Below are 56,593 nucleotides of genomic sequence, written 5' to 3'. Positions count from 1 at the left end.
CCAGTTCCGGTTCTGGCAGGTGGGCGCGCTGAGCGGACGCGACGCCGACACCGTCGTACGGATGCTGCCGTTCCTCGGGGCGGGCGCGCTGCTGGTGCTGGCGTGCGCGCGGGGGCTGGACGCGCTGGCCCTCGGTGACGAGACGGCCCGGGCGCTGGGGCACCGGGTGCACACGGTACGGGTGTGCGCGGCGCTCGGGGCGACCCTGCTGACCGCGTCCGCGGTGGCCGCCGCGGGGCCGATCGCCTTCGTGGGCCTGGCCGTTCCCCACCTCGCCCGCCGGGTCACACGGGGTGCCGCGCATCGGCTGGTGCTGCCGCTGTCGGCGCTGCTGGGCGCCGCGTTGCTGCTGCTCGCGGATGTGGCGGGGCGGGTGGTACGGGCTCCCGCGGAGGTACCGGCCGGGGTGATGACGGCGCTGGTGGGCGTGCCGGTGCTGGTGGTGCTGGTGCGGCGGAAGGGGACGGCGACGTGAACCCTCAGAAGGACGTCACGGCCGCACGCCCCAACGACGTCACGGTCGCACGGCCCAACGACGTCACGGCCGCACGCCCCCAGGACGTCACGGTCGCACGCCCCAAGGACCTCACGGTCCTGCGCCCCCACCCCCGGATCTCGGTCCTCCTCCATCGCCGTGCCGCCTACGCCGCCACCGCACTTCTGCTGCTCCTCGCCTGCGTCATGCTCGCCTCCGCCTGTTTCGGGCAGACCTATGTCCCGCCGGACGAGGTCTACCGCACCCTGCGCGGCGAGGCCGGCCCCTACGACCTGATCGTGGGCGAGCTGCGGGTCCCCCGTATCGCCCTCGGCGCCCTCGTCGGCGCCGCCCTCGGGGTGTCCGGGGCGCTCGTGCAGACGGTCACCCGCAATCCGCTGGCCAGTCCGGACGTGATCGGCGTGGGCCATGGCGCCGCCGCCGCGACCGTCCTCGCCCTCGCCACCGGCGCCGTCTCCTCGCCCGGTGCGATGCCGGCCGTGTCCGTCGTGGGCGGTCTCGCGGCCGCGGCCCTCGTCTACGCCCTCGCCTGGCGCCGTGGGATGCAGCCGAGCCGCTTCGTGCTCACCGGTGTCGGCATCGGCGTCGCCCTCTCCGCGATCGTCCAGCTCTACCTCGCCGACAGCGAGCTGGAGGCGGCCGAGCAGGTCAAGCTCTGGCTCACCGGCAGCCTCAACGGCCGCGGCTGGGAGCAGGCGGGGCCGCTCGCCGCCGTCCTGCTGCTCTCGCTGCCCGCCCTGGTATGGGCGAGCCGGGCCGTCCGTCCGCTCGGCCTCGACACGGACACCGCGGCCGCGCTCGGCGTTCGGGTGGACCGGGCGCGGCTCGGTCTGACGGTCCTCGGCGTCGTCCTCGCGGCGACCGCCACGGGTGCGGCGGGTCCGATCGGCTTCGTCGCGCTCACCGCGCCCCAACTGGCCCGCCGCCTCACCCGTACTCCCCAACTCCCGTTGGTGACAAGTGCGTTGACGGGTTCGGTCGTCCTGGTCGGCGCGGATCTGGCCGCCCGTATGCTGCTGCCGCCGCTGGAGATCCCGGTCGGCGCGCTGACCGCGCTGGTCGGCGGGCCGTATCTGCTGTGGCTGCTGGGACGGGAACCCAGGGGTGCCCGACGGCCCTCTTGAGGGGCATGAGTACCGACACGCTCACGGACGTCACCGCCGGCACGACCACCGGCGAGACCGCTGCCGCCACCGCCACCGCCGCCGACGGCACGAGGAGCGAGGGGTGGGGGATCGCGTACGCGTCCGTCGCCCTGCTCGTCCTCGGGGTGTTCGCGGCGTACGGGTTCAGCGCGGCCGAGAACGCGCGCGCCGAAGCCGAGTCGGCCGCCTGCCACGTCCTGGCGAGCACCTGGCCGATGTACGCGACCGCCTACGCCGGACTCCTCGCCACCCTCGCCGCCGCGGCGCTGGCCGGACGGCGGCTGCTGCAGCCGCTGCGCCCGCGCGGGCCGGTGCAGATGGCGGGGATGGCGCTGCCGGCGGCGCTGCTGCTCCTCGTCCTCCAGGTCGTGATCATCTGGACGCTGCACCAGCCGACGGGCGGGCCGGTCGACTGCCTGGGCTGACACCTGGGCTGAGCCCGTGTGCCGCCTCGCGACGAGGCAGGGCCCCCGGCGCGCGCGCCGAGGGCCCGGGAATCCAGACGGCGGTCAGATCGTCGACGTGTCGATCACGAACCGGTAGCGGACGTCGCTGGCGAGCACCCGCTCGTACGCCTCGTTGATCTCGTCGGCGCCGATCAGCTCGATCTCGGCGCCGAGGCTGTGCTCCGCGCAGAAGTCCAGCATCTCCTGGGTCTCGGCGATACCGCCGATCATGGAGCCGGCGAGGGTCTTGCGGCCGCCGATCACGGAGAAGAGGTTGAGGGAGATCGGCTCCTCGGGGGCGCCGACGTTCACCAGGGCGCCGTCCCGCTTGAGCAGGGAGAGGTACGCGCTGAAGTCGAGCGGGGCCGAGACCGTGGAGACGATCAGGTCGAAGGTGCCGGCCAGCTCCTTGAAGGTCTTCGGGTCGCTGGTGGCGTAGTAGTGGGCGGCGCCCAGCTTGAGGCCGTCCTCCTGCTTGCGCAGCGACTGGGAGAGGACGGTGACCTCGGCGCCGAGCGCGTGGGCGAGCTTGACGCCCATGTGGCCGAGGCCGCCCAGACCGACGATCGCGACCTTCTTGCCGGGGCCGGCGTTCCAGTGCTTGAGCGGGGAGTACAGGGTGATGCCGGCGCAGAGCAGCGGCGCGGCCTCGTCGAGGGCGATGCCCTCGGGGATGCGGACGACGAAGTTCTCGTCGACGACGACCTTCTCGGAGTAGCCGCCGTAGGTGGGCTCGCCGTCCTTGCCGACCGCGTTGTAGGTGCCCACGTTGCCGCCGGTGCAGTACTGCTCCTCACCGGCCTTGCAGCTCTCGCACTCCCGGCAGGAGTCGACGAGACAGCCGACGCCCACCCGGTCGCCGACCCGGAACCTGGTGACGCCGGGTCCCACCTCGGAGACGATGCCGGCGATCTCGTGGCCGGGGACCATCGGGAAGATGGCCTCGCCCCAGCCCTCGCGGGCCTGGTGGATGTCGGAGTGGCAGATGCCGGCGAACTCGATGTCGATCAGGACGTCGAACTCGCGCACCGCGCGGCGCTCGATCGTCGTGCGCTCCAGCGGAGCCTTGGCGGCGGGTACGGCGTACGCGGCAACGGTGGTCATGCCGGGGTTCTCCTTGCGGGGGGGGCGTCCCGGCCTGCCTTCGGGCCGGGTACGGCGCCCAGCCTGCCGGACCGCAGAGGATTCACCCAGGTCACACCTTTGCGTACGTCCGCTGTGCCTACCACTGGCGGGGTCAGGCTGCTGTACGTACGACCGGGAATACTGGACGGCATGGACGAACGCCCCGAACGCGCCGGCGCCTCCCTGGACCGGCGCGCCGAGCTCAGCGAGTTCCTGCGCACCCGGCGGGCCCGGCTGAAGCCCGAGGACGTGGGCCTGCCCGACTTCGGACGGCACCGCAGGGTGCCGGGGCTGCGGCGCGAGGAGCTGGCGCAGCTCGCCGGGGTGTCGGTGGCGTACTACACGCGCCTGGAGCAGGGCAACGGGCGGAACGTCTCGGCGGAGGTGCTGGACTCGATCGCCCGCGCGCTGCGGCTGACGGACGCCGAGCATGCGCATCTCACCCACCTGGCGAAGCCGAAGCACAAGAAGAAGCAGACGGCCCGGCCCCAGCAGGTGCGGCCGGCGCTGCGGCAGCTGCTGGACACGATGGACTCGGTGCCCGCGTACGTGGTCGGGCGGCGTTCGGAGATCCTGGCGTGGAACCGGATGGCGGCGGCGGTCTTCGGCGACTGGGCGGAGCTGCCGCCGGCGGAGCGCACCTGGGCGCGGCTGGTGTTCCTGCGCCCCGACTACCGGGACCTCTTCGTGGACTGGGAGCAGAAGGCGATCGACATCGTGTGCCACCTGCGCATGGACGCCGGCTGTTATCCGGACGACCCACGGCTTTCGGCGCTGGTGGGCGAGCTGTCGGTGAAGAGCGAGGACTTCCGACGGCTGTGGGCGACCCATGACGTCAAGGAGAAGAGCCATGGGGTGAAGCGCCTGAGGCATCCGCTGGTCGGCGAGCTCTCCCTGAACTTCGAGGGGTTCAGGCTGGCGGACGACGGCGACCAGTCGTTGGTGACGTACCACGCGGAGCCGGGCTCGCCCTCGGCGGAGGCGTTGCGGCTGCTGGCCAGCTGGGGCGCGGACGCGCGGCGGGCGGGCGCGGAGTCCCAGACCCCGTCCGCCTGACCGGGTCCCCGCGCCGCCGCCCCCGGGGCTAGCCCTGGTACGGCGGGGCCGCGCCCCACCCCCACTTCGGCACCGGCTGCTCGGCCGGGGGCTTGGCCTCGGGGCCGGAGAAGTGGACGGCGAGCCGGGTGCCCCACTCCACGTAGGCGAGGAACGCGGACCGGAACTCGGCGTCGGTCGGCAGACCGGCCTCGTCGGCGGCGTCCTGGATCAGGTTCACCCAGCGGCGGCGCTGCGGCTCGGTGATGTCCCGGCCGAAGTGCTTGGCGACCATGTGACCGTGGCCGCCCTGGGTCGCCGAATAGCCGTCCGGTCCGCCGAAGACCTCCGCGAGCCAGAGGGCGACGTGCTCGGCGTGCTCGGGTGCGAGACCGGCGAAGACCGGCGCGAGGAGGTCGTCCTGAAGCACCTTCGCGTAGAAGGCCTCCGTCAGCCGGGCGAAGGCCTCCGCGCCGCCCGCCCATTCGTACAGCGTGGGCACGGCGGAGCCCGTCCCGCGCACCGACGTGGCCTTGTAGTGGCGCATCTCGTCGATGTCCCCGATGTACGGGCGGATCTCCGCGAGGAAGGCCGGGAACAGCTCCGAGGTCCGGAAGCCCTTGAGGTGGTCCTCGGTCGAGGTCCAGGTGATCCGCAGGATGAAGTGTTCGAAGTCCTCTTCGCAGCGGGCGAGTTCGTAGTCGACGCAAGTCGGCGAGGCCGCGAGGCGACTCGCGGCCCGGGTGTACGCGGCGAGGAACTCCGCCGACCTCTCCTCAGGGATGCGATAGCGGATGTACTCGACCGTGGCGGATGGGGTGGATGTGGTCTCAGATCCCGTCATGGGGCCACGCAAGCACGAACCGCCCGCCGGAGGCTTCCCTTCCGGCGGGCGTTCGCTCAGCGCTCAGCGAACCGGTCGCCTACCTGCCGTAGTACGCGTCGTACACCGCCACCGACCCCGTGTTCCCCTTCCGGTCGGCGACCTCCGCGCGGAAGGAGATCGACTGGCCGGCCGCCGGGTTCAGCACCGTGATGCGGCCGGCGATCACCGGGGTCTTCAGCCAGGTCGTGCCGTGGTCGTACGACACCCACACCGCCAGGGAGCGCAGGTTCGTGCCCCTGGCCGCGCCCTCCACCGTGATCGGCACCAAGGCCTTGCGGCCCGCCTCGACACGGCTGTCCGGGCCCGTCACCGCGCCGAAGCGGACCGTCGAGGCGGGGAGGACGGCCACCTCGTCGCCCGTCGGGCGCTTCGAGCGGAAGGTCCAGCTCGCCGTCACCGAGCTCGTCGCCGTCGCCACCGCCGCGCTTCGGCGCACCGACGTCGTCAGGGTGTAGCGCGCGTCTCCCGCCGGCACCTTGAACGACTCGTCCCCGAACAGGGGGTCCTTGTTCGTGCCGAGCTTTGCGCCGTTGCGGTAGAGGGTGGTCTCCGCCTCCGTGAACGCGGACGAGCCCACATGACCGGACGAGTCGGCGAACAGGGGGAGGAAGCCGTAGAGGGTGTCGGCCTCGCGGAACAGGCCGTAGTCGGTCTCCAGGTGGGGGCCGATCACCGCCCTGTTGAAGGTGTTCCGGTAGCTGCGGCCCGGCTTCAACGCCCTTGGGTCGCCCTGTGTGTAGTACACCTCGGCGATCGGCAGGCCGTCCTCGTCCTTCGCGTCGCCGTACTGCTCGAAGTCGACGCTCCACCGGATCCGGTCGGAGGTGGACAGATACAGCGTGCGGGTGCCCGGCAGCGGCTGGGCCACCGGCAGGCCCAGGACCAGGTCCTCGGGGAAACTGCCCCAGACCGTGAGGCCGCCCGTCCTGCCGGGCGCCGACGCGCCCAGGGTGTTCTGCGTCCTCGCCAGTTCGGCCGCCTTGAAGTGACGGACCTTCGCGCCCTGGACGGTGGGCGCCTTCGCCGTCGTCGCCACGTCGTACTCCGCCGTCGCGCCCTTCGCCCACTGGCCGCTCCAGGTCTGCGTCAGCCCGGTCGTCCGCGGGCCCAGGTGGGCCATGCGCAGGTCGGCGAAGGAGCCCAGGCTCAGGCCGACGCCGACGCCCGCCGGGTCGTGGAGGTAGGAGATCGTGGCCGAGAGCGGCTTCGCCGACGGGTCCGGGACCGTGATGTCGGCCGCCTTCGTCCGCCTCGCGTCGATCGTCACCGTCGTGTCCCGGGTGACGTTCAGCTTCGGCTGGACCAGCCAGTCCACGCCTCCCTCGAAGTCGACCAGGTCGGCGGCGATCCACGCGTCCAGCAGGTACGTGCCCTTGGGCAGGCGCAGGGTCGTCGTGCCGGAGGCCGCCGCCGGGGCCTGGTACACGCGGTCCGTCGCCAGGCCCGTGTAGCCGAGCAGGGCCGTGTCGTAGCCGGGTGCGGGGCCGCCGTCGCGGCCGATGTGCTTCAGCGTCACGTCGTACGACTGCACCTCGCGCTGCACGGCGGCGGCCGTTCGGACGGACCGGCCGCCGCCCGTCGCCGTCACATAAGCCGAGTACGCGCCGTCCAGCGTCCCGCCCAGCCGGGTGTCGACGGTCACGCCCACCGTCGCCGTTCCGGCCGCCGGGACCGTCACCGTCCTCGCGGCCGGCTTGTAGAAGCCTGTGGGCGCCGGGCGGCCCTTGGGGTCGGTCGCGGTGACCGTCAGCTTCAGGGTGACGGCCTTCGGCCCCAGGTTGCGGTACGTCAGCTGCTTCGTCAGCGGCCGGTCGTCCGGGTGCGGCCACGGCTGGACGCCGAAGCTCAGCGACACCGGGTCGGCGACGACCGTCTGCCGGATCGCCTGGTCGACACGGATCCGGCCCGAACCCTGCTCGAACGGCGTGGACTTGCCGCCGCTGCCACTGCCACTGCCGCCGCTGCCGGCCTTGGCCGAGCCGACGAGCGCGCCCTTCAGCTCCGCGTACGTCCAGTCCGGGTGCTGCTGCTTCAGGATCGCCGCCGCGCCCGCCACATGCGGGGTCGCCATCGACGTACCGGACAGGGTGAGGTAGCCCGCCGGTTTCTCGCCCGCCTCCTGCGCGAGGAAGCTGCCGTGCGCGGAGGCGGCCGTGATGTCCACGCCGGGCGCGGTGACATCGGGCTTGATCGCGCCGTCGCCGACGCGCGGGCCGGTGCTGGAGAACTCCGCGAGCCGGTCCTTGCCGTCGACCGCGCCGACCGTCAGGGCCGCGTCGGCGGTGCCGGGCGAACCTACCGTCTCCGGACCGGAGTTGCCCGCCGCGATGGTGAAGAGGATGCCCTTCTCGGTGGACAGCTTGTTCACCTCCGCCTCCATCGGGTCGACTCCCGGGGTGTCCGGGCCGCCGAGGCTGAGGTTGACGATGTCGGCGCCCTGCTCGGCCGCCCAGTCCATGCCGGCGATGATCGAGGAGTCCTCGCCCATCCCCTCGTCGTCCAGCACCTTGGCGTTGAGGAGCTTGGCTCCCGGGGCGACGCCCCTGTACTTGCCGGCGGACTTCGCGCCGGTGCCGGCCGCGGTCGACGCGACGTGCGTGCCGTGGCCGAAGCGGTCCCGCGCGTCGGCGGCGGCGGAGAAGTTCCGCTCCGCGATCACCTGGTCCTTCAGGTCGGGGTGCGCGGTGTCGATGCCGGTGTCCAGCACCGCTATCCGCACGCCCTTCCCGTCGTAGCCGGCCGCCCACGCCTTGGGGGCGCCGATCTGCGGGACCGACCTGTCGAGGCTCGCCCTGCGCACCCCGTCGAGCCACACGTGCGCGACGCCGGCGGCCGCTTCGTCGCCTTCGGTCACCGCGTCCCACAGCTCGGGGGTGTCCTGCTGCGGGGTCTGCACGGCGTCCGCGTTCAGGGACTTGAGGGTGCGGCGCAGGGTGCCCGCGTCCCGGACGTCGGCCTTGGCGGCCGTGGCGGCGCCCTGGTAGCCGACGATGACCTTCAGCGCCGTGCCGTTCGCCGCCGTGCCGTTCCCGGACGACCTGGCCAGCTCGGTGGTGTCGAACAGTCGGCGGTCCAGCTTGCCCGCCGCGACCAGGAAGGCGGCGTCCGCCGGGACGACGAGGGTGTGCCCGGCCCACCTGCGGATCTGCACGGGGATGTGGGACCGCCCCGGCGCCCGCGACAGACCGACGACCCGCCCTGCGCCGTCCACCGTGACGCGGTCGCCGGTGATGAGGGTGAGGTGCTGCCGCTCGACCTCTCTGGTACCGACCTCTGTTGTGGACCGAGCTGCGACCGGGCCGACCGAACCCGCGACCGACAGCACTACGAAGACGACCGACAACCGGACATGCTTCAAGACACGCTTCATGCGCAAACCCCCCGGAACATACAGAAGTATGACGGGGGGTCATCGGACGCCTCAATACGCCAGAAGTACGTCAAACCTGAGGGTTACCACGTCAGGAGGGTTACCGCGTCAGGAGGGTTACCGCGTCAGGATGAAGCGGCGTTCTCCTTCACCGTGATCTTGCCCTTGCGGATCGTCGCCACGCGAGGGGCCTTCTTCGCGATCGAGGAGTCGTGGGTGACCATGATGAAGGTCAGCCCGTGCTCCTTCCACATGGTGTGCAGCACGTCCATGATCTCGTCGCGCATGCCCTCGTCGAGGTTGCCGGTGGGCTCGTCGGCGAGCAGCACCTTCGGCTGCTTCACCAGCGCGCGGGCGATCGCGACGCGCTGCTGCTGGCCGCCGGACATCTCGGACGGCAGGTGTCCGAGCCGCTCTCCCAGGCCCACGGACTTCAGCGCCTCGGCGGCCCGTTCGCGGCGTTCCCTGACCTTCACGCCGAGCGGCACGAGGGCCGTCTCGACGTTCTCCTGCGCGTTGAGCGTCGGGATGAGGTTGAAGGACTGGAAGACGAAGCCGATGTTCTCGCTGCGCACCTTCGTCAGCCTGGCCTCGGAGAGCTTCGCCAGGTCGACGCCGTCCAGGACGATCTCGCCCTCGCTGGGCCGGTCGAGCGCGCCGATCATCTGGAGCAGCGTGGACTTGCCGCCGCCGGTGGGACCCTGGATGACGAGCCGGTCGCCGTCCGGGATGGTCAGGTCGACGCCGTCGAGGGCGTGGACCGTGTCCTTGCCCCGGGTGTAGCGCTTGGTGACGCCTCTGAGTTCGTACATGGGGACAACAACTCCTGGAGCTCGTAGGTGGGTTGGCTGCTACTCGACGCGGCGCAGCGCGTCCGCCGGACGCAGCCTCGACGCCCGCCAGCCGCCGAACGCCCCCGCGATCAGGCCGCCGGCCACGGCGAGACCCACCGCGACGGCCACCGTCGTGACGCTCACCGGAGCGGTCAGCGCGACGTCGAGGGTCTTGGCCGCCGCCTGGCGACCGGGACCGCCGCCGAAGCCGCCGCCCCCGCCCTGGCCGCCGCCACCGCCACCGCCACCCAACTGGGCCTGCAGCGTGGGGCTGACGGCGGTCACCGCGTACGCGCCCGCCAGGCCCAGCCCGATGCCCAGGGCGCCGCCCAGCAGACCGTTGACCATGGCCTCGCCGACGACCTGCCGGGTGACCCGACCGGACTTCCAGCCCAGCGCCTTCAGCGTGCCGAACTCACGGACCCGGCGGGAGACCGCCGAGGAGGTGAGCAGACCGGCGACCAGGAACGCGGCGAGCAGCACCGCGATGGACAGCCACTTGCCGACGTTGGAGGCGAGCGAGGAGGCCGTGGAGAGGGAGCCGGAGACGGTGTCCGCGAGGTCGGCGGAGGTCGTCACCGTCGTACCCGAGACGTTCTTCTGGATCGTCGACTTGACGCTGTCGATCTTCTTGGAGTCGGTCGCCTGGACGTAGATCGTGGTGACCTTGTCCTTCGAGTCGCTGAGGGTCTGAGCCTGGGTCAGCGGGATGTAGACGTTGGCGGCGGCGTCGCCGCTGTCGGCCGTGGCGATGCCGATCACCGAGAACTTGGTGCTGCTGATGGTGAGCGTGGAGCCGACCTTGAGGGACTTCTCCTTGGCGTACGCCGAGTCGAGGACGGCGACCTTGCCGTTGGCCTCCGAGGTCTTGAAGGTACGGCCGCCGGTGATCGTCGAGGAGGTCAGCGGGCCGAGCGCGGGCTGGGTGACGTCGGTGCCGTAGACGGAGTAGCTGTTGACGTCGAAGTTGGCGCCGCCGCCCTGCACCTCACCCTGCGGCTGGCCGCCACCGCCGCCGTTGCCGCCGCCCTGCTGGCCGCCGTTGCCGCCGCCGGTGGTGCCGCTGCCGTCCTGCTGCTGGAACTGGCCGCGGGTGAACTGGCCGCTGACCTTGAGGACTTGCAGGCTCAGCCCGCCGACCGCGTCCGAGACGCCGCTCTGCTTGCCGACCTTGGTGACGGTCGCCGTCGACAGGGTCTGGAAGCCCTGCACCATGACGCGGTCGGTGCTCTGCTCCGCGTCGGAGTCCTGGTCCTGCGCGTCGAACTGGAAGCGCGGACGGTCCGAGGCGTTCGCGGTGGGCGTGGCGGCCTTGGTGACCGTCATGTCCGTACCCAGGCCGTAAAGGGACTCCAGGACCTTGTCCTGAGCCTTCCCCATGCCGGAGGACACGGAGGTGACCACGATGACCAGCGCGATGCCCAGCGCGAGGCCGGAGGCGACGACGAGGGCCGCTTTTCTGCGGCGGCGCAGCTCGCGCCTCAGGTAGGTGAAGAACATGGCCGAAAGCTAGGTACGGCGCGTGATGACTGGATAAGGCGCAAATAAGAGAAGCATGAGAAGGCTGTCCGAGAGCCAGGAATCAGCCCGCACGCACCTGTCAGCAGGGGGCGCCGACAGAGCCCACGGGCCCGCGCCCCCCCGGACCCGTACGGTTGCTCGATCCGCGCACCGGATCGACAATGGGGGCAGGGGTGTTCTGCCGGCGCCGGGAGCGATCGATGGCAGCCAGAGCTCCAGTCCCCAACAGTCTGGACGGCGACGGCGACATCGCCGTCCACCAGAACTCGTCCTGGGCACAGCGAACCACGGCTCATGTCGCCGATCTGCAAGGGCAGCTCAACCGGCTGAAGCGGCACGCCGCCGCCGGCGACGGACTCGACACGTGGTACGTCAAGAAGGCCGAGGCCCATCTCCGGGCGGCCCGGGAAGCGCTGGTCAGAAGGAGGTTCTGGCATCGCTTCTCGGGCCGGGCCACGGACCGGGCGCTGGCGAACATCCACGAGGCCGAGGTCGTGATCGTGCGCCTCGTCCCGGAAGCCGCGCTCAGCGGGAGACTCCTGCCCGTCCTCGTCCAGGCGCGTCTGCATCTCGATCCGAAGGACGTGCGCCTGCAGCGACTGGAGCAGTTGTACTCCCGCCCGCGCGACACCCAAGTCGCCGAGACCGAACGGGAGTTGCTCGCGCAGACCCTGCACGGCGCCTACCAGGCCGAGGAACGAGACCGGGCCAAGGTACGCAGCTTCATCGCCATCATGTCGGCGGCGACCGTCGTCATGGCCCTGATAGCCGTCGGCTTCGCCCTGTGGGCGCTGACGGATTCGCATGACGTCGGACAGCGCTTCTGCTTCCCGATGAACGCCGACAACCCGAACGCCGAACCCACCGTCTGCCCACTCGGGGACGGACCGTCCTGGCAGGGCGTCTGGTTCATCGAGTTCTGCGGAATGCTCGGCGCCGCGGTCGCCGGAGCGATCTCCCTGCGCGAGGTCCGGGGGACCGCCGGTCCCTACCGGGTGGCCACCGGACTGCTCCTGCTGCGGCTGCCCGTCGGGGCGCTCAGCGCCGTCATCGGGATCATCCTGCTCAGCGGCCGGTTCTTCCCGGGGCTCACCGCTCTCGACACGTCCACTCAGATCGTCGCGTGGTCCATCGCCTTCGGCATTCTGCAGGAACCCGTGACCCGTGCCGTCGACCGGCAGGGCCAGTCCCTGCTGGAGGACGTCAGGGCCCCCGGACGCGAACCGGGGAACGGCGCCGAAGGGCGGACCCGCAAGCGGCGGTCCCGGCCGCCGCACCGGAGCAGCGACTGAGGGGGCCCGTGCGGGGCGTCAGGGCGTCACATGCGGAAGGCGGCCGCCTCGCGGGCGACCGCCTTCACCTCACCGTTGAACTGTTGAACTCAGGTTGAACTGTTGAACTCAGGGAGGGTCGGGCCTCAGACGGCCGAACCCGCCTTCCACTGCGCCCAGTCCATGTTCCAGCCGTTGAGGCCGTTGTCCGGCGACACCGTCTTGTCGCCGGTGTTGGAGACGACCACGACATCGCCGACCATCGAGTGCGAGTAGAACCAGTAGCCCGCGGTGCCCGTGTCGTTGGCGCCCTTGGTGTCGGACAGGCCCACACAGCCGTGGCTGGTGTTCACCGAGCCGAAGACGGACTTCGCGCCCCAGTAGTTGCCGTGCACGAAGGTGCCGGAGTTGGTGAGGCGGATGGCGTGCGGCACGTCCTTGATGTCGTACTCGCCCTTGCCGTCGTCGTCGGTGAAGCCCACGGTCGCGCCGTTCATGCGCGTCTCCTTGAACATCTCCGACATCACCATCTTGCCCTCGTACGTCTTGTTGTCGGGCGAGCCGGCGGAGATCGGGATGGTCTTGATGGTGGCGCCGTTGTGCGTGACCTTCATCTGCTTGGTCTTCGCGTCGACGTAGGAGACCTGGTTGCGGCCGATCTTGAAGGTGACGGTCTTCTGCTGGACGCCGAAGACACCGGAGGCGCCCTCCACTCCGTCGAGCGCGAGCTTCAGCGTGACGGTGGAGTTCTCCTTCCAGTAGTCGTCCGGACGGCAGTCCATGCGCTGGGTGGAGAACCAGTGGCAGACGACCTCCTGGCCACTGGTGGAGGTGACCGTGACGCCCTTCTGGACGGCGGCCTTGTCGGTGATCGCCTTGTTGAAGTTGATCGACACGGGCATGCCCACGCCGACGGTCGAGCCGTCCTCAGGCGTGAAGTTGCCTATGAAGCTGTTGTCCGGGGAGACCGTGGTGAAGGAGGCGTTCTCATGGGCCTCGAGGCCGGCCGAGTCCTTCGCGCTGGCCGCCACCTTGTAGGTGGTCGAGCGCTCCAGCTGGCCGTTCGGCTTCCAGCTGGTCTTGTCGGCGGAGAGAGTCCCCTCGACGGCGGTGCCCTCGCCGGTGGTCATCGTCACCTGGGTGAGCGTGCCCTTGCTCACCGTGACGGCCGCCGAGTTGTTGATGGAGGCGTTGTCCGAGCCGTCCGCAGGTGTGATCTTGATCTGGGCCTCGGATGACTTCTTGGCCGCCGCCTCGTCGGCCTTGGCCTGCGAGGAGCTGCCCCCGCCGTCCGAGGCGTCGCCGTCACCGCCGGAACACGCAGAGAGCACCAGAACACCGCCGAGCAGTGCGGACGCGGTCATGAGACCCCGACGCCGCCTACTGTCCGTCATCACACGCTTCTCCATCGTTGCCGTTAACAAAACCCCGAGATCCCCGTTAAGAATCTTCAACGCTACGACCGCTTCGTCCCGTTCCACATTTTCCGAAGGTGTGGGGCACGCCACGTTCGCGGCGTTCATGGTGCAGGTATCGGATGGTGCGGGTGTCGGTTCGTGCGTCTGCTGAGACGACGAAACCCCGGGCGGCGGTTGCCGTCCGGGGTCACGAATTCCCCAAGACGCTCAGCCGATGCCGCGCGCGTCGTCGCCGTCCGCCTCTTCATCCTCGTCGACATCATCGTCGTCGAGGTCCCACTCCGGCGAATCCGGGTCGTAGTCGACGCGTTCACTGGACCAGGAGGCCTGCTGGAGTTCCACCCCGGGCACCTCTCCGATCAGGTCGAACGGGTCGACGAGATAGGCGAGAGCCTCCGCAGTGTCTTCCGTCACAGCGCTCTCGGCATGCGCGCGTTCGTCGTCCGCGACCTCCGCGTCCTCGGCGAGCCGGCGCAGCGCCGCCTTCGTCACGGCGTCCTCGTCATGAACTTCGACAAGAATTTCCACTCGAACCCGCACAAAACGTGATGTCTCTTCAGTGCTCATGGCCGGAGCGTACGGCTCACAGCTCCCGCAACTTTCCCGCGACCCGCGCCTTTCATTAGCATCGGGCCACACGGCCAATTCGCCAGCGCCACAAGGGGATAGATATTCCGTGTCATCCGCTCGCCGTCCGTTGCTGACCGCCACCGCCGCGGGGACCCTGCTGGGTGCCCTGTGGTTCGTCCCGTCCGCCAACGCGTCCCAGGACACACCGGCCAGAACGGAGCCCACGACGCGGGTCACGACCCAGGCACGGACCGCGTCGACCACCACGACCGAGACGACGACGCGCACGACGTCGACCGACACGACGACCGATGCGACGGCCGAGCAGGCGGCCCGGACGACGAGCGACGACGGCACCCGGCTCGCCGACACCGGAAGCTTCGACACGACCCCCTACGTCGTCGGCGGGACCACGCTTCTCGCCCTGGGCGCCGGCTTCGTGGTTTATTCCATTCGTCGTGAACGTCTGGGTTTTTAAATTGATTTGACTCTTCTTTGACAGGCTCTTCATAGTTCGCTCATGAAGAGAACCTCGGGGGCGCGGCTGTGCGCCACTGCCGCGATAGGCGCACTGTCGCTCTCCCTCCTCACCGGCTGCTCGGACGAGGGATCGAAGGACTCCGTGGACGCCAAGACCTCCGCGTCGGCGTCCGCGTCCACCTCCTCGTCGGACCCGGCCGCGAAGGCGCTCACCTCCGCCGAACTGGAGAAGCTGCTGCTCGCCCAGGGCGAGGCGAAGGGCTTCAAGGTCGACTCGGGGGACGACACGCTCCCGAAGTCCAAGACCCAGGTGAAGACCGACAAGCCGGCCTGCGACCCGCTCGCCTGGGCCACCGCCGCGCTCCCCCCGGGCGACACGACCGCGAACGCGAGCAACAGCGTCAGCGAGGACAAGGCGTCGACGGCCACCGCGGTGCCCGAGGACCTCGAGGCCGCCTTCGACATCGACCTGACGTTCGTGGGCCTGTCCTCCTACGAGGGCGACGGCGCCGCGCAGGCCATGAAGGCCGTCTCCGACGGCATCACCGCCTGCGCCGCGGGCTACGGCCTCTCGGCCGACAGTGAGAACACGAAGGTCGTCAAGGTCGCCGCGGAGAAGGCCTCCGGGACGGGCGACGAGTCGCTCGCGTTCACCGAGGACGTCGACATGGACGGCGCGGGCACGGCCACCTTCCACTCCGAGGTGGTGCGCAAGGGCAACACCCTCGCCACCTTCTACACGGTGAACTTCGCCGCGTTCGAGAAGGGCGGCGACATGGGCGACATCCCGGCGGCCCTCATCACCGCGCAGGTCGCGAAGCTCAAGTAACCCGCGCGACGGGCACACAGACACCGGGCCCTGCCGTAGATCCCTACGGCAGGGCCCCACTGCTGTCGGCGCGCTACCGCAGCGGCCCGGTGACCGTCTCCACGGCCTCCACCAGCCGCCCCTCGCGGACGAACGTGTCCGCCGCCGCGAGATCGGGCGCGAGGAACCGGTCCGGGCCGGGGCCCTGGACGCCCGCCTTGCGCACGGCCGCGATGACCGCGCGGGTCGCCGGCGCCGGCGTCAGCCCCTCGCGCAGCTCCACGCCGCGCGTGGCCGCGTACAGCTCGACGGCGATGACGCGCGTCAGGTTGTCGATCGCGGTGCGCAGCTTGCGGGCCGCGGACCAGCCCATCGACACATGGTCCTCCTGCATGGCGGACGACGGGATCGAGTCGGCGGACGCCGGTACGGCCAGCCGCTTCAGCTCGCTGACCAGCGCGGCCTGCGTGTACTGGGCGATCATCAGCCCGGAGTCGACGCCGGCGTCGTCCGCGAGGAACGGCGGGAGGCCGTGGCTGCGGTTCTTGTCGAGCAGCCGGTCGGTGCGGCGCTCGGCGATGGAGGCGAGGTCGGCGACGGCGATCGCGAGGAAGTCCAGCACGTAGGCGACCGGGGCGCCGTGGAAGTTGCCGTTGGACTCGACGCGCCCGTCGGGCAGCACCACCGGGTTGTCGACCGCGGAGGCCAACTCCCGTTCGGCGACGAGCCGGGCGTGGGCCATGGTGTCGCGGCCGGCACCGGCGACCTGCGGGGCGCAGCGCACCGAGTAGGCGTCCTGGACGCGGGGTGCGTCGTCCTGGTGGTGGCCGGTGAGCTCCGAACCCGCCAGCACGGCCAGCATGTTGGCGGCAGAGGCGCCCTGCCCCGGGTGCGGGCGGATGGCGTGCAGCTCGGGGGCGAGGACCTTGTCGGTGCCCAGCAGCGCCTCCAGGCTGAGCGCAGCCGTGACGTCGGCGGACTTGTAGAGCATCTCCAGGTCGGCGAGGGCCATGACCAGCATGCCGAGCATGCCGTCGGTGCCGTTGAGGAGCGCCAGGCCCTCCTTCTCGCGCAGTTCGACGGGGGCGATGCCGTGGGCGGCCAGCAGCTCGCCGGCGGGCCGTACGACGCCGTCCGGGCCCTCCGCGTCCCCTTCGCCCATCAGCGTGAGGGCGCAGTGCGAGAGCGGGGCCAGGTCGCCGGAGCAGCCGAGGGAGCCGTACTCGTGGACGACCGGGGTGATGCCGGCGTTCAGGATGTCGGCCATGGTCTGCGCGACCTCGGGCCGCACACCGGTGTGCCCGGAGCAGACGGTCTTCAGCCGCAGGAACATCAGCGCGCGGACGACCTCCCGCTCCACCCGCGGGCCCATGCCGGCGGCGTGCGAGCGGACGATGTTGCGCTGCAGCTGGGTGCGGAGTTCCTGGCTGATGTGCCGGGTGGCGAGCGCGCCGAAACCGGTGGAGACGCCGTAGACGGGCTCGGGCTTGGCCGCCAGCGCGTCCACGATCTGGCGGGCCGCGGCGAGGGCCGCGACCGCCTCTTGGGAGAGCTCGATCCGGGCGCCGTCGCGCGCCACCGCGAGCACGTCGGACGCGGTCACCCCGGACGTCCCCACCACCACAGTGTGCATATCCATATTCAGGAGCGTACGCAGTGAAGACAGGGATGTCACGAGTGGGGTGCCTGTTCGCCCCTTACCGAATTGGTCACGGCCGCCCCCGGAACCGTCTCCGCTCGCCGGTCGCCCGCTCGCCGGGGGGCTCGTCGGCGAGGCGTACGACGGGGTCGTCGGGGCCCTGCCGCCCGGCGACCACCGGCCGGGCGGCCCGTACGGCCTTGGCCCGGTACTGGGCGGCGTCGGCCAGCCGGAACAGCCGGCGGGCGGAGCGCACGGGGCCGATGGGGTCCTCGGTGGAGGCGACCCCGCAGGCGACGCCCTCACCGAGCTCCAGCTCCCCGGCCCGGCGGCAGAGGTCGTCGGCGACCTTGACGACGTCGTCGGCGGACGGTCCGACGGCCAGCAGGCAGAACTCGTCCCCGCCGAGCCGCGCGGCCAGCGCGCCGGGCAGCATGGCCCCGCACAGCGACAGCACCGACCCGAACCGCTCCAGGAGCCGGTCCCCGACGGCGTGCCCGCGGGTGTCGTTGACCCGCTTCAGCCCGTTGAGGTCGCACACGACGAGGCTGACGACGACCCCCTCCGCACGGTGCCGCTCCACCGCCTCCTCCAGCCGTACGTCGACGGCCCGGCGGTTGGCCAGGCCGGTGAGGGCGTCGGTGAAGGCGAGCCGACGGGCCTCCTCCAGCCGCTCGGTCTGGGCGAGCCCGGCGGCGACGACGGCGGCGAGGACGGTGGCGAAGTCGGCGTCGGCCCGGTCGAAGACGGGCGTGCCGGCCGAGCGCGCGACATACAGCTCGCCCCAGGCCCGGCCGTGCAGCACGATCGGCGCGACCACACAGGAGCCGCGGCCCCGGCGGCGCAGCGCGGCGACCCGCTGATGGCAGTAGCCGGGACGCCCGGCGGCGGGCCCGTGGGCGGTCTCCACCCAGGCGTTGGGCTCGCCGCCGGACGCCCAGCGCTCGTGCAGGAACTCGGTGATCTCGGGGAACTGGTGCACGGGATAGGCCTCGGCCTCCGGGAACTCGTCCTCGTCGGCGGCCCGGTCCCCCACGTTCACCAGGACGCGCAGCCGCCCGAGGTCGCGCTCCCACACCGAGAGCGCGGCAAAGCTCCCGGCCAGCGCACGGCAGGCGCCGAGCGCGGCCGCGCGCCACGACTCGCGGGGGGTGTGCGCGGCCGCCATCCCCTGCGCGAGCGCCACCACGGCCACCAGGCGTCTGTCCTCACCCATATCCCCAGGCTAGGGACATTCAGCCCAAAAGGGGACACGAAGGGCCACTTAGAGTGACGGGTGACGCTCCGAACACGGCTCACCCACGGCTCACTCCCCCGGCCACTGCGGCTTCCGCTTCTCGTTGAACGCGGCCACCCCCTCCGCGCGGTCCCCCGAGAAGGCCACCGAGCGCCACGCGGCGTCCTCGACCTCGAGCCCGGCCCGCAGGTCGAGGCCCTGCCCCAGCCGCAGCGCCCGCTTGGCCGCCCGCAGCCCCACCGGCGAGTTGCCGCCGATCCGCGCGGCCAGCGCCAGCGCCTCCGCCCGGTCCCGCCCCTCCTCCACCAGGACGTCCACCAGCCCCAGCTCCCGCGCCTCGGCCGCCTCCACCCGGCGCGCCGTGAAGATCAGCTCGGCCGCCCGGGCCGCCCCCACCCGGCGCGGCAGCAGCTGCGTCCCGCCGCCGCCCGGGATCACGCCCACCGACACCTCGGGCAGCCCCACCACCGCCGTGCCGTCCGCCACGATCAGATCGCAGGCCAGCGCCAGCTCGAACCCGCCGCCCAGCGCGAACCCGTGCACCGCCGCGACCGTGGGCACCGCCAGCTCCAGCACCCCGGTGTACGCCCCGCGCGCGAGCGGCCGCTGCCGCAGCAGTTCGGCGTCGCTGAAGGAGTTCCGCTCCTTCAGGTCGGCGCCGACGCAGAACGCCCGCTCGTGCGTCGAGGTCAGCACGACCACCCGGACGTCCCGGTCCTCGCCCAGCGCCGCGCACGCCCCGGCGATCGACCGGGCCATGTCGGTGGAGACGGCGTTCATGGCCTTCGGCCGGTCCAGGGCCAGCTCCGCGACGTGCCCACCGCCCCCGTGCCGCCGCACCAGCACGAACTCCCCGAACCGCTCTTCGCCGACTCCGCTCACGACACCCTCCGGTTAACGACGGTTAACAACTCCCGTCCGATCATCCCAGCCGGGGCGCGCGAGCGAAAGAGCGAACCGGTCCCCGGAAACAGCCCCGCCCACCCGTTCGAGTGACATCCCGCCCAACTCACCCCGCACCGCTCACAGGAGCGCATAACGTGCGTCCGCCCCGGCGCATCGGGGGCGCGACCGCATCGGGAAGGGAAACGATGACGAGCACCCGGACCGGGCGCGACGACACGGCAGCTCAGGACGTGGCGGGACCGGTGGAGGCCGACCGGCCGTGGGCCCCGCGCGCCCGGGGCCGGCATCGCCGCCCCCGCCCCCGCAAGGTGCTCTTCGCCGCGGGCGGCCTCGCGCTGGCGGCCGGGGTGCTGAGCTTCGTCCGGATGACCCCCGGTTCGGGCGGCGCCGGCGGTCTCGGCACGGTCGAGGCCGAACCGCAGCCCGACCCGGTGGCGAGCACGGCGGACGACATCGGCACCGACCCGGACACGGAGGCGGACAGCGGCGCCGACCGCTCGGCCGACAAGGAGGACATCGTCGCGGCCGCTCCCACCGCGCCCAGCGCCATGGGCGGGGCGAGCGTCGGCCCGACGCCCGGGCCCGGTCTCCTCCCGGGCACCCCCGGCTCCCCGACGTCCGTCGCCCTCACCCCGGGCGCCACCTACGCCCCGGCCGCCCCCGCAGCGACTCCCGCACCGCACGCCCCGCCGCCCGCCCCCACGGCGACGACGGCTCCGCAGCCCCCACAGCCGGCCCCGACCACCGCCGCCCCGGCGCCCGCACCCCAGCCGGAGAACCCCGAGGCCCCACGCCGACCGGCCGTCTGCGTCCCGATCATCGGCCTCTGCGTGGACCCGCTGGTCTCTCGCTAGTCCACGGTGTGGCGGCGGGTGAGGAGCCAGGGTTCGACCACTCCCAGGCCGCGCACCGGGCGTTGCCACATCGGCTGCAGTGCGAAGCGGTACGTGGGCGGCTCCTCGCCCTCCTTCTCGGCGGCGGCCGCCTCCTCCGCGGCCTCCGCCTCGGAGGCCGGGGCGTCGCCGGTGCGGATCAGCTCCTCGGCGAAGGCGCTGTCGACGAGGACGGCGTCCCGGGGAGCTATCGACGTCAGCCGCGAGGCCAGGTTGACGGTCGTGCCGAAGACATCGCCCATCCGTGTGGTGACCGTGCCGAAGGCCATGCCGACGCGCAGCTCGGGCATCGTCTCGTCGTTGCTCATCGTCTCGACGAGCAGCAGCGCGATGTCGGCGGCGGTGCCCGCGTCGTCGGCGGCGTACAGCACCTCGTCGCCGAGGGTCTTGATCAGCCGTCCGCCGCGGGCCGCGACCAGGTCGGCGGAGGTGGTCTCGAAGGCCTCGACCAGCTCGCCGAGTTCCTCCTCCTCCATCCGCCGGGTCAGCCGGGTGAAGCCGACGAGATCGGCGAAGCAGACGGCGAGCCGACGGTCGACCATCTCCTCGTCGTCCGCGGCCTGCACGACCCGCCCGGCGGACGCGGCGAGCTGGCGGCGCCAGACGTAGACGAGGAACTCCTCCAGCTCGGGCAGGAGCAGCTCGACGATCGGGTACGTGACCTCGGTGCGGGTCATGCCCGGCTCGGGCGGCTCGGTCAGGCCCTCCAGGAAGGAGTCGATCTGCCATTCGGCCAGTCGGGCGGTGGTCTGCCCGGTGGACCGCGCCACCTGCACGGCCATCGCCTCGCTCAGCAGGCCCGCCTCGACGAGACCGGCCAGCCGCCGCAGGGCGAGCACGTCGGCCTCGGTGAGCGCCTTGGCCTGTCCGATGTCGGCGAAGCCCATGGCCCGCCAGAACCGCGAGGCCAGCTCCATGGAGACGCCGGCGCTGCGGGCGGCCTGAAAAGGGGTATAACGCCGCTCGGCGCCGAGGATGAGCTGTTCGAGGCGCAGCGCGAGAGGATGCGGGTCCTCTCCGGGGTCGCCCGATTCGCCGGGTTCAGCGGCCGGCAGGTTTACCCGGCCGTCCGCGCCCGCGCCGGAGCCCGTGTCGTCGACGGTCACGCCTGCTGCCCTTCCGATCTTCCGCGGTCAGGTATCGACCGGCCTCAACTCTACGGCAGGTGTGCGCCAGCTCACTCCGTTCGGTGCCGGCCGGGAACATGTTGCCCGGCGTTCCTGTCAGACGAGGGCCGACCGGGGAAAATGCGGAAAAGACGCGCCCTCATGCAGGCCGTATGCAGGCCTCAGACCGGCCGCAGATGCACGATGTCACCCGCGCCCACCGGCTCCTGCACGCCTTCCTCCGTCGCGATCACGAGTCTGCCGTCGCCGTCCACCGCCACCGCCTCTCCCACCAGGGACCGATTCCCCGGCAGCTCGGCCCGTACCGTTCGTCCCAGCGTGGCGCACCCGGCCGCGTACGTCTCCTGCAGACCGCTCGCCACGGGGTCGCCGCCGGCGGTCCGCCAGCGCCCGTACCAGTCCTCCAGCGACCGCAGGACGCCGCGCAGCAGCGGGTCGCGGTCCGTGGTCACCGCGCCGGCCAGGGCGAGCGAACCCGCCTGCGGCACCGGGAGTTCGTCCGCGCGCAGCGAGACGTTGACGCCGACGCCGACGACCACCGCGTCCTCCCCGGCCCGCTCCGCGAGGATGCCGCCGGCCTTGCGTTCCTCGCCCCCGACGGTCACCAGGAGGTCGTTGGGCCACTTGAGTGCCGTGTCGACGCCCGCCGCCCGGGACAGTCCCGTCGCCACGGCGACCCCGGTGAGCAGCGGCAGCCAGCCCCAGCGGGCGACCGGCACCTCGCTCGGGGTGAGCAGGACGGAGAAGAACAGCCCGGAGCGCGGCGGCGCCGTCCACTGCCGGTCCAGGCGGCCGCGGCCCGCGGTCTGTTCCTCGGCGACGAGGACCGCGCCCTCGCCCGCCTTGCCCGCGCTCGCCGCCGCCACCAGGTCGGAGTTGGTGGACCCGGTCCGCTGCACCACGTCCACCTGTGACCACAGCCCGCCCTCCCGCACCAGCGCCCGGCGCAGGGTCGGGGCGTTGAGGGGCGGACGGTCCAGATCGGACCACCGGCTGCCGCCTGCGTCTGCTGCATCTCGCGGTGTCATGCAAGCCACCCTAGGTGTGTTCAACGCCGCACTGCCGATCGGTAGGGCCCCCACTACTCTACGGATGAGTAACCGTCCCCCCTTTTGAGCAGGCAGGGAGCCGAATCCCGATGTCCGAGCCGGAAGAGCGCCACGAGATCCCAGGGATCGACATCCACACGACCGCGGGCAAGCTCGCGGATCTCCAGCGCCGCATCGAGGAAGCGACGCACGCCGGTTCGGAACGCGCCGTCGAGAAACAGCACGCCAAGGGCAAGTTGACGGCCCGTGAGCGCATCGACCTCCTCCTCGACGAGGGCTCCTTCGTCGAGTTGGACGAGTTCGCCCGGCACCGCTCCACCAACTTCGGCCTGGAGCACAACCGCCCCTACGGCGACGGCGTCGTCACCGGCTACGGCACCGTCGACGGCCGTCCGGTCGCCGTGTTCTCCCAGGACTTCACGGTCTTCGGCGGCGCGCTCGGCGAGGTCTACGGCCAGAAGATCGTCAAGGTCATGGACTTCGCGCTGAAGACCGGCTGCCCGGTCATCGGCATCAACGACTCCGGCGGCGCCCGCATCCAGGAGGGCGTGGCCTCGCTCGGCGCGTACGGCGAGATCTTCCGCCGCAACACCCACGCGAGCGGCGTCATCCCGCAGATCAGCCTGGTCGTCGGCCCCTGCGCGGGCGGCGCGGTGTACTCCCCCGCGATCACCGACTTCACGGTGATGGTCGACCAGACCTCGCACATGTTCATCACCGGCCCGGACGTCATCAAGACGGTCACCGGCGAGGACGTCGGCTTCGAGGAGCTCGGCGGCGCCCGCACCCACAACTCCGTCTCCGGCGTGGCGCACCACATGGCCGGCGACGAGAAGGACGCCGTCGAGTACGTCAAGCAGCTGCTGTCGTACCTGCCGTCCAACAACCTCTCCGAGCCCCCGGTGTTCCCGGAGGAGGCGGACCTCGCGGTCACCGACGAGGACCTGGAGCTGGACCGGATCGTCCCGGACAGCGCCAACCAGCCCTACGACATGCACACGGTGATCGAGCACGTCCTGGACGACGCCGAGTTCTTCGAGACGCAGGCCCTGTTCGCGCCGAACATCCTCACCGGCTACGGCCGCGTCGAGGGCCGCCCGGTCGGCATCGTCGCCAACCAGCCGATGCAGTTCGCCGGCTGTCTGGACATCACGGCCTCCGAGAAGGCGGCCCGCTTCGTGCGCACCTGCGACGCCTTCAACATCCCCGTCCTCACCTTCGTGGACGTCCCCGGCTTCCTGCCCGGCGTCGACCAGGAGCACGACGGCATCATCCGCCGCGGCGCCAAGCTCATCTACGCCTACGCCGAGGCCACGGTCCCGCTCATCACGGTGATCACCCGCAAGGCCTTCGGCGGCGCCTACGACGTCATGGGCTCCAAGCACCTGGGCGCCGACCTCAACCTGGCCTGGCCGACCGCCCAGATCGCCGTCATGGGCGCCCAGGGCGCGGTCAACATCCTGCACCGCCGCACCATCGCCGAGGCGACGGCGAACGGCGAGGACCTCGAGGCCGTGCGCGCCCGCGTGATCCGCGAGTACGAGGACACCCTCCTCAACCCCTACATCGCGGCCGAGCGCGGCTACGTCGACTCGGTGATCATGCCGTCCGACACCCGTCGGCACATCGTCCGCGGCCTGCGCCAGCTGCGCACCAAGCGGGAGTCCCTGCCCCCCAAGAAGCACGGCAACATCCCCCTCTAAGGAGCCGTTGTGACGATCAAGGTCGTACGGGGCAACCCGACCCCGGAGGAGCTCGCCGCCGCCCTGGCGGTGGTCCGAGCCCGCGCCGCGGCGGCGACAGCCACGCCGCCCGGCGCGGAACCCCCGAGGGACGCATGGTCCGACCCGGCACGCATCGCAGGCCAACGCCTCCCGCACCCGGGCGAGGCATCCTGGACCCGCACCTACTGGCCGGCCTGAGGGGCGCGGGGCTGCATCGATATATGCGGCCCGCCGCGTGGGCGCACAGAAGGGAAACTCTGGGTGCCAATTTGAGTACGCCTACTCAGGCACCCTCGAAGGCCCAAGCCCCACGCTGGTGGAATGCTGTGGTCCGACCCCGAGAACGAGCCCCCCAAGGAACTCCGCGACATGCAGGAGACCCTGAGACGGCTCGGCTTCTTCCTGGCGTTGGCCATGGTCGTGGCGATGATCGTGCTGGGCGTCAGGTGAGCGGCGACGTCGGGTATGCGGCGTCCGCACTACCCTGAGCCCATGCGCAGACTCGTCCTCGCCTCCCAGTCCCCCGCCCGACTGAACCTGCTGCGGCAGGCGGGCCTCGTCCCCGAGGTGATCGTGAGCGGGGTCGACGAGGACGCCGTCACCGCCCCCACCCCAGCCGAGCTGGCGCTCGCGCTCGCCGAGGCGAAGGCCTCCGTCGTGGCCGCGAAGCCGGAGGTCAAGGGCGCCCTGGTGATCGGCTGCGACTCGGTGCTCGACCTGGACGGCGAGGCGCTGGGCAAGCCCGCGGACGCCGAGGAGGCCACCGCGAGGTGGAAGGCGATGCGCGGGCGGGCCGGGACGCTCCAGACCGGCCACTGCCTCTACGACACCCTCAGCGGGCGTTACACCTCCGCCGTCGCCTCCACCGTCGTCCGCTTCGGCGAGCCGACGGACGACGAGATCGCCGCGTACGTCGCCTCGGGCGAACCCCTCTACGTGGCGGGGGCGTTCACGCTGGACGGCCGCTCGGCCCCGTTCATCGACGGCATCGACGGCGACCACGGCAACGTCATCGGCATCAGCCTGCCCCTCGTACGCCGACTGCTGGCGCAACTGGGCGTCGGCATCACGGAGTTGTGGGCGCCGCCGGAGGGATGACGGGCGAACCGCCGCCGTCGCCCCTGCCGTCCTCGGGTTCCGGGGTCGGGGCGGGGGCGGCGGGCTGCGCCTGGGCGTCGTAGGTCATCAGGAGCAGCACGATCAGGGTGAGCACGACCACCATGAACACGAACTGCGGCACGCCCAGCAGCCCCCACGCGAGGGCGCCCAGCAGCCCGTGCACCACCGCCACGCTGATCAGCAGGACCCGGCCGAGCCCGGCGGGCGCGCGGTCGCGCAGGGCCACCAGCAGGGCGACCACGCCGCACAGGGCGAAGTAGAGGCCGAAGACGATCCCGCCGACCTTCGAGGACGTCGACATCACACCCGGGTCCATGCCCGCCAGGGACATGTCCTGCCGGTCCACCACGATGCCCATGAACCAGTTCAGCGCGGCGACGCCGAGCGCCTCGGCGAAGAGCACGACCGCCACGATCCATGCCACCGGTCTGCGAACCACCGGTCCCCACCCACTTTCGATCCTGGCTCGAGTCAGCATCCTGAACGCTACTAACGGGTAAACCGCGGGACAAGGGTTCTGCGGGCGGCAAAGAATCGTTGGGCCATTCGTAGGGACTCCACAAAGAAACGGAGTGGGCCGCAGCACGCTCTCACAGAGACCTTGACCACATGAGAGGGCTAGGGTTTCCCGCAGGAGTGCTGCGTACGGCGGTACTACAAGGGATTTCGGTGTCGAGTGAGCCTGGTATCACGCTCCGTGTGGGCAAGCTCACCTTTGGGGACGGGTCGATGAGTCGTGTCGGCAGTCCCTAAACTCGGCTTGTTTCAAGGAGGGAGCCTCAATCGTGCGCAAGGTGCTCATCGCCAACCGTGGCGAAATCGCTGTCCGCGTGGCCCGGGCATGCCGGGATGCCGGTATCGCGAGCGTGGCCGTGTACGCCGACCCCGACCGGGACGCTCTGCACGTCCGGGCGGCGGACGAGGCGTTCGCCCTGGGCGGTGACACTCCGGCGACCAGCTATCTCGACATCGAGAAGGTGCTGAACGCGGCGCGGGAGTCCGGCGCCGACGCCGTCCATCCCGGCTACGGCTTCCTCTCGGAGAACGCCGACTTCGCCCAGGCCGTCCTGGACGCCGACCTGATCTGGATCGGCCCGCCCCCGCAGGCCATCCGCGACCTCGGCGACAAGGTCGCCGCCCGGCACATCGCCCAGCGCGCCGGTGCGCCGCTGGTCGCCGGCACCCCCGACCCGGTCTCCGGCGCCGACGAGGTCGTCGCCTTCGCCGAGGAGCACGGGCTGCCGATCGCGATCAAGGCCGCCTTCGGCGGCGGCGGCCGCGGCCTCAAGGTCGCCCGCACCCTCGAAGAGGTCCCCGAGCTGTACGAGTCCGCGGTGCGCGAGGCCGTGGCCGCGTTCGGGCGCGGCGAGTGCTTCGTCGAGCGCTACCTCGACAAGCCTCGCCATGTGGAGACCCAGTGCCTGGCCGACTCCCACGGCAACGTGGTCGTCGTCTCCACCCGTGACTGCTCCCTCCAGCGCCGCCACCAGAAGCTGGTCGAGGAGGCCCCGGCGCCGTTCCTCTCCGAGGCCCAGGTCGCCGAGCTGTACTCCTCCTCCAAGGCCATCCTGAAGGAGGCCGGCTACGTCGGCGCCGGCACGGTGGAGTTCCTCGTCGGCGTGGACGGCACGATCTCCTTCCTGGAGGTCAACACCCGTCTCCAGGTCGAGCACCCGGTCACCGAGGAGGTCGCCGGCATCGACCTCGTGCGCGAGATGTTCCGTATCGCCGACGGCGAGGCCCTCGGCTACGGCGACCCGGTCCTGCGCGGCCACTCCATCGAGTTCCGCATCAACGGCGAGGACCCGGGCCGCGGCTTCCTGCCCGCCCCCGGCACTGTCACCACGTTCGCCCCGCCCACCGGTCCCGGCGTCCGCCTTGACGCGGGTGTCGAGTCCGGGTCGGTCATCGGCCCCGCGTGGGACTCCCTGCTGGCCAAGCTGATCGTCACCGGCGCCACCCGGCAGCAGGCGCTCCAGCGCGCCGCCCGCGCGCTGGCCGAGTTCCAGGTCGAGGGCATGGCCACCGCCATCCCCTTCCACCGCGCGGTCGTCGCCGACCCGGCGTTCGCCCCCGAACTCACCGGATCCGCGGACCCGTTCACGGTCCACACCCGCTGGATCGAGACCGAGTTCGTCAACGAAATCCCGGTCTTCGCCGCCCCCACGGACGCCGAGGCCGAGGACGACACCGACCGCGAGACGATCGTCGTCGAGGTCGGCGGCAAGCGCCTGGAGGTCTCCCTCCCGGTCTCGCTCGGCATGTCCCTGGCCCGCACCGGTCTCGCGGCGGGCGCCAAGCCCAAGCGCCGCGCGGCCAAGAAGTCCGGCCCCATGGCCTCCGGCGACACCCTCGCCTCCCCGATGCAGGGCACGATCGTCAAGATCGCCGTCGAGGAGGGCCAGGAGGTCAAGGAAGGCGACCTGATCGTCGTCCTCGAAGCGATGAAGATGGAGCAGCCGCTGAACGCGCACCGCTCCGGCACCGTCAAGGGCCTCGCGGCCGAGGTCGGCGCGTCCATCACATCGGGCGCGACAATCTGCGAGATCAAGGACTGACCCCGCGATCAACCATGTCGAGGCGCCCGGCAACCCCGGGCGCCTCGCGCATTTCCTCTTCGCCCCGCCGGGCATCTGCTTTACAACCGACCGGGCGCCTGCTTTTCAGCCGGCCGGGCGTCTGCTGTCCGCCCCGCCCGGCGCACGCATTTCAGCCCGCCGGGCCTCTGCTTTCCACCCCGCCCGGCGATGGCATTTCAGCCCGTCCGGCGTTTGAGGACGAGGCCCCTTCAGGGCCGAAGCGGGGGTCTGGGGGCGGCAGCCCCCAGGAGCCGTGGACCGCGCCGTCAGCGACGGCGCAGGTCCGCGACCCGCGCCCGCTCCCCGCCAGGAGCAGCCTCCCCCAACGCCGAAGCCGCGCGCAGCGCACCCGCACCCGGCAGCTGCCCCCGGCGCGGGGCCGGCAACGGTACGTCCCGACGCTGCTGTTGCTGGTGGCGCGCCGGGACCGCTTCACCCCCCTGGCTTCCCGCCGCCCCGGCCACGGCGATCTGCACCCCCTGGTCGGCCAGGGCCTGTAGTTCGGTGGCGGCACGGTCGTCGTGCGCGGGCGGCTCATCGGTCACCAGGCGGGTGATGAGGTCCGTGGGCACGGTCTGGAACATGGTGTCGGTGCCGAGCTTGGTGTGGTCGGCGAGGACGACGACCTCGGCGGCCGCCTGCACCAGCGCCCGGTCCACGGACGCCGACAGCATGTTGGACGTGGACAGCCCGCGCTCGGCCGTCAGTCCGCTCCCGGAGAGGAAGGCCCGCGACACTCTGAGCCCCTGCAGGGACTGCTCGGCGCCGCTTCCGACGAGGGCGTAGTTGGAACCGCGCAGGGTGCCGCCGGTCATCACGACCTCGACCCGGTTTGCATGGGCCAATGCCTGGGCCACCAGAAGGGAATTGGTGACGACGGTCAGTCCGGGCACCCGGGCGAGCCGGCGGGCCAGCTCCTGTGTCGTGGTTCCCGCCCCGACCACAATGGCCTCGCCCTCTTCGACGAAGTTGGCGGCGAGGTCCGCGATGGCGGTTTTTTCGGCGGTCGCGAGATGGGATTTCTGCGGAAAGCCGGACTCTCGCGTGAACCCGCCCGGCAATACCGCACCGCCATGCCGGCGGTCGAGGAGTCCTTCTGCCTCCAGTGCGCGCACGTCCCGCCGCACGGTCACTTCGGAGGTCTGGACGACGCGGGCGAGTTCACGGAGCGACACGGCCCCGTTCGCTCGCACCATTTCGAGGATCAATTGACGACGTTCTGCAGCGAACACGAAACTGACAGTAACGCGGACGACCGTCTGCTTTCAGCTCTTTGCGCCGAATAGTAGAAGTTGTTCGCACAGGGGGACGGGAGGTGGTATAGGGCCCACTTCCGAAGATGACGCGCCGTCAACTCGCCCGCGACCCGCCGTCAACCGCCCGTCAACTCCCCGCGCCCGACGGGGAGTCGAAACGGTTCTGCGCCGGGCCGTCAGGCCTCGCCCGCCGCCTTGCGCGTGTGCAGCTGACGCGCGACCTCCGCGATCGACCCCGAAAGGGACGGGTACACGGTGAACGCGTTCGCGATCTGTTCGACCGTCAGATTGTTGTCGACGGCGATCGAGATGGGGTGGATCAGTTCCGAGGCGCGCGGCGACACGACCACGCCGCCGACGACGATGCCCGTGCCGGGCCGGCAGAAGATCTTGACGAAGCCGTCGCGGATGCCCTGCATCTTGGCGCGCGGGTTGCGCAGCAGCGGCAGCTTGACGGCCCGCGCGTCGATCTTGCCGCCGTCGACGTCGGCCTGGGTGTAGCCGACGGTGGCGATCTCGGGGTCGGTGAAGACGTTCGAGGAGACGGTCTTCAGGTTGAGCGGGGCCACCGCGTCGCCGAGGAAGTGGTACATGGCGATCCGGCCCTGCATGGCGGCGACGGAGGCCAGGGCGAAGACGCCCGTCACGTCACCGGCCGCGTAGACGCCGGGGGCGGTGGTGCGGGAGACCTTGTCGGTCCAGATGTGGCCGGACTCGCGGACCCGGACGCCCGCCTCCTCCAGCCCCATCCCCTCGCTGTTGGGGATGGCGCCGACCGCCATCAGGCAGTGCGAGCCGGAGATGACCCGGCCGTCGGACAGCGTCACCTCGACCCGGTCGCCGACCCGCTTGGCGGACTCGGCGCGCGAGCGGGCCATGACGTTCATGCCGCGGCGGCGGAAGACGTCCTCCAGGACGGCGGCGGCGTCCGGGTCCTCGCCGGGCAGCACACGGTCGCGGGACGACACGAGGGTGACCTTGGAGCCGAGGGCCTGGTAGGCGCCGGCGAACTCCGCGCCGGTCACACCGGAGCCGACCACGATGAGCTCCTCGGGGAGCTCGGCGAGGTCGTAGACCTGGGTCCAGTTCAGGATGCGCTCGCCGTCGGGCTGGGCGTCCGGCAGCTCGCGCGGGTGGGCGCCGGTGGCGAGCAGGACGGCGTCGGCGACGAGGGTCTCCTCGGTGCCGTCGGCGGCCGTGACCACGACCTTGCGGGAGCCGTCCAGGGCCTGCATGCCCTCGAGCCGGCCGCGGCCGCGCAGCACGCGGGCGCCGGCCCGGGTGACGGAGGCGGTGATGTCGTGGGACTGGGCGAGCGCGAGGCGCTTCACCCGTCGGTTGACCTTGCCGAGGTCGACCCCGACGACCCGAGCCGTCTGCTCCAGCGGCGGGGTGTCGTCGGCGACGATGATGCCCAGTTCCTCGTACGACGAGTCGAAGGTGGTCATCACCTCTGCCGTGGCGATAAGGGTCTTCGACGGCACGCAGTCGGTCAGCACCGACGCTCCGCCCAGACCGTCGCAGTCGACGACGGTCACCTCCGCGCCGAGCTGCGCGGCCACCAGGGCCGCCTCATAGCCGCCGGGTCCGCCACCGATGATCACGATCCGAGTCACATGCTCCATTCTCCCGCACGGCCGACGGTGATAGCGCCCCGGGGGCGCGGCGAGGCCGCACTGTTACGGGAGTGACGCGTGCGCGGGCTGCCGTACTCTCCTCTACATGTCGCTCTACGCCGCGTACGCCGGCAACCTCGACGCGCGGCTGATGACCCGCCGTGCTCCCCACTCGCCGCTGCGCGCCACCGGCTGGCTGAACGGGTGGCGGCTCACGTTCGGCGGGGAGCAGCTGGGCTGGGAGGGCGCGCTGGCGATGGTCGTGGAGGACCCCGCTGCGCAGGTCTTCGTCGCGCTGTACGACGTCGCCCCCATGGACGAGGACTCCCTGGACCGCTGGGAGGGCGTCGGCCTGGGCATCTACCGCCGCGCCCGGGTCCAGGTCCACACGCTGGACGGGACGGAGTCCGCGTGGATGTACGTCCTCGACGGCTACGAGGGCGGCCTTCCGTCGGCCCGCTACCTCGGCGAGATCGCCGACGCGGCGGAGTCCGCGGGCGCGCCACACGATTACGTGATGGAGCTGCGGAAACGACCCTGCTGAAGGGGTCGGCTCCTTAGACTTGGGACATCTACGTACCAACGGGAGAGCGCATGTCGCGGGCTACCTATGCCGTCTATTACACGGTGCAGGCCGCCGAGGCCCGCGACCGGCTCGACGACCGGCAGCGCACCACGTTCGACAAGGGCATCGCCCTGTTGGCCCGAGACCCGTTCCCTTCCGTGTCGCGGCCCATGGGTTCCACCGGCGACGACCGCACGATCCGCCTCACACAGAACGTGCTCGTGGAGTACACGGTCAGCCGCGGCCGCCTGTTGATCTTCATCGTCGAGGTCTTCGACGACAGCGACATCCTGATCACGGACGTCTGACCGTCCTCCGATCGCGCTCGCCTCGTTGGAAACGACAAGACAACGATCGCCTTCCGGTGGGCTCTGTCATCTACGCGCGTAGGCCGGAACCGGCTACCCTCAGTCGCGTGAACGCATCTCTTCTCCCGGACGACATCCAGGGCGACCCCCACGCCGCCGCCGACGCCGCCGCCTCGCGCCTGCGCGAACTGACCGGCGCCGAGACCCACGACGTCGCCCTCGTGATGGGCTCCGGCTGGGCGCCGGCCGTGGACGCCCTCGGCGCTCCCGACGCCGAGTTCCAGGTCACCGAGCTGCCCGGTTTCCCGCCGCCGGCGGTGGAGGGCCACGGCGGCAAGGTCCGCTCGTACAAGATCGGCGAGAAGCGGGCCCTGGTCTTCCTGGGCCGCACCCACTTCTACGAGGGCCGTGGTGTGGCCGCCGTCGCGCACGGCGTCCGTACGGCGGTGGCGGCCGGCTGCAAGACGATCGTGCTGACCAACGGCTGTGGCGGCCTCCGCGAGGGCATGCGCCCCGGCCAGCCGGTCCTGATCAGCGACCACATCAACCTCACGGCGACGTCCCCGATCGTCGGCGCGAACTTCGTCGACCTCACGGACCTGTACTCGCCGCGGCTGCGCGCGCTGTGCAAGGAGATCGACGACACGCTGGAGGAGGGCGTCTACGCCCAGTTCCCCGGCCCGCACTACGAGACTCCCGCCGAGATCCGGATGGCTCGGGTCATCGGGGCGGACCTGGTGGGCATGTCCACGGTGCTCGAAGCGATCGCCGCGCGGGAGGCGGGCGCCGAGGTGCTCGGCATCTCCCTCGTCACCAACCTCGCCGCCGGTATGACGGGTGAGCCGCTGAACCACGAAGAGGTTCTTCAGGCGGGGCGCGACTCGGCGACCCGGATGGGGGCGCTGCTGACCCAGGTGCTGGACCGGCTGTAGGCATCGGTTCCGCCGGTGTCCGGGGGCTGGCGCCCCCGGGCCCCCGCTTCGGCCCTGAACGGGCCTCGTCCTCGAACTCCCCCAGAGGGGGGACCCCCAGACAGGCTGGATGATGCCGACCGGCGCCGCCGGAGCAGCCGCCCAAGAGAAGGTTGACCGACCGTGCACGACGATCTCATCGCCCGGGCCCAGACCTGGCTCGCCGAGGACCCCGACCCGGAGACCCGCGAGGAACTCGCCGAGCTGCTGGCCGCCGGAGACGTCGCCGAGCTCGCCGCCCGCTTCGGCGGCACCCTCCAGTTCGGCACGGCCGGCCTGCGGGGCGAGCTCGGCGCCGGCCCGATGCGCATGAACCGCTCGGTCGTCATCCGCGCGGCCGCCGGTCTCGCCGCGTACCTCGACGCCAAGGGGCAGCGCGGCGGGCTCGTCGTGATCGGCTACGACGCCCGTCACAAGTCCGCCGACTTCGCCCGCGACACCGCCGCCGTGATGACGGGCGCCGGGCTGCGGGCCGCCGTGCTGCCGCGCCCGCTGCCGACCCCCGTCCTGGCGTACGCCATAAGGCACCTCGGCGCGGTCGCGGGGGTCGAGGTCACCGCCAGCCACAACCCGCCGCGCGACAACGGCTACAAGGTGTACCTGGGCGACGGTTCGCAGATCGTGCCGCCCGCCGACGCCGAGATCGCGGCCGAGATCGAGGCCGTCCGCTCCCTGGCCGACGTGCCGCGCCCGGACGGCGGCTGGGAGATCCTCGACGACGCCGTCCTCGACGCCTATCTGGCCCGTACCGACGCCGTCCTCGCCCCGGACTCGCCCCGCACCGCCCGGACCGTCTACACGGCGATGCACGGCGTCGGCAAGGACGTCCTGCTCGCCGCCTTCGCTCGCGCGGGCTTCCCGGCGCCGGTCCTCGTCGCCGAGCAGGCCGAGCCCGACCCGGACTTCCCGACCGTCTCCTTCCCCAACCCGGAGGAGCCGGGGGCCATGGACCTGGCCTTCGCGACGGCCCGCGACAGCGGTCCCGACCTGATCATCGCCAACGACCCGGACGCCGACCGCTGCGCCGTGGCCGTCCCGGACGGCGGGGACTGGCGGATGCTGCGCGGGGACGAGGTCGGCTCGCTGCTCGCCGCCCACCTCGTGCGGCGCGGGGCCACCGGCGTCCTCGCCGAGTCGATCGTCTCGTCCTCGCTCCTCGGCCGGATCGCCGAGAAGGCCGGGCTGCCCTACGAGGAGACCCTCACCGGCTTCAAGTGGATCGCCCGCGTGGACGGCCTGCGCTACGGCTACGAGGAGGCCCTCGGCTACTGCGTGGACCCCGAGGGCGTCCGCGACAAGGACGGGATCACCGCCGCGCTGCTCATCACGGAGCTGGCCTCCGAGCTCAAGGAGGCGGGGCGCACCCTCCTCGACCTGCTCGACGACCTCGCCGTGGAGCACGGGCTGCACGCCACCGACCAGCTGTCGGTGCGGGTGGAGGACCTGTCGGTCATCGCCGACGCCATGCGACGACTGCGCGAGCAGCCGCCCGCCTCCCTCGCGGGGCTCGCCGTCACCCGCGCCGAGGACCTCACCCAGGGCACCGAGACGCTCCCGCCCACCGACGGCCTGCGCTACACCCTCGACGGCGCGCGGGTGATCGTCCGGCCCAGCGGCACCGAGCCGAAGCTGAAGTGCTATCTGGAGGTCGTGGTGCCGGTGGCCGAGCACTCGGGTCTGCCACAGGCCCGCGCCGCCGCCGACGTCCTCCTCGCGGCGATCAAGCGGGATCTGTCGGCGGCCGCGGGCATCTGAGTCCGCGCGCTCGACGGCCGCTTATCCGAAGCGGCCGTTGACGTAGTCCGAGGTGCGCGGGTCCTGCGGGCTGTCGAACATGGCGCTCGTGGGGCCGTGTTCGACGATCGCGCCGGGGGTGCCCTGCTCGGCGAGGAAGAACGCGCACTGGTCGGAGACCCGGGCCGCCTGCTGCATGTTGTGGGTGACGATCACGATCGTCACCTCGTCGGAGAGCTCGTGGATCGTCTCCTCGATGCGCCGCGTCGAGGTCGGGTCGAGCGCCGAGCACGGCTCGTCCATGAGCAGGACCCTCGGGCGCACGGCCAGCGAGCGCGCGATGCAGAGACGCTGCTGCTGGCCTCCCGAGAGCGCGCCGCCGGGCTGGCGGAGGCGATCGCGGACCTCCTTCCACAGGCCCGCCTTCGTCAGGCACTCCTCGACGAGCGTGTCCTTGGCGTCCCGGCCGGCCTTGATGCCGCCCAGCTTCAGACCGGCGGTGACGTTCTCGTAGATCGACATCGCCGGGAAGGGGTTCGGCTTCTGGAAGACCATGCCGATCTCACGGCGGGCGTGGGTGATGCGCCGCCCGCGGTCGTAGATGTCGTCGCCGTCGAGCAGCACCCGGCCCGCGAGGGAGGCGGAGCCGATCAGTTCGTGCATGCGGTTGAGGATCCGCAGGAAGGTGGACTTGCCGCAGCCGGACGGGCCGATCAGCGCGGTGACCTTGCGGGCGGGCATGGTGAGCGAGACCTGCTCCAGGACCTTGTGGTCGCCGAACCAGGCCGAGATGGAGTCGGCCTCCAGGGTGGCCGGGTTGCCGCCGCCCGCACGGGTGCGGGCCGGCTCGCCCGGTCGGACGCTCTCCAACTTGAGCGTGGGGCCCGGGATTTCGTCGACGAGCGTGTCGGGCGTCTCGGACATGTCGGGTGAACTCCTCGTCGATCAGAGCAGGTTGGGCAGCAGTCGGGTGGCGGCGCCGGAGACGGCGAGGCCCAGGGCGGCCAGGACGGGCACGGCGACGATCCAGGTCTGCCAGCGGCCCCACACGCGGTAGGCGGCCATGGTGAGCAGGGCGGCGAGCAGCAGCGCCTGCGACCAGAGGAACACCGGGAGCCAGGCGGCCTTCTCGCTGCCCAGCGCCTTCTCGGACTCGTCGAGCCAGCCGAGGGTGAGCGGGCGGGGCGGGGCGGGCTGCGCCGTGCTCGTCAGGGTCGCGTCGACGAGGACGGTGCCGGAGGGGGTGTAGGGGCCGCCGGCGGCGGTGATGAGCATCAGCCGACCCTGGCCCTGGCGGAGCGCGGGCGGCAGCGGATCGCCCTGGCGGCGGACGCCGGAGACGGTGTAGACGGCGGTGCCCTGACCGGTCGTCACCCGGATCTCGGCGCCGACCGGCAGCTGGTGGATGTCGTTGAACGGGCTGCCGTACCCCCACTGGCGGCCCATGATCACGCTGGTGCCGGCCTGTCCCGGCAGCGGGGTGTCCCGGCGGTGGCCGGGGCCGGACATCAGCACCCCGGAGGCGGTGCCCTCGGCGACGACCTCCTTCAGACCCAGCGCCGGGATGCGCAGCAGGGCCACGGGCGCGCCCGGCGTCACCAGGTCGCCCTCGTACGTCCGCTGCCCCACCGGCGCGATGCCGAGGGCGAGTTGACGGCGCAGTTCGTCGTAGGCGGTCTGCTGGTCACGGGCGTGCTGGAGGTGGCCCACGATGGTCAGGTTGGCCGCGAAGCCGAGCAGCAGGGCGGCGAGCACGCACAGCGCGGCGCCGGCGAAGGCGAGGCCGGCGCGCTCGCCCCGGGGCGGCCGGGAGGCGGGCGCCGGGTCGGGCTCGGGCGAAGGCGCCGGCGCCGGCGCCGCCTCGGCCGGCGGGGGCGGGGACAGCACGGTCACGGACAGCGCTCCTGTGAAGTGGTGTGTGGTGGAGAGACGACGGGCGCGGGCGGCGGGCCGGGAGCCCGCCGCCCGTGCCCCCGCCGTTATGAGCGCGGGTCGCCGAAGGTCAGCAGCCCGTTGCGGCGGCCGAACCGGATGAACAGGACGCCTGCCGTGAACAGGACGAGCGCGCCGACGCCGGAGAACAGCGCGATCTCGCTGCCGGTGGAGGCGAGGCCGCCGCCGGTCGTCGAGGTCCCCCCGGAGCCGGAGTCACCGCCGGTGGTCCCGGAGGTCGTGCCGGACGTCGTGCCGGAGGAGTCGCCGGTCGGGTCGTCGGTGGGGTCGGTCGTGGGATCGTCCGTGGGGTCGTCACTGGGGTCGCCCGTCGGGTCGTCCGTGGCGGTCGGCGACGGGGAGCCGGACGGCTCGCCGAGGGTGAAGGCCGCGGTGCTGAACTCCGCGCCCGTACCGCCGTTCACCTTGCAGTTCTTGCCGGTCGCGGTGAACGTCCAGGACGCCCGGCCGGCCACCGCGTCGTCGGGAACGGTGAGGGACGACCAGGTCGCCACTCCGCTCGCGTCGGCGGTGGCGGTGGGGAAGGCGGCGTCGTTGCCGCTCATCTTCATCGTGTACGCCGTGCCGGCCGTGCAGCCGCGGACGATCAGCTTGACCTTCTGGCCGCGCTGCAGCTGGGGTTCGGCGGCCAGCCGCACGTCCGAGGCGTCGCGGATCTCGTAGTCCGCGAGGTACACGAGCACGGTCGTGGCGGTCGCCTCCGAAGCGCCCCACTCGGCGGTGGACGTGGGGGTGAAGCGGGCCGTGACGTCGTGCCGCCCCTGGGGCAGGGTCGTCGTGCTGAACTCGGCCTTGCCGGCGGCGACCGTGCCCGTGCCCAGGACGGTGGCGCCCTCCAGGAAGGTGACGGTGCCGATGGCCGCGGCCGGTGAGACGGTCGCGGTGAGCTTGACGGCCGCTCCGGGCTCGGCGTCGGCGGGGACGGCCGCCAGGCTGAGGCTGGTGGCCGTGGCGCCCTCGCCGACCACCCAGGCGTCACCGGTCACGGTGATCTTCTGGGACCAGTAGGGGTTGCCCGGGACGATCGAGTCGGGCGCCTCGGCCCAGTCGAAGTTGTCCACACAGCGCAGCCGCAGCTCGTAGGTGCCGTCGCCGGTGATGACGTTCGCGAGGTCGGCGACCGCCAGGCCCGGGTTGTCCGCGGCGGCCAGCGAGATCGCCGAGGTGGCCGCGGTGTAGGGGCCCTTGGCGGTGATGCCGTTCAGCGCGGTGGCCTCCTTGCCGTCGGCCTTGACCACGTACAGCCTGAGGACGCTGTTCCAGTTGATCTCCTCGATGGCGGCGTCGGGGCACTTGCCGGGGAGGGACAGGGAGCCGGCGATGGGCTGCGGGTCGGTCAGCCTGCCGCTGCCGGGGGTCAGGGCGAACTCGCCGACGGAGGCGGCCCGGGCGGGCTGGGACTGGGTCACGGCCAGGGTCACCAGGCCCACGGCGAGCAGGGCGCAGGCGGCCAGGACGGCGGCCGTTCTTCGGATGGGACGGAGCACTGTCATTTCGTTGCCCCCCGGGGTCGGTTGACGGGTGTACAGGGACAGCGCGCGGAGCCGGGCACCTGACGGTGCCCGGCCGTTGCGCGGGATTCAGCGGACGATCACTGCTCAGCGCTCGCCCGTGAGGGTCGTGGCGCCGCAGTTGGTCGCGGCGCCGAACCCGTAGCCGGTGATGGTGGCGGTGTTGGCGCAGACCTTGGAGGCGGAGCCCACGAAGGTGTCCGCGATGACCGGGTCGGTGAGCCGAGTGCTCTGGACGACGTTGTAGACGTCCCGCAGGAAGCCGGCGTCGAAGTTCGTGTTCAGCGCGATCGCGGTGCCCGAGCCCGTGGTGGGGGCCAGGCCGTTGATGCTGCGCAGACGCGACTCGCCGCGGCGGTTCGGGACGTCGGCGAAGCCCTTGCCCTGGGCGATCCACTGGGCGATCGAGTACGGCATCAGCTGGGTGCCGTTGCTGATCGCCGTGCCGTCGTGCTCCTGGATGCCCTGGGTGACACAGGAGCCGACCTGGGTCTCGCTGATGCCGATGGCCGACAGCCAGAAGGTCCGGGTGCCCGAGCCGGTCTGCGGCAGCAGCGGCTGGACGGTGAACGAGGTGCCCGCGGCGTCGGTGTAGGTGCAGTTGGTGTAGATGGACGCCAGCTGCGCCTTCGTCAGGTTGGTCGGCACCGTGCTGCCCAGGTCGGTGGCGTAGGTGACGCCGTCCTTGGCGTACGGGATGAAGGTGAGGTCGGCGGTGGTGGTGTCGACCGGGCCGCGCGAGGAGCGGGCGAAGTCGAGGCAGCCGGTGGTGGCGGTGATGTCGTTGTTCAGCGCCGTGATGCCGGCCGAGGAGCCGTTCGGGCGGTTGATCGTGCAGTTCGGCTTGGCCGCCGGGTCCTTGGTGGTGATCGTGGTGTTGACGGGCGTGGCGTCGTACGACGCGATGACCTTGCCGTTGGCGTTCGTGATGACGTCGCCCAGGCCGTTCATGACGTACTGAGTGGTGTCCGAACCCACACCGGCGAGCTGACGGTACTCAGTGGTCGAGCCCGGGTCGGCCGAAGCCGGAGCGGCCAGGATGCCGAGACCGAGAGCGGCGACACCGAAAGCGGCGCCGACCTGAGCGCGAGACTTGACGTTCATTTCTGAACCCCTCGTTCTGGATTGCGAAGAATGGACTTTCAACAGAATCCGGATTTTCTTGCCGCCGACCCGTCGATCGGCCACTGCGTACATTTCCAGGATTTCCCGGCGATGGCCACGAACTGGCCATGAGGGAAAGGTGAATCGGAGATTTCCTAGGCACCCCCTAGGGGGACCGCCGTCCGGCAAGGCGCAGCATTATGGGACCGGAAAGCCCGGCTGCTCCGCCCACGAAAAGAACGACCAGAAGAACCCAGCGGACAATTCCCAGGACATCTTTGGGCGTGACTCCGCTCGCGGTTTCGGCGACATTCTCCTGGGGTCCCGCGGAGGGCACGGCGGAGCCGCCCGCGGCGTCGGCCACGGGGGTGGCGGAGGCGGGGCCGCCGGTTCCGCCGGTGGACGCGCCCCCGGTGTCCGCGCCGGACGAGGCGCCCCCGGTCCCGGAGTCCGATCCGCCGGTGCCGCCGGAGTCCGTGCCGTCGGAACCCGGGTCGGTCGCGGTCGCGCCGCGCTCCAGGGCGTCGGCGGCGGTCCGCGCCTGTGTGCGCTGCTGCGTCGGCAGGGGCGCGTATCCGGGGGGCAGTTCGCCCGCGGACAGGCCCGGTGTCTGGCCGGCTCCGGCCGCGTACCTGATGAACCTCGCGTACGCCTGGCGGGCCTTTGCGTCCTGGTTGACCGAGGCCGCGGCGTAGGCGACAGCGGTCAGCGGGTACGCCTGCCCCGTGGCCAGCGCCGGATCCGGCTCGAGCACGGTCGCGTCCACGGCGGACGGCCGCATCCGGCCGACGGCGGCCGTGAGGGTGTCGGTGGTGGGCAGCACGTAGGCGCCGCTCGCGTTGCGCAGGGCCGCCGTCTTCAGTCCGTAGCGCTCCGCCGACGCGGTGTCGACGATCGCCATGACGGCGTGCCGGCCCGACAGGGGCACCTCGTTGGCGAGCTTGGGCGGGGCGTTGTTCCCCGGCTCCCACTTGACGACGTTGTTGTTGTTCCCGCGGCGGGTGCGCAACGCGCCGTCGTGCAGGTCGGCCGTGTACGGGTCCAGGTCCGTCACCGCGTAGGTGAGGGCCGGCTCCCCGTTGGCGAGCGCCGGCGACCGCGTCGGGTCCACCTTGGGGAAGTCGGTCAGCGATGTGGCCGCGGCCAGGTCCATGTCCTTGTAGTAGCGGTTCACCTTCATTCCCCAGGGGTCTGCCTGACCGGAGAGGAAGTCCCGGGCCTCCTGGTCCGACTGGAGCCAGTTCCAGACGAGCCGTGTGGTGTCGGAACTCGTCAGGGGAACCATGAGGCTCGTCGGCTGTCCGCTCAACGCCGGGAATTCAGGGTTCAGCGCCTTGAATTCCGGATCCTGGTTGAAGAACAAGGGATTTCCGGCCAGATGGTCCGGAGCGTCGGCCAGGGTCACGTCCTTGACATAGGAATGCGTGAGCATCTTGGCGACGAGGCGTGGGGTGAGTTTCATTTCCTGCACGACGCCGGACGCGCTTTCCATGAAGAACGCGACCGTCAGCCCGGACACCGCCACCGGTGCGTGCACGACCTTCGGCGCGCCTTCCGTGGGGGCCACCGGATCGACGGTGAAGCCGAGTACGGGCGTCTCGGCCGTGGTGGCCTGCACCTGGCCCCTGGCGGGCTCCTCGCCGCCCTGGGTGAAGGCGAAGGTGCTGCCGGTGGAGGTGCAGAGCTTCGGCTGCCAGGAGGTGACGGCGTCCGTCGCCAGCTCCGAGCCCGCGGTGGGCCGCTCCGGCTGGCCCGCCGGGCAGAACTCGTCGACCGGCAGGAAGTCCAGCTCGACCACCAGCCGCTGGGCCCAGTTGGTGGTGGACAGGGGCGAGCCGTCGATCGTGCCGTCCTGGCCCGGTCGTGTGACGTCCGTGCCGTCGGCGTTGTGCGTGCCGCGCGGCACGACGACCAGCCAGCACGACCGGGGCACGGGGGTGGCCCCGGCGGGCGCCGTGTTCAGTCCGCACCCCAGGTGGGGGGCCTGGATGCCGTCCTGGACCTCGAAGGTCGTCTCGCCCTCGCCGCCCGCGAAGGTGCGGTTGGCGGGCTGCTCGTTGGTGTCCAGCGGGCCGAAGTAGGTCTTGTCGTTGGGGGTCGTGGTGGGCGGGAAGTCGCCGGCGGGGCGGAACGGGACGAACGCGCCGGGGCCCGTGTACTGCGTCTCGTCGAGGTCGGAGCCCACGGGGAGCGAGCGGCCGTCCACGCCGGTGCCCGGGAGCGGGATCCCGGATCCGCCGTACACGCACTGCTCGCGCGTGGGGCCGGTCGCGTCGTCGCCCCAGCACTGCATGATCTGGAGGTAGTCGGTCCACAACGCCGTGTCGGTCGTGGTGGGCGCGCCGCCCTCCCAGGTGACCCGCACGCCCTGGGTGCGCAGGTTCTTCGTCTGGTGGACCGTCACCTTCAGCCCGGAGAAGTCGTCGTACTTGCCCTGCTTCCCGGTCACCGTCACCGCGGAGCCGTCCGCGGCCGCGGCGGGCGTGGCGGCGGGCGGCACCGGCAGCACGGCCAGGACGAGGCCGGCCACCAGGGCGCCCACGGCGGCGAGGACACGCGACCGGGGCACGGCCGCCGGCCGGAGCGGGGCGGTCATGCCGAACCTCCGTCGCGGCGCGTCCGGTTGGACATCAGTCGGCCGATCAGCGGCGGTCCCACGACCACGCCGAGCAGCAGGACGGCCGACAGCGCCATCAGCGCGGTGCGCAGCCCGAGAGAGTCGCCGGAGGCGAGGGAGACCGGGCTCGCGGCGACCGAGGTGTCCCCGGTGCCGCCGTCCGCGCCGAGCACCTCACCGGTGTCGGGGTCGACGACCGTGCCGCCGGTCGTGCCGCCCGTCGCGGTCGATCCGCCGGTCGTGCCGCCGGTGGCGCCGCCCGAGCCGGTCGTCCCCGAACCGCCCGTCGCGGTCGAGCCGCCGGTCGTGCCGCCGGTGGAACCGGAGCCGCCCGAGCCACTGCCGCCGCTGCCGGAGGACGTGGTGGGCGTCCTGGCGCCGCCGGTGCCGGCGGCGCACTGGTCGGAGCCCTTCTTGTCGCAGGCCTGCGGGTACTTGGCGTTCTTGGCCAGCAGGTTCGTCCCGTCGCTGGAGAACGTCGGGTTGTTGCACTTGCTGATGTTGATGTTCTCCACCTGGGCGCCGGGGATCTTGCGCACCTGTTCCATGGCGGCCTCGACCAGGTTGATCGGCAGCGGCGAGTAGCCGAGCCGGTCGGCCTGCTGCTGGCCCTCGCACAGGAAGTAGTTGCTGAACGCGCTCAGCGTGGCGCCCTTGGCCTTGGTGAAGTCCATCTCCTCCCGGATCGGGATGATCATGTAGCTGTAGCTGGACAGCGGGTAGGTGCGCCGGTCGCCGTAGGTGTAGACGGTGTCCAGGTTCTGGGTCAGGTAGTTCGCGGAGCGCGGGTCGTTGTTGATCTTGGCCTTGGTCAGCGCGACGGCCACGGCGGAGGCGGTCGGCTCGACGTAGTAGCCGGACTTGTTGAGGATCTTGGCCACCGGGAAGCCCGCGTTCGTGGCGTACGAGTACTCGACGTAGGTGATGGCGCCCTCGGCCTGCGGCTGCTTGGTGTAGCCCGCGACGCCGAGCGAGCCGGACTGGGCGACGAAACCGGAGCCCGGGATGTTCGGGAAGTACGAGGTCAGACCGCAGGGTGTGGGCTTGCCCGCCCGACGGCAGTAGTCGTTCCAGAGCGCGGAGTGCTGCTTGGACATCCACAGCGTGAACTGCGCGGTGGTGCCCGAGCCGTCGGAGCGGATGACCGGGACGATCCGGCGGGCCGGCAGGGCCAGCTTGGGGTTGTCCGCCTTGATCTCCGCCGCGTTCCACATCGTGAGCTTGCCGGTGAAGATCTTGGTGAGGACGTCCCCGGACAGCCGCAGGTTGGTGACCCGATGTCCGCCGATCTTCAGGTTGTACATGAACGACGTACCGCCGGCCACGATCGGCATATAGGCGTACTTGCGCTGCGGCGGGGTGTCCGTCGCGCCGAACTCGGTGAGCCCGTAGGGGATCTCGGACACGCCGAAGTCGGAGGATCCGTTGGCGAACTGGGTGCGGCCGACCGTGGAGCCCACCGACTGGTAGTTCACGGTCATGCCCTGCTGACGGACGTTGCGGCGCCACTGCTCGATGGCGTTGGCGCTCCACGTAGAGCCGGAGCCGCTGATCTTCACATAGCTAGCGGCCTCGGCCCCCGGCGGATGCAGGGCGAGCAGCGCGCAGACCAGGGCGACGACCAGCGCCCACGCCTGGTACACACGCAGGGCGCGCGGACGACGGACGGGTGCGGGTATCACGTGGTGCTCCTCGTCGATGCGGAACCGGTCGAAAGGGAGGCGGTCGATGCCGGACTCGCCGCGGCGCCGGCGCGGCCGCGCGCGGCGAAGCGCTGCGCGTCACGGCGGGACCCCCTGACCCGGCGGTGCTCCTGACGGCGGGTCAGCCGGCCCGGCCCGCGGCCGCCGATGACCCGGGCGACCACGAACAGGACGAGCACCAGCATCAGCAGGACCGCCGCGGTGCCGAAGCCGCGGGCGATGTAGGTGGGCTCGGGGGACTTGACGAGTTCGAAGGCGGCCAGCGGCAGCGACACCATCGGGTCCTTGAGCGGGTCGGTGTTGAGCTCCGCGGTGAAGCCGGCGGTCAGCAGGACGGGCGAGGTCTCGCCCACCCCGCGCGCGGTGCCGAGGATGACGGCCGTGGTGAGCCCGGACCGGGAGGTGGGCAGCACCACGTGCCAGACCGTGCGCCAGCGCGAGGTGCCGAGCGCGTAGGACGCCTCCCGCAGCGTGCCCGGGACCAGCCGGATCACCACGTCCGAGGCGCGGATGACGATCGGCAGCATCATCACGGAGATCGCGAGCGCCGCGGCGAGCCCGGACCGGTCGAAGCCGAGGCCCAGGATGATCGTCGCGTAGATGAACAGACCGGCCACGATGGACGGCAGCGCGGTCATCGCCTCGACGATGGTGCGCACGAACCGGCTGAACGGGCCCGGCACCTCGTTCAGGAAGACCGCGCACACCAGCCCGGTGGGGATGCAGATCACCAGGGCGATGGAGATCTGCCACAGCGTCCCGACGATCGCGTGCAGGATGCCGCCGACGCTCAGCGGCTCCACCGGCCCCGCGTCGGCCATCGACTGCGTGTAGAAGTTCAGGTGCGGCAGCGCCTCGCGGCCCTCGTAGAGCGTGTAGACGACCACGAAGGCCAGCGCGGCGAGCATCACCAGGCCGAGACTCTGGACGACCACGGCGGCCACCCGGTCGCGGACGGCGGGCCCGTCCTCGTCGAAGGAGACGAGCAGCGCGTAGAGGCCGACGAAGAGCGCGTAGGCGACGACGAGGAAGCCGAGGGCGCCGTTGAAGGGCAGCATCCGGTCGAACAGCAGCCAGGTGACGGCGAGGGCCGCGGCGCCGGCGCCCAGCAGCGCGTACACGTCGGTGGCGTGCAGCGTGGCCAGGTTGCGGCGCGATTCTTCGCGCGTCGACCGGCCGCCGGTCCTGCGGGCGGGCAGCTCGGTGGCCGCAGCCCGGTCGCCGGGCGGGCTCTGGGGGGCGGTGACGGTCATCGGGGCTCGTTCTCCTCAGGAGTCGCTCGTCGCGCCGGAACGGCTGCGGGCGACGATCGACGAAGCGGCGAAGTTGACGACGAGGGTCATCAGGAAGAGCGCGAGGCCGGCGGCCATCAGCGCCGACATGCCGAGGTCGGTCGCCTCGCCGTAGCGCAGGGCGATCAGCGAGGAGACCGAGCTGGTGCCGTTCTGCAGGATGTGCGGCTGGATCGCGAAGACCGGCGAGATGATCAGGTAGACGGCGATGGTCTCGCCGAGAGCCCGGCCCAGGCCCAGCATGGTGCCGCCGATCATGCCGCCCTTGCCGAAGGGCAGGACGACGCTGCGGATCATGCCCCAGCGGTGCGCGCCGAGCGCGTACGCGCCCTCCCGCTCGCCGACCGGGGCCTGCGAGAACACCTCCCGCACCACCGAGCAGATGATCGGCGCGACCATCAGGGAGACGACGATGCCGGCGATGAAGGTGGAGGAGGTGAAGACCGTCGCGGTGGCGAGCGGGTCCGTCGGGTCGGCGCCGTCGACGCTGAACAGCGGGATCCACCCGAAGTAGGTGGAGATCCAGCGGGACAGGGTGACCACATGCCCCTGGAAGAAGAACAGCCCCCACAGGCCGTAGACCACGGACGGCACGGCGGCCATCAGGTCGACGACGCTGATGAGGGTCTGGCGGATCCGCGGCGGCGCGTACTCGGAGATGTACAGCGCGGTGCCGATCGCCAGCGGGACCGCGCACACGATCGCGACCATGGCGATCAGCACGGTTCCGACGATCACCGCGGCGATGCCGAAGTTGCCGCCCTCGGGCTCCCACGCCTCGGTGGTGACGAAGCCCCACTTCGCGACGGACAGCGCCTGCCAGGCCCGGTACGTCAGAAAGCCGCCGACGAGCAGCATGATCGCGAGCACCAGCGTGCCGCCGCCGCGCAGGACGCCCCGGAACACACGGTCCGGTATGCCCTGGTCGGGGTACAGGCGTCTGGGAGGGTCGTCCGCGGGGGCCACGGACCGCTCGATGATTCGCGTCGTCACACATGACGACATTTCTGAGGTGGGATGGACGCGTGTAGACCTGAACGTGAACGAGACGCCCCCGCGGGGCAACTTCCGATGTTGACGTGAACGCGGCGACAGGAGGGGGCAGACAGGAGAGGGCAAGGGTCCGAACCCTTACGGGCGGCGGTCCCTTGCCCCTGGCCGACGGCCGATCCGACGGCCGATCCGACGGCCGATCCGTCAGCTGTTCGCGCGGCTCACTGCTCCGTGCGGCTCACTCGCCGTCCCCCCACGGAATCACCCTGCCCGCCCCGAGCTCGGCCAGCAGCGCCCGGAACCGCTCGTACGCCGCCTGGCAGGTCGAGTGCCGCTCGTAGGCGCGCGAGGACACCGCCACGACGCCGCCGACGGGGTCACGTAACCGCCAGACCCAGCCGCTGCCCTCCGAGGTGTGGTGCACCGCGCCGGCCAGCTTCCCGACGTCGGCGCAGGTCCGTTCGAAGGCGGTTCGGCACTCGCCGTAGTCCCGGTACGTTCTCGCGGCCACAGCGATCACCCGCCCGTTCGTGGCGGTCAGTCTCCACGAGTAAGTGCCATCTGCACCTATGTCTATTTGACAGCGCGTGCCGGGTGCGGCCGCGCCCCCCATTCTTGCCGACATCCATCCCCACTCCTGTATCCCCAATCAGGAAGCCGCACGAGTCGGCGTTGGTTCACCGGTCGCACGGCACCCGCAGGTTAGTGAGCGGACAGACACAGAGGATCAACAGCTTCGCTATTTTTCACTCGAAAGTTGCCCCTAGTTCACACACCGATCGACAGAAAACGACAGGAGTGGGCGTATTCGCCATGCCGAGCCCGCGGCACGCGTAGGTGGCGGCCAGGTCCACCGAAATTTGCACCGAATTTCCCCTTCGGTTTTCCACGGAATCGGCCCGCCCGATATTTCTTTTCACGACAAACGCCCACGGCATTCATATTTCACATTGGGGAATTCGCATGCGTATGTACTCCGCAGTCGCCGCCGCGTGCGGCGTCGTGGCCCTGTCCGCCCTCGCCGTTCCCACCGCGCACGCGGACGAGCGGTTCGGCGACACCGACATCACCGGTGTGATCGTGGGCGACGGCCGTCCCGTCGTCGTCGGCACGAGCGCGAGAACCGTCACCGTCGAGGTCACCGCGACCGACCCGACCGGCCTCGACCAGATCAACGCCACCCTCTACCACGGCTCGTTCGCCGCCCCGGACGCCACCGTGGCCCCCGCCGCGGCCTGCGGCCCGACCACCGACACCACCAGCACCTGCACCCTGACCTTCACCCTCACCCCCGGCACCGCCCCGGCCACCGACGCCCAGGCCGGCGCCTGGAGCGTCAGCGCCTACGCGATCGGCGCCGACGGCGACGCCGAGTTCCTCGACGCCGCGGCCGGCTTCAACGTGCGGCGCGAGTCACAGGCGACCGTCGCCGCCACTCCCGCGCGGGTGAAGTGGGGCCGCACCGTCACCCTCACGGGCGGCGTGACCAACGCCGGCTGGGCGACCGGCGCGTCCGTGCCCGCCGAGGCCGGACAACCCGTCGAACTCCAGTTCCGCCCGAAGGGCAGCAGCTCCTTCTGCACCCTGAAGACCGTCTCGACGGCCGCCGGCGGCGCCCTCTCCACCACCGTCCGCGCGTACACGGACGGCACCTACCGGTGGTCCTACGCCGGCACGGCGAGCACCGCGCCCGCGCTCTCCCCGGGCGCCTTCGTCGACGTCGTGGGCTGACCCCCGGACCCGACCGCGCCGGGCTCCCCGCACGGGAAGCCCGGCGCCGAACCCGGCGCCTGCACCGCCCCGCGCACCCCGCGAGCCGTCATGCCAGGAGGAGCACCGCCGCCGCGCCCACGGCCCCGATGACGACCCCGAGCGGCCACAGCAGCCGCCCGCGCTGCCGGTCGTCCCCCACGCCGACCGGCCGCAGCGCCGGCTCCCGCCACATCGCGGTGATCTCGGCGGCCGTCCGCTCGTAGGGGTGCGACCTGCCGAGCCTGCGCTCCAGCCACCGCCAGCGCGGCGAGGCCACCGTCCACTCCTCGAACGACGCCCGCTTGCTGTCGATCCGCAGCTGAAAACCCTCGCACCGGACGACCCTGATGTGGTCCCAGGCGATGTGCCGGGTCTCCCGGAAGCCGTTGAACCACAGGCCCTCGCGGTCGGCGGTGATCCGCCAGGCGAGTCGGCGCGGCAGCAGCAGGGCGGCGAGCAGGCTCAGCGCTAGGCCGTAGACGAACCCCCACCACCCGGACTCCCAGAGGGTCACGACGTACAGCACCCCCGCCACGACGGCGAACCGGTCGGCCCACCCCGCACGCCAGTGCCGGACCTCCACCGGCGCCTCCCGGCCGGCCCCCTCGGCGACGGCCGCGGCGGCGGCCCGGCGCAGCGCCTCGTCATGAGCCTCGTGACCGGCCTTCCGCTTCTCCTCCCGGACCACCCGCCGGACCGCGCCGACCGTCATCGGCCGCACGGGCCCCACCGACGCCTCCACCACGGGCGGCTCACCGGCCTCGTCCGAGGCGGCGACGAACACGATCTCGGCGCCGTCGTAGGGGACGCCGTACATCACGCCCTCCCGCAACGGCCCGGCGCGCCCGGCGTCGACCCGCTCGATCAGGTCCCGAAGCTCGTCGTCATCGTCGTCGGCATCGCCGTCTTCGTCGTCATCGTCTTCGTCGTCGCCGTCGTCCGCCGAGTCGTCGAGCTCGGAGGTGGCGACCGTGAACAGGGGCCGCAGCGCGGCGATGTCGTCGGCGGCGAAGACCTCGGTGTCGACGTCGCTGTTCTCGCGCAGGAGCACGCGCAGCACCGGGACGGGCGCCCCGCGCAGGGCGAGGGCCCGGCGGCGGCCCAGGGCCCCGGAGACCAGCAGGGTGAGGCCGAGCCCGGCGAGGCTCCAGGCGGCCCCCGGGGTCGCCTGCCGGTCGTCGACACTGCCCCAGAGGTCGGCGGTCGCGTGGAGCACTGCGCCGGCGACGACCGTGACGAGCCCGGACCCCAGCAGGAACGTGCCGCGTTCCACCCGTCCGAACATGGTCCCCGACACCACGGCGGTCGCACCGCCGGCAGCCGCAAGGCCCTCCGCCCGCTGCCGCCTGCGCGCGACGAGCCGCAGCCAGACGGTCGCCCAGACTCCCACGAGCACGGCCGCGAGCCCCCACCGCAGACCCCAGTGCAGGTCCCCGAGCGCCAGCACCACGACGAGGGCGACGGGCGCGAGGACCGCGGCCGCCTCGGGCCGCAGCACCAGCCACACGAGGTGCAGCGCGACCAGGGCCGCGCCCCACGCGGGCAGCGCGCCGTTCGCGCTCAGCAGACCGGCGCCGGGCACGGCCAGCAGCAGCAACGGCACGACCACCGAGAGCCGCGCCCGCACAGGCACCCAGCGCGGGGGCAACGCCCGCGCCCAACGCTCCGCCTGCTCACCGTCCCAGGACGGACAGCCGTCCGGTATCGCCGAACCGGGCAGCCGCAGCACCCCACCGGAATTCGTACTCATCGCTCCCCCAACCCACGGGCCCCGGCAGGAAGGCCGGCACGGCGACCGGGGCGAGCGCCGATGATGACCGACAAACCTGTGACCGGGGAAGTCTCCTCCCGATCACCCCCCGATCCCCCGATCACCCCACAGCCAGCAGAATCCCCAGCACCACGGCCCCGGCCGCCGCCGGTCCCAGGATCTCCCAGGCCCAGCGCACGGTCACTTCCCCCTGGGCGCTCTCGTCCTTCTCGTGCGCCTCCCACAGCTGCCGGAGCTCGTCCATGACCCGGTCGGTCTCGGCACGCGCGGGCCCGTCCGGCACGGCACGGCCGGCCCGCGCGCGACCGCCGCCGCCGAAGCCGCCGAGTGGGCCGAGCCCGTCGGCGCCCCGGGAGGCGGTCCGGCCGTCGCGCTGCTCGGCCCTCGCGCGGCTCTCCTGCCGGGTCGCGCGCTTGCGCCCCCGCAGCGAGACGGGGACGGACCACAGCTGGAACTTCTTGCCCGACGCGGCGACGACCTCGTTGGAGTAGCCGGACCGCAGTGCGGCGACCTGCCCCCAGGGCAGCACGATCACCCGGAACGGATTGCGCACCCGCAGCCGGTCCTCGCCCGCGTACACGGCGGGCCGCAGGGTGAGGGCGACGGTCAGCGGCACGACCAGGATCAGCACCGCCAGCGCCAGCCACGGCGTGCGCCCCTCGCCCGCGACGATCGCGTCGATGCCCAGCCAGCCGACCAGCCCCAGCAGCAGCACGCCACCGACGAGGCCCCCGGGCGACCGGTAGATGCGGTCCTTGGTCGCGACACCCGAGGCAACCGACGTCCCGGACGCCTCGCCAGCCGCGGACACCTCGCCAGCCGCGGACACCTCGGACGCCTCGCCAGCCGCGGACGTCTCCGAGATCTCCGGCGTCTCCGGCGTCTCCGGTGTCTCGGAGGGCCCCGAGGGCCGGCGCGCTGGTTCCTGGTCTTCCGGGCTCGTCATGGCCCCGATTCTGCCCGACGACCGCGGCCTGCTCCCACGCGGAGCCCGCGCGCGCGTCGACGGCCTGCGGCACCCCCGAAAGGACTTCCGGGGGTGTACACCCGCTACGCGCGTAGATATGCTCGTCTGGTGACCATGCCCACCAATGCACCTGCACCCACGGCAGCGCAGGCACTCACGGACGTGACCTCGTCCGACACCTCGCTGCGCCGCTTCCTCCACGGGCTGCCCGGCGTCGACGCGGTCGGCCTGGAGGCGCGCGCCGCCGCGCTCGGCACCCGTTCCATCAAGACGACCGCCAAGGCGTACGCCATCGACCTCGCGATCTCGATGGTCGACCTGACGACGCTGGAAGGCGCGGACACCCCGGGCAAGGTCCGGGCGCTCGGCGCGAAGGCGGTCCGTCCCGACCCGACCGACCGGACGACCCCCGCCACGGCCGCGGTCTGCGTCTATCCCGACATGGTGGCCGTCGCCAAGGAGGCCGTCGCGGGCTCCGGCGTCAAGGTCGCCTCGGTCGCCACCGCCTTCCCGGCCGGCCGCGCCGCCCTCCCCGTCAAGCTGGCGGACGTCCGTGACGCGGTCGCCGCCGGCGCCGACGAGATCGACATGGTCATCGACCGTGGAGCGTTCCTCGCGGGCAGGTACATGAAGGTGTACGACGAGATCGTCGCCGTGAAGGAGGCCTCCGGGGCGGCCCGCCTCAAGGTCATCTTCGAGACGGGCGAGCTGTCGACGTACGACAACATCCGACGGGCGAGCTGGCTCGGCATGCTGGCCGGGGCGGACTTCATCAAGACGTCCACCGGCAAGGTCGCCGTCAACGCCACCCCCGCCAACACCCTGCTCATGCTGGAAGCCGTACGCGACTTCCGGCAGCAGACCGGTGTCCAGATCGGTGTGAAGCCCGCCGGCGGCATCCGCACCACCAAGGACGCGATCAAGTTCCTCGTCCTGGTGAACGAGACCGCGGGCGAGGACTGGCTGGACAACCACTGGTTCCGCTTCGGCGCCTCCTCGCTTCTGAACGACCTGCTGATGCAGCGTCAGAAGCTGGCCACCGGCCGCTACTCCGGCCCCGACTACGTGACGGTGGACTGATCACCATGGCTTCGGTATTCGAATACGCACCGGCGCCCGAGTCCCGCTCGGTCGTCGACATCGCCCCCTCCTACGGCCTGTTCATCGACGGCGAGTTCGTCGAGGCGGCCGACGGCAAGGTCTTCAAGACGGTCAGCCCCAGCACGGAGGAAGTCCTCTCCGAGATCGCCCAGGCGGGCGAGGCGGACGTCGACCGTGCGGTGAAGGCCGCCCGCAAGGCCTTCGAGAAGTGGTCCGAACTGCCGGGCTCCGAGCGCGCGAAGTACCTCTTCCGCATCGCCCGCATCATCCAGGAGCGCAGCCGCGAGCTCGCCGTCCTGGAGACCCTCGACAACGGCAAGCCCATCAAGGAGACGCGCGACGCCGACCTCCCCCTGGTCGCCGCGCACTTCTTCTACTACGCGGGCTGGGCCGACAAGCTCGACCACGCCGGGTTCGGCGCGAACCCCAGGCCCCTCGGGGTCGCCGGCCAGGTCATCCCGTGGAACTTCCCGCTGCTGATGCTGGCGTGGAAGATCGCCCCGGCGCTCGCCACCGGCAACACGGTGGTGCTGAAGCCGGCGGAGACCACTCCCCTGTCGGCGCTGTTCTTCGCGGACGTCTGCCGCCAGGCCGGCCTCCCCAAGGGCGTCGTCAACATCCTCCCGGGCTACGGCGGCGCGGGCGCCGCGCTCGTCGCGCACCCGGATGTGAACAAGGTCGCCTTCACCGGCTCCACGGCCGTCGGCAAGGAGATCGCGCGCACGGTCGCGGGCAGCCGCAAGAAGCTCACCCTCGAACTGGGCGGCAAGGGCGCCAACATCGTCTTCGACGACGCGCCGATCGACCAGGCGGTGGAGGGGATCGTCAACGGGATCTTCTTCAACCAGGGCCAGGTCTGCTGCGCGGGCTCCCGGCTCCTCGTCCAGGAGTCGATCCAGGACGAGCTGCTGGACTCGCTGAAGCGCCGCCTCTCCACCCTCCGCCTCGGCGACCCGCTCGACAAGAACACGGACATCGGCGCGATCAACTCCGAGGAGCAGCTCTCCCGGATCACCTCGCTCGTCGAGCAGGGCGAGGCGGAGGGCGCCGAGCGCTGGTCCCCGGACTGCGAACTGCCCACCGCCGGATACTGGTTCGCGCCGACGCTGTTCACGAACGTCACCCAGGCCCACAAGGTCGCCCGCGACGAGATCTTCGGCCCGGTCCTGTCGGTCCTCACCTTCCGCACGCCGGACGAGGCCGTCGCCAAGGCCAACAACACGCCGTACGGCTTGTCGGCGGGCATCTGGACGGAGAAGGGCTCGCGCATCCTCGCGGTCGCGAACAAGCTGCGCGCCGGTGTCGTCTGGTCCAACACGTTCAACAAGTTCGACCCGACGTCGCCGTTCGGCGGCTACAAGGAGTCGGGCTTCGGCCGCGAGGGCGGCCGCCACGGCCTGGAGGCGTACCTCGATGTCTGACCGCTTGACTGTGCTGAAGACCTACAAGCTGTACGTCGGCGGGAAGTTCCCGCGTTCCGAGAGCGGCCGGGTGTACGAGGTGAGCGACTCCAAGGGCAAGTGGCTGGCGAACGCCCCGCAGTCGAGCCGCAAGGACGCCCGTGACGCGGTCGTCGCCGCCCGCAAGGCGTTCGGCGGCTGGGCCGGGGCGACGGCGTACAACCGCGGGCAGGTCCTCTACCGCGTCGCGGAGATGCTGGAGGGCCGCCGGGACCAGTTCACCCGTGAGGTCGCCGACGCCGAGGGCCTGTCGAAGTCCAAGGCGGCTCTTCAGGTGGACGCGACGATCGACCGCTGGGTCTGGTACGCGGGCTGGACCGACAAGATCGCCCAGGTCGTGGGCGGCGGAAACCCGGTCGCGGGCCCGTACTTCAACCTCTCCTCCCCCGAGCCCACCGGCGTGGTCGCGGTCCTGGCCCCCCAGGAGTCGTCGTTCCTGGGCCTGGTGAGCGTCCTCGCCCCGGTGATCGCGACGGGCAACACGGCGATCGTGATCGCGAGCGAGAGGTCCCCGCTCCCCGCGCTCTCCCTCGCCGAGGTCCTGGCCACCTCCGACGTCCCCGGCGGAGTCGTCAACGTCCTCTCCGGCCGTACGGCGGAGATCGCGGCGCCCCTGGCCGCGCACCAGGACGTCAACGCGATCGACCTGGCCGGCGCCGACGAGGCGCTGGCGAAGGAACTGGAGATCGCGGCGGCCGACAACCTGAAGCGCGTTCTTCGTCCACAGCCTGTGGACGACTGGTCGGCGGCTCCGGGCACGGACCGTATGACGGCCTTCCTGGAGACGAAGACGGTCTGGCACCCGACGGGTTCGCTGGGCGCGTCGGGCTCGGCGTACTAGACCAGCCCCAAAAGACGCGGAAGCCGCGTCGCCCCTCCGTCCGGGGGCGACGCGGCTTCCGTCCATGAAGAAGCGGTCAGCCGCCCAGCAGCTTCGTCGCCTCCCCCAGCACCGGGATCGAGCCGATCGACTGCGCCTGCGCCACCGGCCCGGTCAGCATCTGGGAGGTGATCGGCCGGAAGTCGGCGAGCTGGGTGCCGACGCCGTTGTCGAGGGGGTCGACGCCGGTGCCCGCGAGGGGGTTGGGCTTGAGGCCGGAGACCGCGCCGGTGACGTACGTCAGGGAGCCGAGCGCACCCTGCACGCCCGCCTGCGGGTCGATCCGGCCGATCGACGTGGGGCGCGTCCGCAGCACGTCGGCGGCCGGCTCGCCGGTGGCCGCGACGGCACTGCCGGCGCCCGCCCCCAGCGCCACTCCGGCGGTCGCGAGGGCGGCGAGGGCGCGCCGGCCGGTGGAGTTCTGGGGGGAGTCGTGTCGGGCCATCGCGATGCCGCCTTCTGCTGCGCAAGGTGATCAGGTCGACACGAAGGGTAGTTGAGGTGTGACACGCGCATCAAAGCCGACCCGCGGGGTCGTTGACGGGCGGGGGCATGCCTCACACTGGTGTCCCGTGACCTCCCAACCGCCCATACCGACGCGAGTCGTGCTGCTCTGCGGCCCTTCCGGCTCCGGCAAGTCCCTGCTCGCCGCCCGCTCCGGCCTCCCGGTGCTGCGGCTCGACGACTTCTACAAAGAGGGCGACGACCCGACGCTGCCGCAGGTCGCCGGGAGTTCCGACATCGACTGGGACCACCCCGGCTCGTGGGACGCGGACACGGCCGTCGCGGCGATCGTGGAGCTGTGCGGCACGGGTCGGACGAACGTTCCCGTGTACGACATCTCGCTCAGCGCCCGCACCGGCGAGGAGGCGATCGAGATCGGGCGGACCCCGCTGTTCATCGCGGAGGGCATCTTCGCCGCCGAGATCGTCAACCGCTGCCAGGAGCTGGGCGTCCTGGCCGACGCGCTGTGTCTGAGCCGCGGCCCGGTGAAGACCTTCCGCCGGCGCTTCCTGCGCGATCTGAAGGAGGGCCGCAAGTCGGTCCCCTTCCTGCTGCGTCGGGGCTGGCGGCTGATGCGCGCCGAACGCTCCATCGTCGCCCGCCAGAGCGCGCTCGGCGCGTACGCCTGCGACCGTGACGAGGCGATGGGCCGACTGGCCGCCGCGGCGGCGGGCCGCCAGTCCTCGACGGCGCGCACGGCCGTCTAGGGCTGGTCCCACGGCCGCCCATCGCTGGTCCGGGGCACAAAAAAAAGCGGGACTGGACGGACCCCCCGGCCCTCCAGTCCCGCTCCCCCGTGTCCCCCCGGGTGGTGCTTCCCCCGTGCTGTGCGGTACCGCTCCCCTGACGTCCCCCGTCGGGCCCCCGGGTACCGCGTCCCCCCCGTTTTCCCCTTTTTCCCCTGTTTCCCCCGTTCACCGGCTCCCCTGAGCGGAGCCGGGCCCTTCCCCCGTGACCCTCAGGCGACAAGCTCCCCGAAGGCGTCCTCCTCGTCACGGCCGAAGCTGAGGACCTCGTCCTCGCGCAGCCGGCGGAGCGACCGCCAGATGCTGGACTTCACCGTGCCGACACTGATGTCGAGGATCTCCGCGATCTCCGGGTCGGTGCGGCCCTCGTAGTAGCGCAGGACCAGCATCGTCCGCTGGAGTTCGGGCAGCCGGGCCAGCGCCTGCCACAGGACCGCGCGCAGTTCCGTGCCGCGCATCGCGTCCGTGTCGCCGGGCGTCTCCGGCAGCTCCTCGGTCGGGTACTCGTTCAGCTTGCGGCGGCGCCACGCGCTGATGTGCAGGTTCGTCATCGTCCGGCGGAGGTATCCGCCGACCGCGGCCTTGTCACTGATCCGGTCCCACGCCCGGTAGGTCGAGAACAGCGCGCTCTGCAGCAGGTCCTCGGCCTCGAAGCGGTCACCGGTGAGGTGATAGGCGGTTGCGTACAGGGAGGCGCGGCGCTCCTGGACGTAGGCGGTGAACTCCGCCTCCGTCAGCGAGCGACGCTCCCCCGTGTCCTCCCCGTACGCGGCTCCCCCGGCAGTGCCCATAGCGGCTACCGCCGCGGGCTGTTCCCCCGTGTGAGCGTCAACCACCGTCATGTACCCGGTGTGCTGACGCCCGGTGCCGCGAGCGCACCCCCGCCCGCTCACGGCACCGGACTTCTCGGAACCCCGGTTCACGTCGTGCAGGCGCGTGATCACTGCGCTGGTGCTCATACCGTGCAGCGTGTTCATCTCGCGCCCCCCGTCGTGGACTTGCCGGTGTTCGGTCTCTTGCCCCGTGACCAAAAGATTGCCCGGGCCACTTCATCGCCGTGTCCGCCGACTGTCACAGACCTGTCACAGGGGCCTGTCATCGCGCGACCACAGTTCGTTCACAGCCGTTCGCAGTACACCGGTCGGCTTGGTCCTCGCAGGTCACCGTGGGACGCTGACGGGGTGACTCTCGGCATGGCTGCTCCCGGCATGGTGCTGTTCGACTCCCGCCTCCGCGCTTCGACGCGGACGCGATAGCGGCCACCCTTCCTCCCGTCCTCACGCGCCCCGCCCGCATCCGGCGTCCGGGCGCCGGTCGGGTCTGCTCGATCCCTGCTCGCCGCTCCTCGTCCTTCGTCGAAGTGCCCTTCGTGTCCTGGCACTCACGACCACGAGGAGTACGCACGTGGAGTCCCACCCCACCCCCACCCCGCCCGACGCCGTCGTCGACGCCGACGACCGGATGCGCGCCGCCACCGCCCACCGCCTCGCCCTCGCGGGCACGTCCCTGCTGTGGCGGGGCGACTTCCAGGGCGCCCGTCAGCTGTTGCGGGCGATGGACCGCCGGATCGGCGGCGGTCCCACCTCCCGCGACCCCGCGCAGGCCTACCGGCTGCACCGGCGCTCGCGCGCCCACCGCGCCCGCGTCCTGGACCGGCTGCTGGTCGAACTGACCGCCGAGCACACGGTGGCCCTGCGCCGGGCCCCCGACGTCCGGGCTGCCTGCCGCGCCGCCTACGGTCCGCCCGTCGGCCCGCGCCTGGTCCCGCTGCGGGAGCTGCTCGGGGTGATCGGCGCCCACCAGTGGCGGCTGAAGGGCGTCGAGGTCCCGGCCCTGGGCGCCCGCGTCCACCCGCACTACGGCGTCTTCGCACCGACCAGGAGCGAGTACGTCGACCTCGTGGCGCAGGCTCCCCTGCCGCCGGCGGTCCTGCGCGAGCCTGCCGCGGCCACCGCGTTCGACCTGGGCACCGGTACCGGCGTCCTCGCGGCGGTGCTGGCCCGCCGGGGCGTCGGCCGGATCGTCGGCACGGACGCCGGTCCGCGTGCGCTGGCCTGCGCCGCCGACAACGCCCGCCGACTGGGCCTGGACGGACGGATCGAGGTGACCGGG

51 protein-coding genes (2 of these 51 cut by a window edge) are annotated in these 56,593 nt (G+C 71.7%); 23 read left to right on the top strand and 28 right to left on the bottom strand.

Annotation, left to right across the window (positions count from 1 at the left end):
• The 3 genes from ABZ725_RS02660 to ABZ725_RS02650 form a co-directional block, all read left to right on the top strand.
• Positions 1-475, top strand: partial view of an iron ABC transporter permease gene (locus ABZ725_RS02660; RefSeq protein ID WP_358800979.1) — the 3' end only. The gene continues 512 nt to the left of window position 1, outside the view; 475 of the gene's 987 nt are visible here — the last part of the coding sequence; its start codon lies off the left edge, out of view; its stop codon occupies positions 473-475.
• Positions 476-594: 119 nt separating this feature from the next.
• Positions 595-1,620, top strand: a complete 1,026-nt coding sequence (locus ABZ725_RS02655) for an iron ABC transporter permease (RefSeq protein WP_358801362.1) — start codon at positions 595-597, stop codon at positions 1,618-1,620.
• Positions 1,621-1,625: 5 nt separating this feature from the next.
• Positions 1,626-2,066: a hypothetical protein gene (locus ABZ725_RS02650; protein WP_358800978.1), complete on the top strand. Its 441-nt coding sequence runs from the start codon at positions 1,626-1,628 to the stop codon at positions 2,064-2,066.
• An 84-nt stretch (positions 2,067-2,150) separates the two neighbouring features.
• Here the strand turns inward: ABZ725_RS02650 and ABZ725_RS02645 are convergent, their stop codons facing one another.
• Positions 2,151-3,191, bottom strand: coding sequence for an NAD(P)-dependent alcohol dehydrogenase (locus ABZ725_RS02645; protein ID WP_358800977.1), 1,041 nt, complete (start codon positions 3,189-3,191; stop codon positions 2,151-2,153).
• 171 nt (positions 3,192-3,362) lie between these two features.
• Between ABZ725_RS02645 and ABZ725_RS02640 the strand changes: the two genes are divergently transcribed.
• Positions 3,363-4,268: a helix-turn-helix transcriptional regulator gene (locus ABZ725_RS02640; protein WP_358800976.1), complete on the top strand. Its 906-nt coding sequence runs from the start codon at positions 3,363-3,365 to the stop codon at positions 4,266-4,268.
• Positions 4,269-4,296: 28 nt separating this feature from the next.
• Here ABZ725_RS02640 and ABZ725_RS02635 read toward each other — a convergent pair whose 3' ends face one another.
• The 4 genes from ABZ725_RS02635 to ABZ725_RS02620 form a co-directional block, all read right to left on the bottom strand.
• Entirely contained in the window at positions 4,297-5,091 is a 795-nt protein-coding gene (locus ABZ725_RS02635) for an antibiotic biosynthesis monooxygenase (protein ID WP_358800975.1), read from the bottom strand.
• Between the two features lie 79 nt (positions 5,092-5,170).
• Positions 5,171-8,503 (bottom strand): S8 family peptidase, encoded by a 3,333-nt coding sequence (locus ABZ725_RS02630; protein ID WP_358800974.1) that lies wholly within the window; start codon positions 8,501-8,503, stop codon positions 5,171-5,173.
• Between the two features lie 125 nt (positions 8,504-8,628).
• Entirely contained in the window at positions 8,629-9,315 is a 687-nt protein-coding gene (locus tag ABZ725_RS02625; protein ID WP_358800973.1) for an ABC transporter ATP-binding protein, read from the bottom strand.
• A 39-nt stretch (positions 9,316-9,354) separates the two neighbouring features.
• Entirely contained in the window at positions 9,355-10,836 is a 1,482-nt protein-coding gene (locus ABZ725_RS02620) for an ABC transporter permease (protein ID WP_358800972.1), read from the bottom strand.
• Positions 10,837-11,057: 221 nt separating this feature from the next.
• Here ABZ725_RS02620 and ABZ725_RS02615 point away from each other — a divergent pair, with 221 nt between their 5' ends.
• Complete coding sequence (locus tag ABZ725_RS02615) at positions 11,058-12,149, top strand: hypothetical protein (RefSeq protein WP_358800971.1); 1,092 nt, start codon at positions 11,058-11,060, stop codon at positions 12,147-12,149.
• Positions 12,150-12,274: 125 nt separating this feature from the next.
• Here ABZ725_RS02615 and ABZ725_RS02610 read toward each other — a convergent pair whose 3' ends face one another.
• Both ABZ725_RS02610 and ABZ725_RS02605 read right to left on the bottom strand, forming a co-directional pair.
• Positions 12,275-13,537 carry an Ig-like domain-containing protein gene (locus ABZ725_RS02610; protein ID WP_358800970.1) on the bottom strand — a complete coding sequence of 421 codons (1,263 nt, stop codon included), beginning with the start codon at positions 13,535-13,537 and terminating at the stop codon, positions 12,275-12,277.
• A gap of 216 nt (positions 13,538-13,753) precedes the next feature.
• Positions 13,754-14,113, bottom strand: a complete 360-nt coding sequence (locus ABZ725_RS02605) for a hypothetical protein (RefSeq protein WP_358800969.1) — start codon at positions 14,111-14,113, stop codon at positions 13,754-13,756.
• A gap of 109 nt (positions 14,114-14,222) precedes the next feature.
• On the opposite strand from ABZ725_RS02605, the gene ABZ725_RS02600 reads away from it, so the two are divergent.
• On the top strand, positions 14,223-14,594 hold the full coding sequence (locus tag ABZ725_RS02600) for an LPXTG cell wall anchor domain-containing protein (RefSeq protein WP_358800968.1): 372 nt from the start codon (positions 14,223-14,225) through the stop codon (positions 14,592-14,594).
• Between the two features lie 42 nt (positions 14,595-14,636).
• On the top strand, positions 14,637-15,425 hold the full coding sequence (locus ABZ725_RS02595; protein ID WP_358800967.1) for a hypothetical protein: 789 nt from the start codon (positions 14,637-14,639) through the stop codon (positions 15,423-15,425).
• 73 nt (positions 15,426-15,498) lie between these two features.
• Here the strand turns inward: ABZ725_RS02595 and hutH are convergent, their stop codons facing one another.
• From hutH to ABZ725_RS02580, 3 genes are all read right to left on the bottom strand, one after another.
• Positions 15,499-17,037, bottom strand: coding sequence for a histidine ammonia-lyase (gene hutH / locus ABZ725_RS02590; RefSeq protein WP_358801361.1), 1,539 nt, complete (start codon positions 17,035-17,037; stop codon positions 15,499-15,501).
• Positions 17,038-17,113: 76 nt separating this feature from the next.
• Positions 17,114-18,259, bottom strand: a complete 1,146-nt coding sequence (locus ABZ725_RS02585; RefSeq protein ID WP_358800966.1) for a GGDEF domain-containing protein — start codon at positions 18,257-18,259, stop codon at positions 17,114-17,116.
• Between the two features lie 90 nt (positions 18,260-18,349).
• On the bottom strand, positions 18,350-19,162 hold the full coding sequence (locus ABZ725_RS02580; protein WP_358800965.1) for an enoyl-CoA hydratase-related protein: 813 nt from the start codon (positions 19,160-19,162) through the stop codon (positions 18,350-18,352).
• 209 nt (positions 19,163-19,371) lie between these two features.
• Here ABZ725_RS02580 and ABZ725_RS02575 point away from each other — a divergent pair, with 209 nt between their 5' ends.
• Positions 19,372-20,040 carry a hypothetical protein gene (locus ABZ725_RS02575; RefSeq protein WP_358800964.1) on the top strand — a complete coding sequence of 223 codons (669 nt, stop codon included), beginning with the start codon at positions 19,372-19,374 and terminating at the stop codon, positions 20,038-20,040.
• Here the strand turns inward: ABZ725_RS02575 and ABZ725_RS02570 are convergent.
• The gene (locus tag ABZ725_RS02570; RefSeq protein ID WP_358800963.1) at positions 20,037-21,185 is read right to left on the bottom strand and encodes an adenylate/guanylate cyclase domain-containing protein; all 1,149 of its coding nucleotides are present in this window, start codon (positions 21,183-21,185) and stop codon (positions 20,037-20,039) included. The two genes, ABZ725_RS02575 and ABZ725_RS02570, sit on opposite strands and share 4 nt — an antisense overlap.
• A 182-nt stretch (positions 21,186-21,367) precedes the next feature.
• Positions 21,368-22,234, bottom strand: a complete 867-nt coding sequence (locus ABZ725_RS02565; protein WP_358800962.1) for a biotin--[acetyl-CoA-carboxylase] ligase — start codon at positions 22,232-22,234, stop codon at positions 21,368-21,370.
• A 110-nt stretch (positions 22,235-22,344) separates the two neighbouring features.
• Here ABZ725_RS02565 and ABZ725_RS02560 point away from each other — a divergent pair, with 110 nt between their 5' ends.
• The 4 genes from ABZ725_RS02560 (at position 22,345) to ABZ725_RS02545 (ending at position 25,077) form a co-directional block, all read left to right on the top strand.
• A complete protein-coding gene (locus tag ABZ725_RS02560) occupies positions 22,345-23,958 on the top strand; it encodes an acyl-CoA carboxylase subunit beta (protein ID WP_351910192.1) in 1,614 nt (537 codons plus the stop codon).
• Positions 23,959-23,967: 9 nt separating this feature from the next.
• Positions 23,968-24,177, top strand: coding sequence for an acyl-CoA carboxylase epsilon subunit (locus ABZ725_RS02555; protein ID WP_358800961.1), 210 nt, complete (start codon positions 23,968-23,970; stop codon positions 24,175-24,177).
• A 123-nt stretch (positions 24,178-24,300) separates the two neighbouring features.
• Entirely contained in the window at positions 24,301-24,429 is a 129-nt protein-coding gene (locus tag ABZ725_RS02550; protein ID WP_351910196.1) for a hypothetical protein, read from the top strand.
• A 15-nt stretch (positions 24,430-24,444) separates the two neighbouring features.
• Complete coding sequence (locus ABZ725_RS02545) at positions 24,445-25,077, top strand: nucleoside triphosphate pyrophosphatase (RefSeq protein WP_358800960.1); 633 nt, start codon at positions 24,445-24,447, stop codon at positions 25,075-25,077.
• Here the strand turns inward: ABZ725_RS02545 and ABZ725_RS02540 are convergent.
• The gene (locus ABZ725_RS02540; protein ID WP_358800959.1) at positions 25,046-25,576 is read right to left on the bottom strand and encodes a hypothetical protein; all 531 of its coding nucleotides are present in this window, start codon (positions 25,574-25,576) and stop codon (positions 25,046-25,048) included. The two genes, ABZ725_RS02545 and ABZ725_RS02540, sit on opposite strands and share 32 nt — an antisense overlap.
• 307 nt (positions 25,577-25,883) lie before the next feature.
• Between ABZ725_RS02540 and ABZ725_RS02535 the strand changes: the two genes are divergently transcribed.
• On the top strand, positions 25,884-27,656 hold the full coding sequence (locus tag ABZ725_RS02535; RefSeq protein WP_358800958.1) for a biotin carboxylase N-terminal domain-containing protein: 1,773 nt from the start codon (positions 25,884-25,886) through the stop codon (positions 27,654-27,656).
• 287 nt (positions 27,657-27,943) lie between these two features.
• Here the strand turns inward: ABZ725_RS02535 and ABZ725_RS02530 are convergent, their stop codons facing one another.
• On the bottom strand, positions 27,944-28,909 hold the full coding sequence (locus ABZ725_RS02530) for a DeoR/GlpR family DNA-binding transcription regulator (protein WP_351908837.1): 966 nt from the start codon (positions 28,907-28,909) through the stop codon (positions 27,944-27,946).
• 200 nt (positions 28,910-29,109) lie between these two features.
• Positions 29,110-30,558 (bottom strand): NAD(P)H-quinone dehydrogenase, encoded by a 1,449-nt coding sequence (locus ABZ725_RS02525; RefSeq protein ID WP_358800957.1) that lies wholly within the window; start codon positions 30,556-30,558, stop codon positions 29,110-29,112.
• 97 nt (positions 30,559-30,655) lie between these two features.
• Here ABZ725_RS02525 and ABZ725_RS02520 point away from each other — a divergent pair, with 97 nt between their 5' ends.
• The 4 genes from ABZ725_RS02520 (at position 30,656) to ABZ725_RS02505 (ending at position 34,148) form a co-directional block, all read left to right on the top strand.
• Positions 30,656-31,093 (top strand): gamma-glutamylcyclotransferase, encoded by a 438-nt coding sequence (locus ABZ725_RS02520; protein ID WP_351908833.1) that lies wholly within the window; start codon positions 30,656-30,658, stop codon positions 31,091-31,093.
• Between the two features lie 50 nt (positions 31,094-31,143).
• Entirely contained in the window at positions 31,144-31,422 is a 279-nt protein-coding gene (locus tag ABZ725_RS02515; protein ID WP_358800956.1) for a hypothetical protein, read from the top strand.
• Positions 31,423-31,529: 107 nt separating this feature from the next.
• On the top strand, positions 31,530-32,354 hold the full coding sequence (locus tag ABZ725_RS02510) for a purine-nucleoside phosphorylase (RefSeq protein WP_358800955.1): 825 nt from the start codon (positions 31,530-31,532) through the stop codon (positions 32,352-32,354).
• Between the two features lie 162 nt (positions 32,355-32,516).
• Positions 32,517-34,148, top strand: a complete 1,632-nt coding sequence (locus ABZ725_RS02505; protein ID WP_358800954.1) for a phospho-sugar mutase — start codon at positions 32,517-32,519, stop codon at positions 34,146-34,148.
• Between the two features lie 21 nt (positions 34,149-34,169).
• Here ABZ725_RS02505 and ABZ725_RS02500 read toward each other — a convergent pair whose 3' ends face one another.
• The 9 genes from ABZ725_RS02500 to ABZ725_RS02460 all read right to left on the bottom strand — a co-directional run bounded on the left by ABZ725_RS02500 (position 34,170) and on the right by ABZ725_RS02460 (position 45,811).
• The gene (locus tag ABZ725_RS02500) at positions 34,170-35,051 is read right to left on the bottom strand and encodes a phosphate ABC transporter ATP-binding protein (protein ID WP_358800953.1); all 882 of its coding nucleotides are present in this window, start codon (positions 35,049-35,051) and stop codon (positions 34,170-34,172) included.
• Between the two features lie 21 nt (positions 35,052-35,072).
• On the bottom strand, positions 35,073-36,020 hold the full coding sequence (locus tag ABZ725_RS02495) for a class E sortase (protein WP_358800952.1): 948 nt from the start codon (positions 36,018-36,020) through the stop codon (positions 35,073-35,075).
• 86 nt (positions 36,021-36,106) lie between these two features.
• Positions 36,107-37,573: an Ig-like domain-containing protein gene (locus ABZ725_RS02490; RefSeq protein WP_358800951.1), complete on the bottom strand. Its 1,467-nt coding sequence runs from the start codon at positions 37,571-37,573 to the stop codon at positions 36,107-36,109.
• Between the two features lie 105 nt (positions 37,574-37,678).
• Positions 37,679-38,695 (bottom strand): hypothetical protein, encoded by a 1,017-nt coding sequence (locus ABZ725_RS02485; protein ID WP_358800950.1) that lies wholly within the window; start codon positions 38,693-38,695, stop codon positions 37,679-37,681.
• 166 nt (positions 38,696-38,861) lie between these two features.
• Entirely contained in the window at positions 38,862-41,291 is a 2,430-nt protein-coding gene (locus tag ABZ725_RS02480) for a hypothetical protein (protein WP_358800949.1), read from the bottom strand.
• A complete protein-coding gene (pstS, locus tag ABZ725_RS02475) occupies positions 41,288-42,994 on the bottom strand; it encodes a phosphate ABC transporter substrate-binding protein PstS (protein ID WP_358800948.1) in 1,707 nt (568 codons plus the stop codon). Before pstS ends, ABZ725_RS02480 begins: the two co-directional genes overlap by 4 nt.
• Positions 42,991-44,268, bottom strand: coding sequence for a phosphate ABC transporter permease PstA (gene pstA / locus ABZ725_RS02470; protein WP_358800947.1), 1,278 nt, complete (start codon positions 44,266-44,268; stop codon positions 42,991-42,993). Before pstA ends, pstS begins: the two co-directional genes overlap by 4 nt.
• A gap of 15 nt (positions 44,269-44,283) precedes the next feature.
• Entirely contained in the window at positions 44,284-45,300 is a 1,017-nt protein-coding gene (pstC, locus tag ABZ725_RS02465; RefSeq protein WP_358800946.1) for a phosphate ABC transporter permease subunit PstC, read from the bottom strand.
• Between the two features lie 238 nt (positions 45,301-45,538).
• A complete protein-coding gene (locus ABZ725_RS02460; RefSeq protein WP_358800945.1) occupies positions 45,539-45,811 on the bottom strand; it encodes a hypothetical protein in 273 nt (90 codons plus the stop codon).
• 452 nt (positions 45,812-46,263) lie between these two features.
• On the opposite strand from ABZ725_RS02460, the gene ABZ725_RS02455 reads away from it, so the two are divergent.
• Positions 46,264-47,031, top strand: a complete 768-nt coding sequence (locus ABZ725_RS02455; RefSeq protein WP_358800944.1) for a calcium-binding protein — start codon at positions 46,264-46,266, stop codon at positions 47,029-47,031.
• A gap of 88 nt (positions 47,032-47,119) precedes the next feature.
• On the opposite strand, the gene ABZ725_RS02450 is transcribed toward ABZ725_RS02455, so the two are convergent.
• Positions 47,120-48,802 (bottom strand): hypothetical protein, encoded by a 1,683-nt coding sequence (locus tag ABZ725_RS02450; protein ID WP_358800943.1) that lies wholly within the window; start codon positions 48,800-48,802, stop codon positions 47,120-47,122.
• Positions 48,803-48,923: 121 nt separating this feature from the next.
• Positions 48,924-49,769 (bottom strand): PH domain-containing protein, encoded by an 846-nt coding sequence (locus ABZ725_RS02445; protein WP_358800942.1) that lies wholly within the window; start codon positions 49,767-49,769, stop codon positions 48,924-48,926.
• Between the two features lie 135 nt (positions 49,770-49,904).
• Between ABZ725_RS02445 and deoC the strand changes: the two genes are divergently transcribed.
• The 3 genes from deoC to ABZ725_RS02430 are packed head-to-tail and all read left to right on the top strand — an operon-like array spanning position 49,905 to position 53,192.
• The gene (gene deoC / locus ABZ725_RS02440) at positions 49,905-50,870 is read left to right on the top strand and encodes a deoxyribose-phosphate aldolase (protein WP_351908859.1); all 966 of its coding nucleotides are present in this window, start codon (positions 49,905-49,907) and stop codon (positions 50,868-50,870) included.
• A gap of 5 nt (positions 50,871-50,875) precedes the next feature.
• The gene (locus ABZ725_RS02435; protein ID WP_358800941.1) at positions 50,876-52,312 is read left to right on the top strand and encodes an aldehyde dehydrogenase family protein; all 1,437 of its coding nucleotides are present in this window, start codon (positions 50,876-50,878) and stop codon (positions 52,310-52,312) included.
• Entirely contained in the window at positions 52,305-53,192 is an 888-nt protein-coding gene (locus ABZ725_RS02430; protein ID WP_358800940.1) for an aldehyde dehydrogenase family protein, read from the top strand. Before ABZ725_RS02435 ends, ABZ725_RS02430 begins: the two co-directional genes overlap by 8 nt.
• 76 nt (positions 53,193-53,268) lie before the next feature.
• Here ABZ725_RS02430 and ABZ725_RS02425 read toward each other — a convergent pair whose 3' ends face one another.
• A complete protein-coding gene (locus ABZ725_RS02425) occupies positions 53,269-53,676 on the bottom strand; it encodes a hypothetical protein (RefSeq protein ID WP_358800939.1) in 408 nt (135 codons plus the stop codon).
• 58 nt (positions 53,677-53,734) lie between these two features.
• On the opposite strand from ABZ725_RS02425, the gene ABZ725_RS02420 reads away from it, so the two are divergent.
• Positions 53,735-54,442 (top strand): uridine kinase, encoded by a 708-nt coding sequence (locus ABZ725_RS02420; RefSeq protein WP_358800938.1) that lies wholly within the window; start codon positions 53,735-53,737, stop codon positions 54,440-54,442.
• A gap of 251 nt (positions 54,443-54,693) precedes the next feature.
• On the opposite strand, the gene ABZ725_RS02415 is transcribed toward ABZ725_RS02420, so the two are convergent.
• Entirely contained in the window at positions 54,694-55,458 is a 765-nt protein-coding gene (locus ABZ725_RS02415; RefSeq protein ID WP_351908793.1) for a SigE family RNA polymerase sigma factor, read from the bottom strand.
• Between the two features lie 484 nt (positions 55,459-55,942).
• Here ABZ725_RS02415 and ABZ725_RS02410 point away from each other — a divergent pair, with 484 nt between their 5' ends.
• On the top strand, positions 55,943-56,593 hold the 5' portion of the coding sequence (locus tag ABZ725_RS02410) for a methyltransferase (protein WP_358801360.1). Its footprint extends 381 nt past the window's final position; the window shows 651 of its 1,032 coding nt (coding positions 1-651); it begins with the start codon at positions 55,943-55,945; its stop codon lies off the right edge, out of view.

This window comes from Streptomyces sp. NPDC006872 (assembly GCF_040635845.1).
In the GTDB taxonomy this organism is placed as follows: Bacteria; Actinomycetota; Actinomycetes; order Streptomycetales; family Streptomycetaceae; genus Streptomyces.
The sequence above is the reverse complement of the archived record's forward strand: the minus strand, read 5'-3'. Positions and strand labels throughout refer to the sequence as shown.

Excerpts from the sequence above, each read along its gene's own strand:
- ABZ725_RS02650 (WP_358800978.1), top strand. The coding sequence starts at position 1,626 with ATGAGTACCGACACGCTCACGGACGTCACCGCCGGCACGACCACCGGC.
- ABZ725_RS02645 (WP_358800977.1), bottom strand. The coding sequence starts at position 3,191 with ATGACCACCGTTGCCGCGTACGCCGTACCCGCCGCCAAGGCTCCGCTG.
- ABZ725_RS02640 (WP_358800976.1), top strand. The coding sequence starts at position 3,363 with ATGGACGAACGCCCCGAACGCGCCGGCGCCTCCCTGGACCGGCGCGCC.
- ABZ725_RS02635 (WP_358800975.1), bottom strand. The coding sequence starts at position 5,091 with ATGACGGGATCTGAGACCACATCCACCCCATCCGCCACGGTCGAGTAC.
- ABZ725_RS02630 (WP_358800974.1), bottom strand. The coding sequence starts at position 8,503 with ATGAAGCGTGTCTTGAAGCATGTCCGGTTGTCGGTCGTCTTCGTAGTG.
- ABZ725_RS02625 (WP_358800973.1), bottom strand. The coding sequence starts at position 9,315 with ATGTACGAACTCAGAGGCGTCACCAAGCGCTACACCCGGGGCAAGGAC.
- ABZ725_RS02620 (WP_358800972.1), bottom strand. The coding sequence starts at position 10,836 with ATGTTCTTCACCTACCTGAGGCGCGAGCTGCGCCGCCGCAGAAAAGCG.
- ABZ725_RS02615 (WP_358800971.1), top strand. The coding sequence starts at position 11,058 with ATGGCAGCCAGAGCTCCAGTCCCCAACAGTCTGGACGGCGACGGCGAC.
- ABZ725_RS02610 (WP_358800970.1), bottom strand. The coding sequence starts at position 13,537 with ATGGAGAAGCGTGTGATGACGGACAGTAGGCGGCGTCGGGGTCTCATG.
- ABZ725_RS02605 (WP_358800969.1), bottom strand. The coding sequence starts at position 14,113 with ATGAGCACTGAAGAGACATCACGTTTTGTGCGGGTTCGAGTGGAAATT.
- ABZ725_RS02595 (WP_358800967.1), top strand. The coding sequence starts at position 14,637 with ATGAAGAGAACCTCGGGGGCGCGGCTGTGCGCCACTGCCGCGATAGGC.
- hutH (WP_358801361.1), bottom strand. The coding sequence starts at position 17,037 with ATGCACACTGTGGTGGTGGGGACGTCCGGGGTGACCGCGTCCGACGTG.
- ABZ725_RS02585 (WP_358800966.1), bottom strand. The coding sequence starts at position 18,259 with ATGGGTGAGGACAGACGCCTGGTGGCCGTGGTGGCGCTCGCGCAGGGG.
- ABZ725_RS02575 (WP_358800964.1), top strand. The coding sequence starts at position 19,372 with ATGACGAGCACCCGGACCGGGCGCGACGACACGGCAGCTCAGGACGTG.
- ABZ725_RS02565 (WP_358800962.1), bottom strand. The coding sequence starts at position 22,234 with ATGACACCGCGAGATGCAGCAGACGCAGGCGGCAGCCGGTGGTCCGAT.
- ABZ725_RS02560 (WP_351910192.1), top strand. The coding sequence starts at position 22,345 with ATGTCCGAGCCGGAAGAGCGCCACGAGATCCCAGGGATCGACATCCAC.
- ABZ725_RS02550 (WP_351910196.1), top strand. The coding sequence starts at position 24,301 with ATGCTGTGGTCCGACCCCGAGAACGAGCCCCCCAAGGAACTCCGCGAC.
- ABZ725_RS02545 (WP_358800960.1), top strand. The coding sequence starts at position 24,445 with ATGCGGCGTCCGCACTACCCTGAGCCCATGCGCAGACTCGTCCTCGCC.
- ABZ725_RS02540 (WP_358800959.1), bottom strand. The coding sequence starts at position 25,576 with ATGCTGACTCGAGCCAGGATCGAAAGTGGGTGGGGACCGGTGGTTCGC.
- ABZ725_RS02525 (WP_358800957.1), bottom strand. The coding sequence starts at position 30,558 with ATGGAGCATGTGACTCGGATCGTGATCATCGGTGGCGGACCCGGCGGC.
- ABZ725_RS02520 (WP_351908833.1), top strand. The coding sequence starts at position 30,656 with ATGTCGCTCTACGCCGCGTACGCCGGCAACCTCGACGCGCGGCTGATG.
- ABZ725_RS02515 (WP_358800956.1), top strand. The coding sequence starts at position 31,144 with ATGTCGCGGGCTACCTATGCCGTCTATTACACGGTGCAGGCCGCCGAG.
- ABZ725_RS02500 (WP_358800953.1), bottom strand. The coding sequence starts at position 35,051 with ATGTCCGAGACGCCCGACACGCTCGTCGACGAAATCCCGGGCCCCACG.
- ABZ725_RS02490 (WP_358800951.1), bottom strand. The coding sequence starts at position 37,573 with ATGACAGTGCTCCGTCCCATCCGAAGAACGGCCGCCGTCCTGGCCGCC.
- ABZ725_RS02485 (WP_358800950.1), bottom strand. The coding sequence starts at position 38,695 with ATGAACGTCAAGTCTCGCGCTCAGGTCGGCGCCGCTTTCGGTGTCGCC.
- ABZ725_RS02480 (WP_358800949.1), bottom strand. The coding sequence starts at position 41,291 with ATGACCGCCCCGCTCCGGCCGGCGGCCGTGCCCCGGTCGCGTGTCCTC.
- pstA (WP_358800947.1), bottom strand. The coding sequence starts at position 44,268 with ATGACCGTCACCGCCCCCCAGAGCCCGCCCGGCGACCGGGCTGCGGCC.
- ABZ725_RS02455 (WP_358800944.1), top strand. The coding sequence starts at position 46,264 with ATGCGTATGTACTCCGCAGTCGCCGCCGCGTGCGGCGTCGTGGCCCTG.
- ABZ725_RS02450 (WP_358800943.1), bottom strand. The coding sequence starts at position 48,802 with ATGAGTACGAATTCCGGTGGGGTGCTGCGGCTGCCCGGTTCGGCGATA.
- ABZ725_RS02445 (WP_358800942.1), bottom strand. The coding sequence starts at position 49,769 with ATGACGAGCCCGGAAGACCAGGAACCAGCGCGCCGGCCCTCGGGGCCC.
- deoC (WP_351908859.1), top strand. The coding sequence starts at position 49,905 with ATGCCCACCAATGCACCTGCACCCACGGCAGCGCAGGCACTCACGGAC.
- ABZ725_RS02435 (WP_358800941.1), top strand. The coding sequence starts at position 50,876 with ATGGCTTCGGTATTCGAATACGCACCGGCGCCCGAGTCCCGCTCGGTC.
- ABZ725_RS02430 (WP_358800940.1), top strand. The coding sequence starts at position 52,305 with ATGTCTGACCGCTTGACTGTGCTGAAGACCTACAAGCTGTACGTCGGC.
- ABZ725_RS02425 (WP_358800939.1), bottom strand. The coding sequence starts at position 53,676 with ATGGCCCGACACGACTCCCCCCAGAACTCCACCGGCCGGCGCGCCCTC.
- ABZ725_RS02415 (WP_351908793.1), bottom strand. The coding sequence starts at position 55,458 with ATGAACACGCTGCACGGTATGAGCACCAGCGCAGTGATCACGCGCCTG.